Annotated in this window: 51 protein-coding genes, 2 tRNA genes and 1 rRNA gene (1 of these 54 running past the window's edge); 28 read left to right on the top strand and 26 right to left on the bottom strand. The window is 56.6% G+C overall.

Going from position 1 to position 57,671, the window contains the following annotated elements; genetic code table 11:
* The 3 genes in view from ACOTX5_RS18675 to xylR are tightly spaced (at most 33 nt apart) and all read left to right on the top strand, a layout consistent with a single transcriptional unit that may run on beyond the window.
* On the top strand, positions 1-203 hold the final stretch of the coding sequence (locus tag ACOTX5_RS18675; RefSeq protein ID WP_015572746.1) for a xylose ABC transporter ATP-binding protein. 1,339 nt of this gene lie to the left of the window's left edge; only the last 203 of its 1,542 coding nucleotides appear in the window; its start codon lies off the left edge, out of view; it ends in the stop codon at positions 201-203.
* Positions 181-1,362 (top strand): xylose ABC transporter permease XylH, encoded by a 1,182-nt coding sequence (gene xylH, locus ACOTX5_RS18670; protein WP_017693799.1) that lies wholly within the window; start codon positions 181-183, stop codon positions 1,360-1,362. The genes ACOTX5_RS18675 and xylH overlap by 23 nt, the downstream gene beginning before the upstream one ends.
* 33 nt (positions 1,363-1,395) lie before the next feature.
* Positions 1,396-2,574, top strand: coding sequence for a D-xylose utilization transcriptional activator XylR (gene xylR, locus ACOTX5_RS18665; RefSeq protein WP_003860152.1), 1,179 nt, complete (start codon positions 1,396-1,398; stop codon positions 2,572-2,574).
* A gap of 35 nt (positions 2,575-2,609) precedes the next feature.
* On the opposite strand, the gene ACOTX5_RS18660 is transcribed toward xylR, so the two are convergent.
* Positions 2,610-3,434, bottom strand: a complete 825-nt coding sequence (locus ACOTX5_RS18660; protein ID WP_023295596.1) for a protein bax — start codon at positions 3,432-3,434, stop codon at positions 2,610-2,612.
* A gap of 314 nt (positions 3,435-3,748) precedes the next feature.
* Between ACOTX5_RS18660 and ACOTX5_RS18655 the strand changes: the two genes are divergently transcribed.
* Positions 3,749-5,779: an alpha-amylase gene (locus ACOTX5_RS18655; RefSeq protein WP_045911883.1), complete on the top strand. Its 2,031-nt coding sequence runs from the start codon at positions 3,749-3,751 to the stop codon at positions 5,777-5,779.
* Positions 5,780-6,403: 624 nt separating this feature from the next.
* Positions 6,404-7,657, top strand: coding sequence for a valine--pyruvate transaminase (gene avtA, locus ACOTX5_RS18650; protein WP_015572749.1), 1,254 nt, complete (start codon positions 6,404-6,406; stop codon positions 7,655-7,657).
* A gap of 7 nt (positions 7,658-7,664) precedes the next feature.
* Here the strand turns inward: avtA and ACOTX5_RS18645 are convergent, their stop codons facing one another.
* Together ACOTX5_RS18645 and yiaJ are read right to left on the bottom strand one after the other, a co-directional pair.
* Complete coding sequence (locus tag ACOTX5_RS18645; RefSeq protein WP_023295598.1) at positions 7,665-8,120, bottom strand: 4Fe-4S dicluster domain-containing protein; 456 nt, start codon at positions 8,118-8,120, stop codon at positions 7,665-7,667.
* Positions 8,121-8,123: 3 nt separating this feature from the next.
* Positions 8,124-8,942 (bottom strand): IclR family transcriptional regulator YiaJ, encoded by an 819-nt coding sequence (gene yiaJ, locus ACOTX5_RS18640; RefSeq protein ID WP_015572751.1) that lies wholly within the window; start codon positions 8,940-8,942, stop codon positions 8,124-8,126.
* A 224-nt stretch (positions 8,943-9,166) separates the two neighbouring features.
* On the opposite strand from yiaJ, the gene yiaK reads away from it, so the two are divergent.
* From yiaK to araD, 8 genes are all read left to right on the top strand, one after another.
* A complete protein-coding gene (yiaK, locus tag ACOTX5_RS18635; RefSeq protein ID WP_015572752.1) occupies positions 9,167-10,165 on the top strand; it encodes a 3-dehydro-L-gulonate 2-dehydrogenase in 999 nt (332 codons plus the stop codon).
* 10 nt (positions 10,166-10,175) lie between these two features.
* Entirely contained in the window at positions 10,176-10,643 is a 468-nt protein-coding gene (locus tag ACOTX5_RS18630; protein ID WP_015572753.1) for a YhcH/YjgK/YiaL family protein, read from the top strand.
* A 26-nt stretch (positions 10,644-10,669) separates the two neighbouring features.
* On the top strand, positions 10,670-11,596 hold the full coding sequence (locus tag ACOTX5_RS18625) for a DUF4862 family protein (protein ID WP_015572754.1): 927 nt from the start codon (positions 10,670-10,672) through the stop codon (positions 11,594-11,596).
* Between the two features lie 45 nt (positions 11,597-11,641).
* Positions 11,642-12,961: an MFS transporter gene (locus ACOTX5_RS18620; protein ID WP_045911838.1), complete on the top strand. Its 1,320-nt coding sequence runs from the start codon at positions 11,642-11,644 to the stop codon at positions 12,959-12,961.
* A gap of 76 nt (positions 12,962-13,037) precedes the next feature.
* Complete coding sequence (locus tag ACOTX5_RS18615; RefSeq protein WP_015572756.1) at positions 13,038-14,543, top strand: FGGY-family carbohydrate kinase; 1,506 nt, start codon at positions 13,038-13,040, stop codon at positions 14,541-14,543.
* Entirely contained in the window at positions 14,540-15,193 is a 654-nt protein-coding gene (gene ulaD, locus ACOTX5_RS18610) for a 3-keto-L-gulonate-6-phosphate decarboxylase UlaD (protein WP_015572757.1), read from the top strand. Before ACOTX5_RS18615 ends, ulaD begins: the two co-directional genes overlap by 4 nt.
* Positions 15,194-15,195: 2 nt before the next feature.
* Positions 15,196-16,056: an L-ribulose-5-phosphate 3-epimerase gene (locus tag ACOTX5_RS18605; protein WP_017693794.1), complete on the top strand. Its 861-nt coding sequence runs from the start codon at positions 15,196-15,198 to the stop codon at positions 16,054-16,056.
* Positions 16,050-16,745 carry an L-ribulose-5-phosphate 4-epimerase gene (gene araD, locus ACOTX5_RS18600; protein ID WP_023295602.1) on the top strand — a complete coding sequence of 232 codons (696 nt, stop codon included), beginning with the start codon at positions 16,050-16,052 and terminating at the stop codon, positions 16,743-16,745. The genes ACOTX5_RS18605 and araD overlap by 7 nt, the downstream gene beginning before the upstream one ends.
* Here the strand turns inward: araD and ACOTX5_RS18595 are convergent, their stop codons facing one another.
* Positions 16,746-17,564, bottom strand: coding sequence for a helix-turn-helix domain-containing protein (locus tag ACOTX5_RS18595; RefSeq protein ID WP_045911839.1), 819 nt, complete (start codon positions 17,562-17,564; stop codon positions 16,746-16,748). It lies immediately after the preceding gene.
* Between the two features lie 225 nt (positions 17,565-17,789).
* Between ACOTX5_RS18595 and ACOTX5_RS18590 the strand changes: the two genes are divergently transcribed.
* Positions 17,790-19,190, top strand: a complete 1,401-nt coding sequence (locus tag ACOTX5_RS18590) for an MFS transporter (protein ID WP_045142691.1) — start codon at positions 17,790-17,792, stop codon at positions 19,188-19,190.
* A gap of 10 nt (positions 19,191-19,200) precedes the next feature.
* On the top strand, positions 19,201-21,150 hold the full coding sequence (locus tag ACOTX5_RS18585; protein ID WP_045911840.1) for a glycoside hydrolase family 127 protein: 1,950 nt from the start codon (positions 19,201-19,203) through the stop codon (positions 21,148-21,150).
* A 55-nt stretch (positions 21,151-21,205) separates the two neighbouring features.
* Here the strand turns inward: ACOTX5_RS18585 and ACOTX5_RS18580 are convergent, their stop codons facing one another.
* The 3 genes from ACOTX5_RS18580 to aldB form a co-directional block, all read right to left on the bottom strand.
* Positions 21,206-21,610, bottom strand: a complete 405-nt coding sequence (locus ACOTX5_RS18580; protein ID WP_023295606.1) for a type II toxin-antitoxin system HicB family antitoxin — start codon at positions 21,608-21,610, stop codon at positions 21,206-21,208.
* A 14-nt stretch (positions 21,611-21,624) separates the two neighbouring features.
* A complete protein-coding gene (locus ACOTX5_RS18575; protein WP_071788668.1) occupies positions 21,625-21,810 on the bottom strand; it encodes a type II toxin-antitoxin system HicA family toxin in 186 nt (61 codons plus the stop codon).
* Between the two features lie 249 nt (positions 21,811-22,059).
* Entirely contained in the window at positions 22,060-23,598 is a 1,539-nt protein-coding gene (gene aldB, locus ACOTX5_RS18570; RefSeq protein WP_045911841.1) for an aldehyde dehydrogenase AldB, read from the bottom strand.
* A gap of 166 nt (positions 23,599-23,764) precedes the next feature.
* Between aldB and ACOTX5_RS18565 the strand changes: the two genes are divergently transcribed.
* Entirely contained in the window at positions 23,765-24,649 is an 885-nt protein-coding gene (locus tag ACOTX5_RS18565; RefSeq protein ID WP_045911842.1) for an ROK family protein, read from the top strand.
* A 3-nt stretch (positions 24,650-24,652) separates the two neighbouring features.
* Here the strand turns inward: ACOTX5_RS18565 and selB are convergent, their stop codons facing one another.
* The 3 genes from selB to ACOTX5_RS18550 form a co-directional block, all read right to left on the bottom strand.
* Positions 24,653-26,491: a selenocysteine-specific translation elongation factor gene (selB, locus tag ACOTX5_RS18560; RefSeq protein WP_045911843.1), complete on the bottom strand. Its 1,839-nt coding sequence runs from the start codon at positions 26,489-26,491 to the stop codon at positions 24,653-24,655.
* The gene (gene selA, locus ACOTX5_RS18555; protein ID WP_045911844.1) at positions 26,488-27,873 is read right to left on the bottom strand and encodes an L-seryl-tRNA(Sec) selenium transferase; all 1,386 of its coding nucleotides are present in this window, start codon (positions 27,871-27,873) and stop codon (positions 26,488-26,490) included. The genes selB and selA overlap by 4 nt, the downstream gene beginning before the upstream one ends.
* 103 nt (positions 27,874-27,976) lie before the next feature.
* Positions 27,977-28,585 carry a glutathione S-transferase gene (locus ACOTX5_RS18550; RefSeq protein ID WP_045339422.1) on the bottom strand — a complete coding sequence of 203 codons (609 nt, stop codon included), beginning with the start codon at positions 28,583-28,585 and terminating at the stop codon, positions 27,977-27,979.
* 436 nt (positions 28,586-29,021) lie between these two features.
* On the opposite strand from ACOTX5_RS18550, the gene ACOTX5_RS18545 reads away from it, so the two are divergent.
* The 4 genes from ACOTX5_RS18545 to ACOTX5_RS18530 all read left to right on the top strand — a co-directional run bounded on the left by ACOTX5_RS18545 (position 29,022) and on the right by ACOTX5_RS18530 (position 33,187).
* Positions 29,022-30,929, top strand: a complete 1,908-nt coding sequence (locus ACOTX5_RS18545; protein ID WP_015572764.1) for a PTS mannitol transporter subunit IICBA — start codon at positions 29,022-29,024, stop codon at positions 30,927-30,929.
* 101 nt (positions 30,930-31,030) lie between these two features.
* Positions 31,031-32,179: a mannitol-1-phosphate 5-dehydrogenase gene (gene mtlD / locus ACOTX5_RS18540; RefSeq protein ID WP_045911845.1), complete on the top strand. Its 1,149-nt coding sequence runs from the start codon at positions 31,031-31,033 to the stop codon at positions 32,177-32,179.
* Positions 32,176-32,766, top strand: coding sequence for a mannitol operon repressor MtlR (gene mtlR, locus ACOTX5_RS18535; RefSeq protein ID WP_045911846.1), 591 nt, complete (start codon positions 32,176-32,178; stop codon positions 32,764-32,766). The genes mtlD and mtlR overlap by 4 nt, the downstream gene beginning before the upstream one ends.
* 58 nt (positions 32,767-32,824) lie before the next feature.
* The gene (locus tag ACOTX5_RS18530; protein ID WP_015572767.1) at positions 32,825-33,187 is read left to right on the top strand and encodes a YibL family ribosome-associated protein; all 363 of its coding nucleotides are present in this window, start codon (positions 32,825-32,827) and stop codon (positions 33,185-33,187) included.
* 32 nt (positions 33,188-33,219) lie between these two features.
* Here ACOTX5_RS18530 and ACOTX5_RS18525 read toward each other — a convergent pair whose 3' ends face one another.
* From ACOTX5_RS18525 to ACOTX5_RS18510, 4 genes are read right to left on the bottom strand one after another with little or no spacing between them, the layout of a single operon-like run.
* Positions 33,220-34,314: a fimbrial protein gene (locus ACOTX5_RS18525; RefSeq protein WP_015572768.1), complete on the bottom strand. Its 1,095-nt coding sequence runs from the start codon at positions 34,312-34,314 to the stop codon at positions 33,220-33,222.
* Positions 34,315-34,323: 9 nt separating this feature from the next.
* The gene (locus tag ACOTX5_RS18520; RefSeq protein WP_052703914.1) at positions 34,324-36,804 is read right to left on the bottom strand and encodes a fimbria/pilus outer membrane usher protein; all 2,481 of its coding nucleotides are present in this window, start codon (positions 36,802-36,804) and stop codon (positions 34,324-34,326) included.
* Between the two features lie 4 nt (positions 36,805-36,808).
* Positions 36,809-37,483 (bottom strand): fimbrial biogenesis chaperone, encoded by a 675-nt coding sequence (locus ACOTX5_RS18515; RefSeq protein ID WP_045911847.1) that lies wholly within the window; start codon positions 37,481-37,483, stop codon positions 36,809-36,811.
* A 30-nt stretch (positions 37,484-37,513) separates the two neighbouring features.
* Complete coding sequence (locus ACOTX5_RS18510) at positions 37,514-38,095, bottom strand: fimbrial protein (protein WP_015572771.1); 582 nt, start codon at positions 38,093-38,095, stop codon at positions 37,514-37,516.
* A 1,098-nt stretch (positions 38,096-39,193) separates the two neighbouring features.
* On the opposite strand from ACOTX5_RS18510, the gene lldP reads away from it, so the two are divergent.
* The 5 genes from lldP to trmL all read left to right on the top strand — a co-directional run bounded on the left by lldP (position 39,194) and on the right by trmL (position 44,843).
* Positions 39,194-40,849, top strand: coding sequence for an L-lactate permease (gene lldP / locus ACOTX5_RS18505; protein WP_003860175.1), 1,656 nt, complete (start codon positions 39,194-39,196; stop codon positions 40,847-40,849).
* Positions 40,846-41,619 (top strand): transcriptional regulator LldR, encoded by a 774-nt coding sequence (gene lldR / locus ACOTX5_RS18500; protein ID WP_006808630.1) that lies wholly within the window; start codon positions 40,846-40,848, stop codon positions 41,617-41,619. The genes lldP and lldR overlap by 4 nt, the downstream gene beginning before the upstream one ends.
* Entirely contained in the window at positions 41,616-42,803 is a 1,188-nt protein-coding gene (gene lldD / locus ACOTX5_RS18495; protein ID WP_015572772.1) for an FMN-dependent L-lactate dehydrogenase LldD, read from the top strand. The genes lldR and lldD overlap by 4 nt, the downstream gene beginning before the upstream one ends.
* A 180-nt stretch (positions 42,804-42,983) precedes the next feature.
* On the top strand, positions 42,984-44,324 hold the full coding sequence (locus ACOTX5_RS18490) for an MFS transporter (RefSeq protein ID WP_045911848.1): 1,341 nt from the start codon (positions 42,984-42,986) through the stop codon (positions 44,322-44,324).
* Positions 44,325-44,369: 45 nt separating this feature from the next.
* Positions 44,370-44,843: a tRNA (uridine(34)/cytosine(34)/5-carboxymethylaminomethyluridine(34)-2'-O)-methyltransferase TrmL gene (gene trmL / locus ACOTX5_RS18485; RefSeq protein WP_039269488.1), complete on the top strand. Its 474-nt coding sequence runs from the start codon at positions 44,370-44,372 to the stop codon at positions 44,841-44,843.
* Between the two features lie 38 nt (positions 44,844-44,881).
* Here the strand turns inward: trmL and ilvC are convergent, their stop codons facing one another.
* A complete protein-coding gene (ilvC, locus tag ACOTX5_RS18480; protein WP_006808634.1) occupies positions 44,882-46,357 on the bottom strand; it encodes a ketol-acid reductoisomerase in 1,476 nt (491 codons plus the stop codon).
* A gap of 152 nt (positions 46,358-46,509) precedes the next feature.
* On the opposite strand from ilvC, the gene ilvY reads away from it, so the two are divergent.
* Complete coding sequence (gene ilvY, locus ACOTX5_RS18475) at positions 46,510-47,400, top strand: HTH-type transcriptional activator IlvY (protein ID WP_017693777.1); 891 nt, start codon at positions 46,510-46,512, stop codon at positions 47,398-47,400.
* 97 nt (positions 47,401-47,497) lie between these two features.
* On the opposite strand, the gene ilvA is transcribed toward ilvY, so the two are convergent.
* From ilvA to ilvL, 7 genes are all read right to left on the bottom strand, one after another.
* Complete coding sequence (ilvA, locus tag ACOTX5_RS18470) at positions 47,498-49,042, bottom strand: threonine ammonia-lyase, biosynthetic (RefSeq protein ID WP_086524719.1); 1,545 nt, start codon at positions 49,040-49,042, stop codon at positions 47,498-47,500.
* A gap of 2 nt (positions 49,043-49,044) precedes the next feature.
* A complete protein-coding gene (gene ilvD, locus ACOTX5_RS18465; RefSeq protein WP_008501574.1) occupies positions 49,045-50,895 on the bottom strand; it encodes a dihydroxy-acid dehydratase in 1,851 nt (616 codons plus the stop codon).
* A gap of 60 nt (positions 50,896-50,955) precedes the next feature.
* Positions 50,956-51,885, bottom strand: a complete 930-nt coding sequence (gene ilvE, locus ACOTX5_RS18460; RefSeq protein WP_421632461.1) for a branched-chain-amino-acid transaminase — start codon at positions 51,883-51,885, stop codon at positions 50,956-50,958.
* 18 nt (positions 51,886-51,903) lie between these two features.
* Positions 51,904-52,167 (bottom strand): acetolactate synthase 2 small subunit, encoded by a 264-nt coding sequence (gene ilvM, locus ACOTX5_RS18455; protein ID WP_003860184.1) that lies wholly within the window; start codon positions 52,165-52,167, stop codon positions 51,904-51,906.
* Positions 52,164-53,810: an acetolactate synthase 2 catalytic subunit gene (gene ilvG, locus ACOTX5_RS18450; protein WP_023304625.1), complete on the bottom strand. Its 1,647-nt coding sequence runs from the start codon at positions 53,808-53,810 to the stop codon at positions 52,164-52,166. The genes ilvM and ilvG overlap by 4 nt, the downstream gene beginning before the upstream one ends.
* Before the next feature lie 2 nt (positions 53,811-53,812).
* Positions 53,813-53,863, bottom strand: a complete 51-nt coding sequence (gene ilvX, locus ACOTX5_RS18445) for a peptide IlvX (protein ID WP_166792073.1) — start codon at positions 53,861-53,863, stop codon at positions 53,813-53,815.
* Between the two features lie 86 nt (positions 53,864-53,949).
* Positions 53,950-54,048 (bottom strand): ilv operon leader peptide, encoded by a 99-nt coding sequence (ilvL, locus tag ACOTX5_RS18440; RefSeq protein WP_001311244.1) that lies wholly within the window; start codon positions 54,046-54,048, stop codon positions 53,950-53,952.
* Positions 54,049-54,389: 341 nt separating this feature from the next.
* On the opposite strand from ilvL, the gene ACOTX5_RS18435 reads away from it, so the two are divergent.
* Positions 54,390-55,910, top strand: a complete 1,521-nt coding sequence (locus ACOTX5_RS18435; protein WP_015572776.1) for a YifB family Mg chelatase-like AAA ATPase — start codon at positions 54,390-54,392, stop codon at positions 55,908-55,910.
* A gap of 27 nt (positions 55,911-55,937) precedes the next feature.
* On the opposite strand, the gene ACOTX5_RS18430 is transcribed toward ACOTX5_RS18435, so the two are convergent.
* Positions 55,938-56,276 (bottom strand): DUF413 domain-containing protein, encoded by a 339-nt coding sequence (locus ACOTX5_RS18430; protein WP_006808641.1) that lies wholly within the window; start codon positions 56,274-56,276, stop codon positions 55,938-55,940.
* A 118-nt stretch (positions 56,277-56,394) separates the two neighbouring features.
* Here ACOTX5_RS18430 and hdfR point away from each other — a divergent pair, with 118 nt between their 5' ends.
* On the top strand, positions 56,395-57,216 hold the full coding sequence (gene hdfR / locus ACOTX5_RS18425; protein ID WP_045339136.1) for an HTH-type transcriptional regulator HdfR: 822 nt from the start codon (positions 56,395-56,397) through the stop codon (positions 57,214-57,216).
* A 100-nt stretch (positions 57,217-57,316) separates the two neighbouring features.
* On the opposite strand, the gene ACOTX5_RS18420 is transcribed toward hdfR, so the two are convergent.
* From ACOTX5_RS18420 to rrf, 3 genes are all read right to left on the bottom strand, one after another.
* A tRNA-Trp gene (locus tag ACOTX5_RS18420) sits at positions 57,317-57,392 on the bottom strand.
* Positions 57,393-57,444: 52 nt separating this feature from the next.
* Positions 57,445-57,521: transfer RNA gene (locus ACOTX5_RS18415), tRNA-Asp, on the bottom strand.
* Between the two features lie 55 nt (positions 57,522-57,576).
* Positions 57,577-57,671: ribosomal RNA gene (gene rrf / locus ACOTX5_RS18410) — 5S ribosomal RNA — on the bottom strand; the annotation flags it as partial.

The following is a 57,671-nucleotide window of genomic DNA, read 5'->3' as shown; positions in this document are numbered from 1 at the left end:
TGATCAACCAGCTTGTACAGCAAGGGATTGCCGTCATTGTTATCTCGTCCGAATTGCCTGAAGTGCTGGGGCTGAGCGACCGCGTGCTGGTCATGCATGAAGGGAAACTCAAAGCCAACCTGAACAACCAAAACCTGACGCAAGAGCAGGTGATGGAAGCTGCCTTAAGGAGCGAACGCCATGTCGAAAAGCAACCCGTCTGATATTAAAGTCGCTGTTCCGACGCCCGGTGCGTTCGCAGGACTTAAATCGCTGAATCTGCAAGTTTTTGTAATGATTGCCGCCATTATCGTGATCATGTTGTTCTTTACCTGGATGACCGATGGCTCCTATTTAAGCGCACGTAACGTCTCTAACCTGCTGCGTCAGACCGCCATCACCGGGATCCTGGCGGTGGGGATGGTCTTTGTGATTATCTCAGCAGAAATTGACCTGTCGGTAGGGTCGATGATGGGTCTGCTCGGCGGCGTGGCGGCAATTTTTGACGTCTGGCTAGGCTGGCCGCTGCCGCTGACGATTGCGGTCACGCTGGTGCTGGGTCTGCTGCTGGGGGCGTGGAATGGCTGGTGGGTGGCCTACCGTAAAGTCCCGTCGTTTATCGTCACCTTAGCGGGGATGCTGGCCTTCCGCGGCATTCTGATTGGGATCACCAACGGCACCACCGTCTCCCCGACCAGCGCCTCGATGTCCCAGATTGGCCAAAGCTACCTCTCTGATGGCGTCGGTTTTACGATCGGCGTGGTTGGGCTGATGGCGTTTGTCGCGTGGCAATGGCGAGGACGCATGCGTCGCCAGGCGCTGGGGCTGACCTCGCCTGCCTCAACCTCGGTTGTCGGCCGTCAGGCGCTTACTGCGGTGATTGTGCTGGGGGCCATCTGGCTGTTAAACGATTATCGCGGTGTCCCAACGCCCGTTCTGCTGCTGGCGCTGTTGCTGTTAGGTGGGATGTTTATGGCCACACGTACCGCATTCGGTCGCCGTATTTATGCCATCGGCGGCAATCTGGAAGCCGCGCGTTTATCTGGTATCAACGTAGAACGCACCAAACTCGCCGTCTTTGCCATCAACGGCCTGATGGTGGCCATCGCGGGGCTGATCCTCAGTTCGCGACTGGGGGCGGGCTCCCCGTCTGCGGGTAACATTGCCGAGCTGGACGCCATCGCCGCCTGCGTGATTGGCGGGACCAGCCTCGCCGGGGGCATTGGCAGCGTGGCGGGGGCGGTGATGGGCGCATTTATTATGGCTTCGCTGGATAACGGGATGAGTATGATGGACGTGCCGACGTTTTGGCAGTATATCGTCAAGGGTGCCATTCTTTTGCTGGCAGTCTGGATGGACTCTGCCACCAAGCGGCGCGCCTGATAACACTATCGTGACTAATTTGGGAAATGAGCCATGTTTGAAAAGCGTCACCGCATTACGTTGTTATTCAATGCCAACAAAGCCTATGACCGGCAGGTGGTTGAAGGGGTTGGCGAATATTTGCAGGCGTCGCAATCCGAATGGGATATTTTCATCGAAGAAGATTTTCGTACCCGTCTGGAGAACATCAAAGACTGGCTGGGAGATGGGGTCATCGCTGACTTTGACGACCCCGTGATTGAACAGTTGCTGAGTGGCGTCGACGTGCCTATCGTGGGCGTTGGCGGCTCTTACCATACACCGGAACATTACCCCCCCGTTCACTATATCGCCACGGATAACCATGCTCTGGTCGAGACCGCCTTCCTCCATTTAAAGGAGAAAGGCGTACATCGTTTTGCGTTTTACGGATTGCCCGCCACCAGCGGAAAGCGCTGGGCGATGGAGCGTGAATATGCCTTCTGCCAGCTGGTTGCCCAGGAGAAGTATCGCGGCGTCGTTTATCAGGGGCTGGAAACCGCGCCAGAAAACTGGCAGCACGCACAAAATCGCCTGGCTGACTGGCTGCAAACTCTGCCGCCCCAGACAGGGATTATCGCCGTGACGGACGCCCGCGCCCGCCACGTATTACAGGTGTGCGAACATTTGCATATTCCGGTGCCTGAAAAGCTGTGCGTGATTGGTATTGATAACGAAGAGCTTACGCGCTATCTGTCGCGCGTGGCGCTCTCATCCGTGGCTCAGGGTACCCGTCAGATGGGCTATCAGGCCGCAAAGCTGCTGCACAGACTGTTAGACAACGAATCCCTGCCGCTCCAGCGTCTGCTGGTTCCGCCCGTTCGCGTGGTCGAGCGTCGCTCAACTGACTACCGCTCCTTAAACGATCCGGCCGTGATTCAGGCGATGCACTACATTCGCAATCATGCCTGCAAAGGGATTAAGGTCGATCAGGTGCTCGATTCGGTCGGCATTTCACGTTCGAATCTGGAGAAGCGGTTCAAAGAGGAAGTCGGTGAGACGATTCACGCCGTGATCCATGCGGAAAAGCTGGAGAAAGCGCGCAGTCTGCTGATCTCCACCTCGCTGTCGATCAACGAGATTTCACAGATGTGCGGCTATCCGTCGCTTCAGTATTTCTATTCGGTGTTCAGAAAAGAGTATGACACCACGCCGAAGGAGTACCGGGAACGGTACAGTGAAGTCCTGCTCTAGAAAAAAGAACGCCTTCCAGTGGAAGGCGTTTTTCATTACATATGTGCGGCAATCAGACGCTGGTTATCCTGGTACATGGAGAACAGGTAATTGTTATAACGCTGTCCCTGAGTGGAATAACCTTTCAGCTTGTGGATCATCGCCGTAGCCGTTACTTCCTGATCCGCCTTACGCAGCTGAGCGCGTGACTTACGGAACGAGGAGTAGGCCGGGTGGGTGTTCAGGTTCACCACATAGGCATTCACGGAATCTTTCACCGATTCAAACTGTGAATAGCCCTTCACCTTGCCGGGTGCATTAGTACAACGACCTTTTGCGCATTTCATGCCAAACAGATTGTTGTTGTTGCGTGCCAGCTTCGAGGTGCCCCAACCGCTTTCGGCGGCGGCCATTGTCGCGACCATACTGCCTGGAATAATGTCCACACGCTCTAACAGAGTATTCCACGGCACACGACGCGTGTTCCCGCTCCACTTCACTTTATAGCGTTTGGCGATGTCTTTCAGGCGAGTGCGCTCAGACGGCGACCAGCGGCTATCGTACTGTTTGGAGATCAGCCAGTTACGATCCGCAGTAATCGCGGCATTTTGACTTTTAATGTAAGGCATTACCGTCCGGAGAAACGCTTTTTTCCTTGGTGTCCCGGAAGGGTATTTTCGCAAATCAGGAAGTGAACTACTCTTTGCACTATTGCGAGAATACTCTTGTTTACTGCTAACCTTACTGCTTGTCGTCTTTATTACGTGGGCTTTCTTACTCGTTGTATCCGCGTGCGTCTTTGCAAGCACCTCACCTGAAAATGCCATGGTGAGTAACATGAGTATCGCGGCCCCATATCGTCGAATGGGAGTCGATATCATTAGGTCTCCTGGTCGGATATAAACATTCCAACACCTTATTTTCTTCAAAAATTTGAGAGCGGAATCTCAAATCATACCAAAAATAGTCCTCAAGAGCACGTATACAAATAGTCCAATTCCGAAACTATGTCATCCGGAACATGCTCATTAAATCACCAGCACTAGAAAAATGTGCGCGATATCGCAGATAACTGCCTAATTTTGCGCGGGATCACTCATCCCTTCGCGTCCTCCTGGCAGAAAGCCTCAGAGGAGGAGTTTTTCCCCTGAGCCGAGTGGCACACTGGTCAAAAATGCCGCGACAGGAAAATGGAATGAAACGCACTGCATTAGCTGTTCTGATGTTACCCGCATTCGCGCATGCCGACTGGTCATCGCCGGGATTTAACGCGTTTAGCGCTGAAGGTACCGGCGTCTTTACCAGCCAGGCAACGCTTGCGAAGGGTACCCGCCCGCTGACGTTGAGTCTTGATAACGCGTGCTGGCAGCCGACAGGTGCCATTAAGCTCAACGAGATGCTGTCGCTCAAACCCTGCGAAGGGACCCCACCGCAGTGGCGGTTATTCCGTGACGGCGTTTATCAGATGCGTATTGATACGCGCTCGGGAACGCCGACGCTGATGTTGACGGTACAAAGTGCGGCGCCACAGCCTGTCGCAAACGTTACCCGCCAGTGCCCGAAGTGGGACGGCAAACCGCTCACGATCGATGTCGTTAACACCTTTCCGGAAGGCACGGTGGTGCGTGATTTTTACAGCAAACAGACCGCGACCGTTCAAAACGGCAAAGTAATTCTTCAGCCAGCCGCCAACAGCAATGGCCTGCTGCTGCTTGAGCGCGCCGAGACGGACAAACCCGCGCCATTCAGCTGGCAAAACGCCACCGTCTATTTCGTGCTGACCGATCGCTTCGTAAATGGCGACCCCACCAACGACAACAGCTATGGCCGCCATAAAGACGGTATGCAGGAGATTGGTACTTTCCACGGCGGCGATCTGAAAGGGCTTACCAGCAAACTGGATTACCTTCAGCAACTGGGCGTGAATGCGCTCTGGATAAGCTCACCGCTGGAGCAAATCCACGGCTGGGTTGGCGGCGGCACCAAAGGGGATTTCCCCCACTACGCCTATCACGGCTATTACACTCAGGACTGGACGAAACTCGACGCCAACATGGGCAGCGAAGATGATTTACGCCAGCTTGTCGACGACGCGCACAGGCGCGGTATCCGCGTCCTGTTTGACATTGTCATGAACCACGCGGGTTATGCGACGCTTGCAGATATGCAAGAGTATCAGTTTGGCGCGCTCTATTTGCAGGGCGATGAGCTGAAAAAAACCCTCGGCGAGCGCTGGTCTGACTGGAAGCCAGGCGCGGGTCAAAGCTGGCACAGCTTCAACGATTACATCAACTTCAGTGACAAAGCCGCATGGGAAAAATGGTGGGGTAAAAAATGGATCCGTACCGATATCGGTGATTACGACAACCCGGGCTTTGACGATCTGACCATGTCGCTGGCCTTCCTGCCTGATCTGAAAACGGAATCTAAGATCCCGTCAGGTTTGCCGAACTTTTATCAACACAAGCCCGATACCAACGCGAAAGTGATGACGAATTTCACGCCGCGAGATTACCTGACTCACTGGCTCAGCCAGTGGGTACGTGACTACGGCATCGACGGCTTCCGGGTCGATACCGCTAAGCACGTTGAGCCTGAAGCCTGGCAGCAACTGAAAAACCAGGCCAGCCAGGCGCTGGCCGCGTGGAAAGCCGCCAACCCGGACAAAAAACTCGACAATGCGCCATTCTGGATGACCGGTGAATCCTGGGGCCACGGCGTGATGCAGAGCGATTATTACCGCCACGGTTTCGATGCGATGATCAACTTTGACTATCAGGAGCAGGCGGCGAAAGCGGTGGACTGTCTGGCCGATATGGATTTGACCTGGCAGCAAATGGCAGAAAAGCTGCAAAGTTTTAATGTGCTGAGCTATCTCTCCTCCCATGATACTCGTCTGTTCCGTGAAGGGGGCCAGCGCGCCGCTGAGTTACTGCTGCTGGCACCGGGAAGCGTCCAGATCTATTACGGCGATGAATCAGAGCGTCCATTCGGCCCGACGGGCTCCGATCCGCTACAGGGAACCCGTTCGGATATGAACTGGCAGGACGTCACGGGTAAACAGGCGTTAACTGTCGCCCACTGGCAGCTTCTGGGGCAGTTCCGCGCCCGTCATCCGGCGGTGGGTGAAGGCAAGCAAACAACGCTGTCGATGAAAGAAGGCTACGGCTTTGTGCGCGAGCACAAGGGCGATAAGGTGATGGTGGTGTGGGCGGGTAATCAATAGACCCCCTCACCCTAACCCTCTCCCCAGGGGCTGAGGGATCCCCAGTAATTTGAAAGCAAAAGCTATAACGTTGCCTCAGAATAACTGAGGGCTTTCAGCGATGCCTCGGTCCGGCTGTAAATCGCTGAGGCGTTTCCTGTAGGCCGGGGCGAGGCGCAGGGATGCGCCGAGAGGGCGGGCTTTACAGGGATGTTACCTCCGCCCGTCCCCGATAAGCCGGAAGGAATAAGCCGAAGGCACCGCGAAGCGGCGATTTACCGCCGGAAGCCAGGGTCGCCAGGGTGGTGGCGACTGAGCCACCCTGGCACGTTCACCGGTTATGTCGTGACAGAGTAGCAAGGAGCATAACGTGAACGGAATGACCACCAGAGCCGTATGTTCCCCCTCACCCCAGCCCTCTCCCTCAAGGGAGAGGGGGCCGTCTGTGCAGGCATTATTTTGTGGGGAACTCTCAGCCTCAGGGGGAGAGGGCCGGGGTGAGGGGCATTCACCAGAACAATTCACCACACAAATACAAACCCGCCACATAAAACAACAAATCCGACCACATCCGCCGATTTGCACCAACACGGTGCTGGCGTTATGGTTACTGCCTTTCATATTAAGCCCGACAGATCACCTGCTATGACGTTTTCACTATTCGGCGACAAATTTACCCGCCATTCAGGCATTACCCGCCTGATGGAGGACCTCAACGACGGGCTGCGCACCCCAGGCGCTATCATGCTTGGCGGCGGAAACCCGGCTCAAATTCCGGAGATGAACACCTACTTCCAGACGCTGCTGGCAGAGATGCTGGAAAACGGTAAAGCAACCGATGCGCTATGTAATTACGACGGCCCTCAGGGTAAAACAGAACTACTGACGCTTCTGGCGGCAATGCTGCGGGAAGCGCTGGGTTGGGATATCGAACCACAGAATATTGCACTGACAAACGGCAGTCAGAGCGCGTTTTTCTACTTATTCAATCTGTTCGCCGGACGCCGCGCCGACGGCACCACGAAAAAAGTGCTGTTCCCGCTGGCACCGGAGTATATCGGCTATGCCGATGCCGGCCTCGAAGAAGACCTGTTTGTTTCCGCACGTCCGAATATCGAGTTGCTGCCAGAGGGCCAGTTCAAATATCACGTCGATTTTGAACATCTGCATATCGGTGAAGAGACGGGCATGATCTGCGTATCACGTCCCACCAACCCGACGGGCAACGTGATCACCGACGACGAGCTGATGAAGCTGGATGCGCTGGCGAATCAGCACGGCATCCCGCTGGTGATCGATAACGCCTATGGCGTACCGTTCCCGGGGATCATCTTCAGCGAAGCGCGTCCGCTATGGAACCCGAATATCATCCTCTGCATGAGCCTCTCCAAGCTGGGCCTGCCGGGCAGCCGCTGCGGCATTATCATTGCTAACGAGAAAATCATCACCGCCATTACCAACATGAACGGCATTATTAGCCTTTCCCCTGGCGGCATCGGCCCGGCGATGATGTGCGAGATGATCAGGCGTAACGACCTGCTGCGCCTGTCGAATGAGGTGATTAAGCCGTTTTACTCTCAGCGCGTTCAGGAAACCATCGCCATCCTTCGCCGCTACTTACCGGAAGAACGCTGCCTGATCCATAAACCGGAAGGGGCAATTTTCCTGTGGCTGTGGTTTAAGGATCTGCCCATTACGACAGAGCTGCTTTATCAGCGTCTGAAAAAACGTGGCGTACTGATGGTGCCAGGGGATTACTTCTTCCCGGGGCTGGATAAGCCGTGGCCGCACACGCACCAGTGCATGCGCATGAACTACGTCCCGGACCCGGAAAAAATCGAAGCGGGTGTGAAAATTCTCGCCGAAGAGATTGAGAACGCCTGGCGCGAGGCCGGTTAATAAAACCTCAGGCCAGATTACGCAGCCGTTCCGCGCGTAATCTGGCGGGGTCTATGCAGCGCAGCGCGTGGGTGGGACAGGCTTCGACGCAGGCGGGGCCGCCCTCGCGATGCGCGCACAAATCACATTTCAGCGCCTGAACGCGATCTTCCACGACCCGAACCTGCATTGCCCCGAACGGGCACGCCACCATACAGCTTTTGCAGCCGATACAGCGAGCCTGCTCAACGAGCCAGGCTCCCGCAGCACGGTGAATGGCCCCCGTCGGGCAGACATTCGCGCAGGGCGCATCTTCACACTGGTGGCAGCCCACGGCCGTGGTGAAGGTACCCCCCTTAACCACGCGGATCCGTGACGTAAGCGCTTCTGGCGTGGCGCTGCTTTGATGCGACATCATGCACGCCACCTCACAGGTGCGGCACCCGATACATTTTTCTGGATCCGTCAGAATAAATCGGTTCATCAGTTACGCCTCGCGCACGTTAAACCCCAGTTCTTTCGAGATAGCTTCCGCCGTGTCACGCAGCGGTTTTAGCAAGTTTTTCTCACCCACCTGCTTCATGCGCGACGTCGACAGCGAAATGGAGATGGCATAGGGCACGCGCCCGTGAATATCAAAGACCGGCACGGCGATACATGACACACCCAGCTCGTTCTCTTCTTTATCCATCGCCATACTGTGATCGCGAATTTCCGCCAGCTCATCATACATCGCGCTCAGTTCGGTGATGGTGTTGCGGGTCAAAGGTTGGATCTGTTCCTGGTGGCTTTCCCAGTAGCTCGCCACGTAATCCTGATGACCAAACGCCATATAGATTTTGCCCATCGCAGAACAATAGAGCGGCATATGCTGGCCGATATATGCGCGCGTGCGCAGCATACCGGTTGTCGGCTCAAGCTTATAAATCAGGATCGCGTGGTCATCTTCACGGCTGGAGAAGTTGACCGTTTCGCCGGTGGCAATGTTCAGCGCCTCGAGGTGCGGCGCCGCCACGTGAATAATATTGAGCGATGAAAGCGCCTTTTGCCCGACGGCGATAAATTTGGTGGTCAGACGATAGCTCCCTGCCGCCGGCGCCGGCGTCACGTACCCGCACGACTGCAACCCCTGCAATAACCGGTGCACGGTGCTTTTATTCAGCCCCGCCAGTTCTGATAAATGCGCAAGCGGACACCCGTTCGGATAGTTACTGAGGATTTCAATCAGCATCAGGCCGCGAAACAAGCTCTGGCTACCTGCTGGCCTCTCTTTTTCTTGCGTCATTTCGCTCTCTTTTATGCTCATCAAATGGCTCCTGTTTATCGCGCCCTGATGGTAGCGCAAAGTGTGGTTTAGTTCACGATCTCAACAGAAAAAACACAACCATTTGATTTTAATCGATTTTGAAAAACGTGAATGTCGTTGATCTGACAAAATTTGATCGTTATATTTGAAATCAGATTTCGTATAGTGAAATTTGGCGATAAAAAAGCACTCGCACTTGCCCCTAAAAAAACAGGAGAACAGGGATGAAAGTGACCTTCGAAGAGTTGAAAGCGGCGTTCAATCGGGTTCTGCTCGATCGCGGTGTAAAAGCGGATACCGCAGACGCCTGCGCCGAGATGTTCGCCCGCACCACGGAGTCCGGCGTTTATTCACACGGCGTCAACCGCTTCCCGCGATTTATTCAGCAGCTTGACGCAGGCGACATCATCCCTGACGCCCAGCCGAAACGCGTAACGACATTAGGCGCCATCGAACAGTGGGATGCCCAGCGTTCCATCGGCAACCTGACGGCGAAGAAGATGATGGACCGTGCTACCGAGCTGGCGTCCGATCACGGGATCGGCCTGGTGGCGCTGCGTAACGCTAACCACTGGATGCGCGGCGGCAGCTACGGCTGGCAGGCGGCGGAGAAAGGCTATATCGGCATCTGCTGGACCAACTCTATTGCCGTGATGCCCGCGTGGGGATCAAAAGAATGCTGCATCGGCACAAACCCGCTGATCGTCGCTATCCCGTCGAATCCAATCACCATGGTCGATATGTCGATGTCGATGTTCTCCTACGGCATGCTGGAGGTGAATCGCCTGGCCGGACGCGAATTACCGGTCGACGGCGGCTTTGACGATGAAGGCAACCTGACCAGAGAGCCGGGCGTGATTGAGAAAAACCGTCGCATTCTGCCCATGGGCTACTGGAAAGGTTCCGGCTTGTCGATTGTGCTCGACATGATCGCCACCCTGCTCTCTGACGGCGCGTCCGTCGCGGAAGTGACCCAGGACAACAGCGACGAATACGGCGTATCGCAGATCTTTATCGCCATCGAAGTGGATCGCCTGATCGACGGTCCAACCCGCGATGCCAAACTACAGCGCATCATGGACTTCATCACCACCGCAGAACGCGCTGATGAAAATGTCGCCGTCCGTCTGCCAGGTCATGAGTTCACACGCCTGCTGGAGGAGAATCGCCGCAACGGCATCACGGTTGACGACAGCGTGTGGGCGAAAATCCAGTCTCTGTAAGGAGTGGGTCATGATATTCGGACATATTGCACAGCCAAATCCATGTCGCCTGCCGCTGGCGATAGAAAAGGCGCTTAATTTTCTGCGTACCACGGATTTCACCACCCTGGCGCCGGGCGTGATCGAAATTGAAGGCCGCAACATTTTTGCCCAGGTTCTCGACCTCACCACAAAGGAACAACACGAGAACCGCCCTGAAGTCCATCGCCGCTATCTGGATATCCAGTTTCTGGCCTGGGGCGAAGAAAAAATCGGTATTGCTATTGATACCGGGAATAACAAAATCAGCGAATCATTGCTGGAGCAACGGGATATTATTTTTTATCACGACAGCGAACATGAGTCATTTATCGAAATGATACCTGGCAGTTACGCCATATTTTTCCCGCAGGATGTTCACCGTCCTGCCTGTATTAAAAACAAGGGATCCGCAATTCGTAAAATTGTGGTGAAAGTGGCCATCAGCGAATTAGATTAATTTTCTGATAAATACAGGAATGCGAAATGACCAACACCGGTTTTATTATTGGTGCGTACCCCTGTGCACCCTCATTTCACCAGAAAGGGGAGCAGGAAGAATACGCCTTCTGGCGGGAACTTTCCGACACGCCAAATATTCGCGGGCTGGAACAACCTTGCCTTGAAAATCTCCATCCGTTTGGTGATGAATGGCTGTTTCGTCATACGCCGGGCGACTGGCAGATCGTTGTCACAGCCGTTATGGAAACCATGCGCCGCCGCGGCAGCAACGGCGCGTTTGGCCTGGCGTCCGCGGACGAAGAACAGCGTAAAGCGTGCATTGAATATTACCGCCATCTGCATCAAAAGATTGATGCCGTTAACACCCGCTTTCCCGGGAAAGTGATCGCTCTGGAAATGCAGGCCGCACCGCAGGCGGGTAATGATTCTGTCGAGCAAGCGACAGAAGCATTCTCCCGCTCGGTAAGGGAAATCGCGAGCTGGGACTGGGGCTGCGATCTGGTGCTGGAACACTGTGATGCGATGAATGGCCCGGCGCCGCGTAAAGGGTTCTTGCCCTTAGAGCAGGTGCTGGAGGTAGTGAAAGAGACCGATATCAGCGTCTGTATCAACTGGGCACGTTCGGCCATCGAAGGTCGCAACACCGCCCTTCCGCTGGAACATGTTCAGGCGGCACTCGCTGCCGGGAAGCTGGGGGCGCTGATGTTTTCGGGCACGACCCCTCACGGTGAGTATGGAGAATGGCAGGATCTGCACGCGCCGTTTTCTTCGTTCTGCGCCGACAGTCTCATGTCCACTGAACATGTAAAAACGCTGTTTACTGCGGCGAGCGCCGCAACATTGAAATTCTCCGGTATTAAATTACTGGAAATAAATGCTAATGCTGACGTCAGCCATCGCATCGCTATTTTGCGCGACGGCATTAGCGCTATGAATAAAGCGTCACAATAAAAATAAAGAATACATTTTCCGGTTACCTTCACTGAGATATTAACTATGAATATTTCTTCTAATGCTCTATACGCGGACATTCCGCGCCAGCGCTGGCTAAGGATCATTCCCCCTATTCTTATCGCCTGCATTATTTCCTATATGGACCGCGTAAATATAGCTTTTGCGATGCCCGGCGGTATGGATGAAGAGCTGGGCATTTCCGCCACGATGGCGGGCCTGGCGGGAGGGATCTTTTTTATCGGCTATTTGTTCCTGCAAGTTCCCGGCGGCAAAATTGCCGTGCACGGCAGCGGTAAGAAGTTTATCGGCTGGTCGCTGGTTGCCTGGGCGGTGATCTCGGTTCTGACCGGGCTTGTGACCAACCAGTATCAGCTGCTGGTGCTGCGCTTCTTACTCGGCGTGGCGGAAGGTGGGATGCTGCCCGTTGTGCTCACGATGATCAGTAACTGGTTCCCGGATGCCGAGCGCGGCCGCGCCAACGCGATTGTGATCATGTTCGTGCCCATCGCCGGGATCATCACCGCCCCGCTGTCGGGCTGGATTATTACCGCTCTCGACTGGCGCTGGCTGTTCATTATTGAAGGTCTGATGTCCGTTGTTGTGCTGGTGCTGTGGGCGTTCACCGTCTACGACCGGCCGCAGGAAGCACGCTGGATCTCTGAGGCCGAGAAAAACTACCTGGTACAAACCCTGGCGGCAGAGCAGCAGGCCATTGCGGGTAAAGAGGTGAAAAACGCCTCGCTCAGCGCGGTGCTGTCTGACAAAACCATGTGGCAGCTGATCGCCCTCAACTTCTTCTACCAGACTGGCATTTACGGTTACACCCTCTGGCTGCCCACCATTCTGAAGGAGCTGACGCACACCAGCATCGGCCAGGTGGGAATGCTCGCCATTCTGCCTTACATCGGCGCCATTGCCGGCATGTTCCTGTTCTCTACGCTCTCTGACCGCACCGGCAAGCGCAAGCTGTTTGTCTCCCTGCCATTGATTGGCTTTGCGCTCTGCATGTTCCTCTCCGTGGCGCTGAAAGAGCACACCTGGCTGGCCTATGCCGCGCTGGTGGGCTGTGGCTTCTTCCTGCAATCCGCAGCGGGGGTGTTCTGGACCATACCGGCGCGTCTGTTCAGCGCTGAGATGGCGGGTGGCGCTCGCGGCGTGATTAATGCCCTGGGCAACCTCGGCGGGTTCTGCGGTCCTTATGCGGTAGGCGTACTGATCACCCTGTACAGCAAAGACGCAGGCGTTTACTGCCTGGCAGTTTCGCTGGCGCTGGCATCGCTGCTGGCCCTGCTGTTACCGGCGAAATGCGATGCCGGAGCAGAGCCCAACCCCACGGTGACTCCACATAAACGTGCGGCCTGAGGCCCTCACCTGACCCACTAAACCAAACCGTAGGCCGGGTAAGCGAAGCGCCACCCGGCAATTAAGCGAGAAGAAGATGAGTGAAAAAGAGCCCTTCTGGCTGGGTATCGATTGTGGCGGTACTTATCTGAAAGCCGGTTTATACAACAGCCAGGGCAAAGAAGTCTGTATTGAACGCCGCTCAGTGGCCACGCTCAGCCCCCGCGCCGGCTACGCCGAGCGGGATATGCACCAGCTCTGGCAGCACTGCCACAAAACTGTCGCCCTGCTGCTCAAAAATTCAGGCGCTGACGGCGGTCAGATCAAAGGCGTTGGCATTTCAGCCCAGGGCAAGGGGCTGTTTCTGCTCGATAAACAGGATCGCCCCTTGGGTAACGCCATTCTCTCCTCCGATCGCCGTGCGCTGGAGATCGTGCAACGCTGGCAGCAGGACGGTATACCCGAAAAGCTCTATCCGCATACTCGCCAGACGCTGTGGACGGGGCATCCGGCCTCACTCCTGCGCTGGGTTAAAGAGAACGAGCCGCAGCGGTATCAGCAAATTGGCAGCGTGATGATGGCGCACGATTACCTGCGCTGGTGTCTGACCGGGGTCAAAGGCTGCGAAGAGAGCAACATCTCGGAATCCAATCTCTACAACATGAATACCGGGCAGTACGATCCGCAGCTCACGCGCTGGCTCGGCATCAGCGACATTGACGGTGCCCTGCCGCCTATTATCGGTTCAGCAGAAATTTGCGGGGAAATCACCGCTCAGGCAGCCGCACTGACCGGTCTCACGGCGGGTACTCCCGTCGTTGGTGGACTGTTTGATGTGGTTTCCACCGCGATCTGCGCCGGGCTGCATGACGAACATACGCTGAATGCCGTAATGGGGACCTGGGCCGTAACCAGTGGGATTGCCCACGGCATCCGCGACAACGAGCCTTTCCCCTACGTCTATGGCCGCTACGTCCATCCGCAGCAGTTCATCGTTCATGAAGCCAGCCCCACGTCGTCCGGCAACCTGGAATGGCTGACGGCCCAATGGGGCGATATGTCATTCGATGAGATTAACCACGCCGTGGCCAGCCTGCCAAAAGCTGAAAGCGATGTGTTCTTCCTGCCTTTCCTCTACGGCAGCAACGCCGGGCTGGAGATGACCAGCGGCTTCTATGGCTTGCAGGCGCTGCATACCCGCGCGCACCTCCTCCAGGCGGTTTATGAAGGGGTGGTATTCAGCCACATGACCCACCTCAACCGTATGCTCGAACGCTTTCCCCACGTGCAGGCCCTGCGCGTGACGGGCGGCCCAACCCATTCGGACGTGTGGATGCAGATGCTCGCGGACGTCAGCGGCCTGGCGATTGAACTCCCGCAGGTGGAAGAGACCGGCTGTTCCGGTGCGGCGCTGGCCGCGCTCGTCGGTACAGGCCTCTATCCCGATTTTTACGCCGCTCAGCGCGCCCTCAGGCATGACATCCGGATGATTGAACCTGACATGCGTGCCCATGCCGCCTACCAGCGCAAATATCACCGTTACCAGCTACTGATTTCAGCATTACAGGGCTATCACGCCCGTGTTAAGGAGTACGACCTATGAGCCGACCATTATTGCAGCTGGCGCTCGACCACACCTCGCTTCAGGCCGCGCAGCGCGATGTCGCGACGCTTTCCGATCACGTCGACATCGTCGAAGCCGGCACCATTCTATGCCTGACCGAAGGGCTAAACGCCGTTCGCGCCCTGCGTGCGCAGTGCCCGGATAAAATTATCGTGGCGGACTGGAAAGTCGCCGATGCCGGAGAAACGCTGGCTGATCAGGCGTTTGGCGCAGGCGCAAACTGGATGACCATCATCTGTGCCGCCCCGCTGGCCACCGTTGAACGTGGCCACGAGGTCGCACTGCGCGGCGGCGGCGAGATCCAGATGGAGCTGTTTGGCAACTGGACGCTGGACGACGCGCGCGCGTGGCATCGCATCGGGGTGAAGCAGGCGATTTACCACCGCGGGCGCGACGCACAGGCCAGCGGCCAGCAGTGGGGTGAGGCGGATCTCAGCAAAATGAAGGCGCTGTCCGATATCGGTTTGCAGCTTTCTATAACTGGCGGTATCACCCCCGCTGACCTGTCGCTGTTTAAGCAGATCAACGTCAAAGCCTTCATTGCCGGGCGCGCGCTGGCAGGCGCCGATAATCCGCCGCAGGTGGCACAAGCATTCCATTCGCAAATCCGCGACATCTGGGGAGAGTAACCATGCGTCAGCATCCGTTAGGCATTTACGAAAAAGCGCTGCCAAAAGATCTCTCCTGGCCGGAGCGCCTGGTTCTGGCAAAAAGCTGCGGCTTCGATTTTGTGGAGATGTCGGTGGATGAGACCGACGAGCGTTTATCGCGCCTTGAATGGAGTACCACGCAGCGCGCCTCTCTTGTGGAAGCGATGCTGGAGACCGGCGTGGCCATCCCGTCGATGTGCTTGTCTGCCCATCGTCGCTTCCCGTTTGGCAGCCGCGATGAAATCGTGCGCGAACGCGCCCGCGAGATCATGACCAAAGCCATCCGGCTGGCCCGTGATTTGGGTATTCGCACCATCCAGCTTGCGGGTTATGACGTGTACTACGAGGAGCACGATGAGGGCACGCAACAGCGCTTTGCCGAAGGGCTGGCGTGGGCCGTAGAGCAGGCTGCCGCCGCGCAGGTAATGCTGGCGGTAGAGATCATGGACACTGCGTTTATGAACTCCATCAGCAAGTGGAAAAAGTGGGACGACATGCTCGCCTCGCCGTGGTTCAGCGTTTACCCGGACGTCGGCAACCTGAGCGCGTGGGGCAACGACGTCACCGCCGAGCTGACGCTGGGCATTGACCGCATCGCCGCTATCCACCTGAAAGATACCCGGCCCGTTACCGAACAAAGCCCCGGACAGTTCCGCGACGTGCCGTTTGGCGAGGGCTGCGTCGATTTCGTTGGCGTGTTTAACACGCTGAATCAACTTAATTATCGCGGCGCATTTCTGATTGAAATGTGGACCGAGAAAGCCAAAGAGCCGGTGCTGGAGATCATCCAGGCGCGCCGCTGGATTGAAGCCCGAATGCAGGAAGGAGGCATGACATGTTAGAACAACTCAAAGCCGAGGTGCTGGCGGCAAATCTCGCCCTGCCCGCCCACCAGCTGGTGACGTTCACCTGGGGCAACGTCAGCGCGGTTGACCGTGCCAGCGGCATGATGGTGATCAAACCATCCGGCGTGGAGTACGACGTGATGACCGCAGAAGATATGGTGGTGGTAAATATCGCCACGGGTAAAGTGGTCGAGGGGAGTAAAAAGCCCTCCTCCGACACCCCGACCCATCTCGCGCTGTATCGTCGTTACCCGGAAATTGGCGGCATTGTGCATACCCATTCCCGCCACGCCACCATCTGGTCGCAGGCGGGGCAAGATTTACCCGCGTGGGGAACGACGCACGCGGACTATTTTTACGGTGCGATCCCCTGCACGCGGCTGATGACCACGGCTGAAATCGCGGGTGAATATGAATACCAGACGGGGGAAGTCATTATCAAAACCTTCGAGGAGCGCGACATAAGCCCGATGCAGGTCCCGGCGGTGCTGGTTCATTCTCACGGCCCGTTTGCCTGGGGCAAAGACGCTGCCGATGCGGTACACAATGCCGTGGTGCTGGAAGAATGCGCCTATATGGGGCTTTTCTCGCGCCAGCTTGCACCTCAGCTTCCGGTTATGCAGCAGGAATTGCTGGATAAGCATTACCTGCGCAAGCATGGCGCAAATGCCTATTACGGCCAGTGATCATCCGGAATTAATGTGCTCTTTACAGTACCGCCGTTTCCAGACGGCGGGCGTTAACCCGGTATGTTTTGAGAATATTTGCCGGAAATAACCCACGTCATTAAAACCGCACCGGGCGGCCACTTCAGTTAATGAGGCCGCATCGTTCAGCAGCAGTTTTTCAGCGGCCCTGACGCGCTGGCGGTGAATTGCCTCCGTCAGGGTTAAATGAAACGTCCGACGAAATACTCGCCCCAGGTAATCTGCGTTGCAGTACAGTTCTTTCGCCAGCTGCGAAGTGGACAGGGGCAAATGAAAGTGCGTGCGGATAAGCTGCTTGGCCTTCCATGCCATTGCCGCGCCCGCATCATCCGCTTTATCTTCATATCCCGGCGAGAGCGATATCTGCTGCAAAATTAACAGCAAAATTATCTCCAGCGCCTGGCTACGCTGTAATTTTTCCTGCTCGCTTAAAAACTGACGGAATAACGCAATAACATATTGCGGATCCCGCACGCTACAGTGTTGCTCAATCGACAGCGGCGTCGCGCCTGGCAACACCGGCAAGCGTTCATCCACCTCAAAATGCAGCCAGTAAAATTTGAGATCGCCCGGAAAATCTTCCACGCCGACATGCCGCCGCTTCGGCCAAAGTAATAAACTCTCGCCAGCGTTTACCTCAAACAGCGTATTTTCCTCCTGGATCGTTAATGTCCCTTTTTCGACAAAAATTATCTCCCACGAAGATAATTTTCGTGCGGGATGACGGCCCACGCCCCGGGAGATAAATAACCCGCCATTTTGAACTCTAATCGGAAGTGCTATGGATAATTCAAGCATGGATATTCATTTTTCCGCTTTTTTGGTGGCTAATATTTTCTTTATCCCTTGATTATTAATAAATATCAGCAGAACGGCTCGATCAAACTCACAGTTTCACCATCAGGTCGGAATCGTCACCTTTTTATACTTTTCCCTTCCCTTGTTGGTCTGCCCGTTGAATGCAGAATAAATGGGGTACCTTGCACAAATACGATAAAAAATCGTTTATCGAGGAGTTACCCCATGACTTCCACACCGATTACAGACGCAGAAGTTGCAAAACAGGCAGCCGATGACCGGCTGTCAGTCCGCGAGAAAATTGGCTACGGCCTGGGCGACGCGGGCGGCACGGTAATTACCTGCCTGATCATGAACTTTCTGACCTTTTTCTATACCGATGTATTTGGCCTGACGCCCGCGCTGGTGGGCACGCTGTTTATTGCCCTTCGGGTATTTGACGCGATTTCCGATCCGGTGATGGGCGTGATTGCCGACCGCACGCAGAGCCGCTGGGGGCGTTTTCGTCCCTGGCAGCTGTGGGTCGCGCTTCCCATCGGGATCGTCGGCGTACTGACCTTCACCGTCCCGGACGCCAGCATGGGCGTGAAAATCGCCTGGGCGTTCGGCACCTATCTGTTGCTTTCAGTGGGCTATACCGCCATCAACGTGCCATATTGCGCGCTGATCAACACCATGACCACCCGCCACAACGAGGTTATATCCTGCCAGTCCTGGCGCTTCGTACTGTGCGGCGTGGCGGGCTTTCTGGTCTCCGTTGGCCTGCCGTGGCTGGTGTCAGAGCTGGGACAGGGCAATGCCGCCCGGGGTTATCAGCTGGGCGTCGGCGTGCTGTGCGCCATCGCCGTGGTGATGTTCCTGTGCTGCTTCTTCTGGGTGCGCGAGCGCGTCCCGCTTGCGCTGATGGGTAAATTCACCCTGCGCGAGCACCTGGCGGGCCTGCGGAAAAACGATCAGCTGCTGCTGATGCTGGTGATGTCGTTTCTGCTGATCAACGTCTTCAACATTCGCGGCGGCGGATACATGTACTTCATCACCTACGTGCTTCAGGGCAGCACGGCGTACACCTCGCTGTTTTTCACCATGGTGACCTTTGCCGCTATTCTGGGCGCGGTGATCGTCAGTCCGCTGTCGCGGCGGATTGATACCGTCAAACTCTACTACTACACCAACCTGATACTCGCTGCGCTTGCGGTGGGAATGTGGTTCCTGCCGGGTGGCCCGGCGCACCAGACGCTCTGGCTGATCGTGATTTTAAGTAACGGCGTGATCCTGGGCTTCACCCTGCCGCTGCACTTCTCGCTGATGGCCTTTGCCGATGACTACGGCGAATGGAAAACCGGCGTGCGCTCATCGGGGATGAACTTCGCCTTCAATCTGTTTTTCATCAAGCTCGCGTGGGCATCCAGCGCCGGGATCATCAGCCTGGTGTTTATTGCCGTGGCCTATCAGCCAGGCGCAGGTAACCAGACACCCGCCTCATTGCAGGGCATCACCGCCATGGAGACGCTGCTTCCTGCCCTTTTCCACCTGCTGCTGGCGGTCGCTATCCGCTGGTGCAGGCTTAACAATCCCGTGATGTCGCGCATTGCCACCGATTTGCGCCAGCGTCATGTACAGTCCTGAGGAGAACGATATGACCATAATGGAAGCCGACCTGCATCAGCTGAAAATCAACGACCCGTTTCTTGGTCAGTACCAACGGCTGGTCCGCGATGTGGTGATCCCCTACCAGTGGGATGCGCTTAACGATCGCGTGGCGGAGGCCGAACCCAGCCACGCCATCGCCAACTTCCGCATTGCGGCCGGTCTGGAACAGGGGGAGTTCTACGGGATGGTCTTTCAGGACAGCGACGTGGCGAAATGGCTCGAAGCCGTGGCGTGGTCGCTGTGCCAGAAGCCGGATGCTGAACTGGAAAAAACCGCCGACGAGGTGATCGAGCTGGTCGCAGCGGCGCAGTGCGAAGATGGCTATCTCAATACCTATTTCACGGTGAAAGCACCGGCCGAGCGCTGGACCAATCTGGCCGAATGCCACGAACTGTACTGCGCCGGACATATGATTGAAGCGGGCGTGGCGTATTTCCAGGGAACCGGAAAACGCCGCCTGCTGGACGTGGTGTGCAGGCTGGCGGATCATATCGACAGCGTGTTTGGCCCGGGCGAAAACCAGCTGCACGGTTACCCTGGCCACCCGGAAATCGAGCTGGCGCTGATGCGGCTGTACGACGTCACGCAGGAGCAACGCTATCTCAATCTGGTGAAATACTTTATTGAGGAACGCGGCGCGCAGCCTCACTTCTACGATATCGAATACGAGAAGCGCGGCAGAACGTCATACTGGAACACCTATGGCCCGGCGTGGATGGTCAAGGACAAAGCCTACAGCCAGGCGCATCTGCCCCTTGCGGAACAACAAACGGCCATCGGCCACGCCGTGCGTTTTGTCTATCTGATGGCGGGCATGGCACATCTGGCGCGCCTGAGCAGCGACGAGGGGAAACGTCAGGATTGCCTGCGGCTGTGGAACAACATGGCACAGCGCCAGCTGTACATCACCGGCGGGATTGGCTCCCAAAGCAGCGGCGAGGCGTTCAGCAGCGATTACGATCTGCCCAACGATACGGTCTACGCCGAAAGCTGCGCCTCCATCGGCCTGATGATGTTTGCCCGCCGGATGCTGGAGATGGAGGCGGACGGCCACTACGCCGACGTGATGGAGCGCGCGCTGTACAACACGGTGCTGGGCGGCATGGCGCTGGATGGTAAGCATTTCTTTTATGTGAATCCGCTGGAAGTGCACCCGAAAACCCTGGCCTTTAACCATATCTATGACCACGTCAAACCGGTGCGCCAGCGCTGGTTCGGCTGCGCCTGTTGCCCGCCGAATATTGCGCGCGTGCTGACCTCGCTGGGGCACTACATTTATACCGTTCGCCCGGACGCGCTGTTGATCAACCTGTACGTGGGGAACGACGTCGCCATTCCGGTTGGGGATAACATCCTCCAGCTGCGGATTAGCGGGAACTATCCGTGGCATGAGCAGGTGAAAATCGAGATTACCTCACCAGTTCCGGTGACTCACACGCTGGCCCTGAGGCTGCCGGGCTGGTGTGCGGAACCGGCTGTTTCGCTCAATGGTCAGGCCATTACAGGCGAGGTCTCCCGTGGATACTTATACCTCAACCGAAGCTGGCAGGAAGGCGACACGCTGACGCTGACGTTACCGATGCCGGTCCGCCGCGTGTACGGCAACCCGCAGGTGCGCCAGCAGGCGGGGAAAGTCGCATTGCAGCGTGGACCGCTGGTTTACTGCCTGGAAGAAGCCGATAACGGCGCAAATCTGCATAACCTTTCTTTGCCCCAGGACAGCGCGTTTCGGGTATTTGAAGGCAAAGGCATTTTCGCGCACAAGATGCTGATACAGGCGGAAGGGATCGGGTGTCAGGCGAAGGACACTGATGCCCTGTGGCAGTACGACCACTCGCCGGTAGAACGTCAGCCCCGGACGCTGACCTTTATTCCGTGGTTCAGCTGGGCAAACCGGGGAGAAGGGGAAATGCGGATATGGGTGGATGAAAGCTGAATAACTGCGGCCTGTTGCCCTCACCCCAGCCCTCTCCCACGGGAGAGGGTTAATGCTACGGCAGCACGCGACGTGCTGCCTCGGCCAGAAATGCGCTTCGATTGCCGAATTGAGGATGCTCGCTGACAAAGGAATCAATCTTCACCAGCAAACGTCGAGGCATCGTGATGTTGATGCGTTCGGCTCTGCCGTCGAATTGCTTCATATTAATATCCACCAGCAACCATTGCCCGCCTGTGAAGTCGTCAGGTTGATTTTCAAGGTGCACTTCGACACTACCCGGGAGAGGCAATGCTTCATCCATTTCAAACAGCGCTTCGAAGTGCGCCGTGAGCGCATCACGTGCATCCTGAAAAGCGTCATCAAGTGAATCCCCCGCAAAAAAACATCCCGGAACGTCGGGGAAGAAACCGCTGGCGCTACCGTCGGAATCAGAATGAATGTAAGCCGGATAAAACATAACTACTCCTGATATCAGTGTTTAATGCCCGCCTGTCGCCAGATCTGTGCGAGAGTGCCCGGTTTAATGTCCTTTTTAGGATGCGGAACGGTTACCAACCCTTTTTGCACTGGATGGCGAAACTGATGATGGCTTCCCTTCGTTCTTACACATTTCCAGCCATGGCTAACCAGAACAGCAATGATATCCGCACTTTTCACATCCCAACCCTTCCCTGATTATACACATGATACACACCACCACTACTGGATTGAATGACATTAGCGCATTAAAAAAGGCATTGCAGCCAGGCTTTGTCGAAACAGGAAGAGGCGTCGAGAAAAGAAGAAGGAGGCATGTCATGTTGCAGATAAAAATGCGGACACTCTCGTAGGCCGGGTAAGGCGAAGCCGCCACCCGGCTTTAACCCGGCTCAGGTCACCCTACCCGGAACGACCTGAGCCCGGAGATTAAAACAGCCCCAGCGGTTTATCGGAGTAGCTGACTAACAGACATTTCGTTTGCTGGTAATGCTCCAGCATCATCTTATGGGTTTCACGCCCGATGCCCGACTGTTTGTAGCCGCCAAACGCCGCATGAGCCGGATAGGCGTGATAGCAGTTTGTCCATACGCGTCCGGCCTGAATGCCGCGGCCCATTTTATAGGCCAGATTACCGTTACGACTCCAGACGCCCGCCCCCAGGCCATACTGCGTGTCGTTGGCGAGCTCCAGCGCCTCGTCCATGGTTTTAAACGTGGTGACGGCCAGCACCGGTCCAAAAATTTCCTCCTGGAAAACGCGCATGTTGTTCTTACCGAACAGGATGGTCGGCTCAAGGTAGTAACCCTCCTGCAAATCGCCGCCCAGCACCTTACGACGACCGCCGGTCAACACATCGGCCCCCTCTTTTTTGCCGATATCAATATAGTTGAGGATGGTTTCCAGCTGGCCATGCGATACCTGCGCTCCCATCTGGGTGACGTTATCCAGCGGATTACCGCTGCGAATCGACTCCACGCGCCGGATCGCCCGCTCCATAAAGCGCTCATAAATGGATTCCTGCACCAGCGCGCGGCTCGGACAGGTGCAGACTTCACCCTGGTTGAACGCGAACAGCGCAAACCCTTCCAGCGCTTTGTCGAAGAAGGCGTCCTCTTCATCCATCACGTCGGCAAAGAAGATGTTCGGCGATTTCCCGCCCAGCTCCAGGGTGACCGGAATGATGTTCTGGGTCGCGTACTGCATGATCTGCTGACCCACTTCCGTTGAGCCGGTAAACGCCACTTTAGCAATACGCTTTGAAGTAGCCAGATATTCGCCGATCTCTCCCCCGGCCCCGTTGACCACGTTAATGACCCCCGGCGGCAACAGGTCGCCAATCACCTCCATCAGCAGCAGTACCGAAAGCGGCGTTAAGCGTGCAGGTTTCAGCACCACGCAGTTACCCGCCGCCAGCGCGGGCGCCATTTTCCAGCTCGCCATCAGCAGCGGGAAGTTCCACGGAATAATTTGCCCCACCACGCCGAGCGGCTCGTGGAAGTGATACGCCACGGTATCTTTGTCAACTTCACTTATTCCCCCCTCCTGGGCACGAATGCAGGACGCAAAATAGCGGAAATGGTCAATCGCCAGCGGCACGTCCGCCGCCATGGTTTCCCGGATCGGCTTGCCGTTGTCCCACGTTTCCGCGGTCGCCAGCAGCTCCAGATTCTGCTCCATCCGATCGGCGATTTTGAACAAAATGGCCGCTCTGTCCTGAACGGACGTTTGCCCCCACTTATCTTTCGCCTTATGCGCCGCATCCAGCGCTAAATCGATATCCCGCTTGCCCGAACTGGCAATTTCACACAGCGGCTGGCCGGTAACGGGCGTCAGGTTGGAATAGTATTCACCGTCGACGGGCGCCACCCAGTCGCCGCCGATAAAGTTGTCATAGCGGGACTTCAGCTTAAGAGGAAAACCATACTCGCCTGGCTGGATACGCGATGAGGGAGGATTGTTTGTCATGACCGTCTCCTTGCAGTAGGTGTACAACAAGGGTAGTTCCGGCTGGTGATTTTCTCGCCAGTCGGTAACGGGTTTACGAGCCGTATCACGGATTACCGTACTTTACGTTTCGTTTCTGCCGCCGGAGCCATACTTAATAGCTCAGGGGCTCATGAGGAACAATGCAATGCAGCTATTTATCGGCTTTGACGTGGGCGGAACCCACATCAAACACGGCGTGATCAACGAAAACGGCGAAGAACTGACATCCGATGAATATGATACGCCTGACGATGAAAGCACCTTCAAACAGAAGTGGAAAGCGGTGGTGGATAAGTACCGCCAGGAGCATGAGATCGTCGGCATCGGCGTGAGTTTTCCGGGCCACATCAATCACCATACCGGCGAAGCGGCCAAGGCCGGGGCGCTGGATTACCTTGACGGCGAAAACCTGTGCGAGCTTTTCGCACAGCTGACCGATCTCCCCGTAACAACCGAAAATGACGCCAACTGCGCGGCGCTGGGCGAACGCTGGCAGGGCGCCGGTAAGGATTATGAGCATTTTGTCTGCATCACCATAGGCACCGGCATCGGCGGCGGTATCGTCATGGAGGGCGATCTCTACCGTGGGTCGCACTACCGGGCGGGTGAGTTTGGCGTGCTGCCCGTTGGCAACAACGGCGAGCCGATGCACGAAGTGGCGTCCGCCAGCGGCCTGATGAAAGCCTGCCGCCGCGCGCTGGCCGTGTCGGAAGATGAGATGCCTGATGGTGAGGAGCTGTTTAGGCGCATGGACAGCGACGTGCATCTGCGTGAGGCCATAGAAGAGTGGGCGCATTTCCTCTCGCGGGGCATCTACAGCGTGATCTCCATGTTTGATCCGCAGGCGGTGCTGATTGGCGGCGGCATTAGCGAGCAGGAGAAAATCTATCTCCTGCTGGATAAATACCTACAGCGATTCGAGGAGTGGGAAGCGCTCCGGGTGCCCATCCTTCCCTGCGAGCTGGGTAACCAGGCGGGAAGGCTGGGCGCGGTCTGGCTGGCTAAGCAGAAGCAGGCGCGCAGCACTTAACGCTTAGGGAAATAACTGCGCGTCGCGTAGCACATGATCATTGCCACGACGACGCGTAAACCCGATGCGGTTGAAATACTCCAGGATCTGAATCGCCAGTTTGCGTCCTACGTTCAGCCGATCGCGGAAGTCTGCGGCGCAGGTTGATCCGCGCGCCTGATCCAGCTCCCGGATCAGGTTCGCAAACGCCACGATCCGATCGTTGCGGTAATAACGATCTTTCACGATCGCCACAATCATCCCCTGCTGCGCCGCATGGCGCAGTACCTGACGCATCAGCTGCTCATCGGTATTGGTTTCACGCGCCAGATCGCGCACCCACCACGGTTCATCGCCAAACAGCGCCGCCACTTTTTGCCAGACCGCGTCCTGCTCAGCGGTAAAACCGGCCTTGTGCTCCGGCAGGTGCAGCCAGCCGTGATGACTTGCAATCACGCCGCTTTCACGCATGTTTTCAATCAGCAACAGCACCAGCGCGTCGTCTTCCATGGGCAACGCCATGCGCCGCAGACGTTCACGACCCGGACCGGGCTCATCCTGATGCTGTTCATGGTAGGTCGCCAGCGTGCTCAGCACTTTGCGCTGCCAGCATGCCGCCACCGGCGCGTTCAGCAGGCTGTTCCCGGCCTGAATAAAACCTGGCTCCTGCGTCAGAAGACGCAATCCTTCGCCGCTGAGCTGGCGCGCCCAGGCGAACGCCGCCAGATCCACCGCACCACGCTCAAGGTGGATATCTAACGCAGACTTATCATCGCGGGCCTGGGCCAGTGCGGCCAGCCACTGTAAATACTCGGGCTTACGCTTGCCGCGACGGGGCGGATCCAGCATGACCACGCGCGCGCCCGCCAGCGTTTCCCGCGCCGAAATATCGCGCAGAACCAGGCGGTCGTTATCCGCCAGCCAGAGCGGGGAGTCGAACACCAGTTCGGCGAGATCGTTTTCCAGCAGCGACACGCGTCCGGTGATGTGGCTGGCCGCGTGGTGGATATGCAGCGGCTGCCACTGGGTCAGCGGCGTGTGGGTCTGGAGTGAAACGATGATCCGTTCAGAAGGCTCCGGCGGCGCGTCGGCCAGCAGCCAGTCGCCGCGGTTAAGCTGGTCTTTTTCGGCATCACCGGCAATATTCAGCGCGATACGCTGCCCGGCGTGGGCCTGTTCCACCGGCTGGTTTTGCGCGTGAAGCCCGCGCACGCGCATCGGTTTGTTCACGCCCGTCAGCCACAGGGTATCGCCCACGTTCACTTCGCCGCTCAGCGCGGTGCCGGTCACCACCAGCCCAGCCCCTTTCACGGTAAATGCCCTGTCGATCGCCAGACGGAAGCGGTGATGGCTGGCATGTTCACGAGACGGGATCTGCTGCAAATGGTCGCGAAGAGCGTCGATACCGCGGCCTTCTGTCGCCACGGTGACAAACAGTGCGGCATCCCTAAAACCGTACTCACTCAGCGCCGCCAGCACCTCTTCACGCACCTCGTCGATACGCGCCTCATCCACACGGTCCGCTTTGGTGAGGGCGACGGTCAACTGCGGGTTTCCCGTCAGCTGGAGGATCGCCAGATGCTCGCGCGTTTGCGCCATCACCCCGTCATCGCACGCGACCACCAGCAGGGCGTGATCGATCCCGCCCACGCCCGCGAGCATATTGGAAAGAAACTTCTCGTGGCCGGGCACGTCGATAAAGCCGAGCACGCGACCGTCGGGCTGCGGCCAGTAGGCGTAACCCAGGTCAATGGTCATGCCGCGCTTTTTCTCTTCCGGCAGGCGATCGGCATTCACGCCCGTAATGGCCTGCAATAACGTGGTTTTGCCGTGGTCAACGTGACCGGCGGTGGCAATAATCATTTCAACATCATCTCCAGAAACCGCACTTCATCTTCCAGACAGCGTAAATCCAGCCACATGCGCCCGTCACCGATCCGGCCAATCACCGGCGTCGGTAATGCGCGCCAGCGCGCCGACAGCGCCTCAAGCTGGCTTCCGCGTCCGTCGCGCGGGGTGAACGTCAGCGCTTCGCTCGGTAACCTGTCCACCGGCAGCGAGCCGCTGCCAATTTGCGACAGGCAAGGCTCGTTACGAACGTCAAACTCAGGGTAATGAGGAGCAACCTGCGGCAGTAGCGCTTCCGCCTGCGCGCGAATGGAGGCCGCATCACGGCTCAGCAAACGCAACGTGGGCAGGCGATCAGCCAGTTTCTCCGGGTGGAGATAGAGCCGCAGCGTGGCTTCCAGCGCGGCCAGCGTCATTTTATCGGCACGCAGGGCGCGCTTCAGTGGGTGCTGCTGTAGCTGCGCAATCAGCTCGCGCCTGCCGACGATAATCCCCGCCTGCGGCCCGCCCAGCAATTTATCACCGGAGAAACTGACCAGGCTTACGCCCGCGGCAACCATTTCCTGCACCATGGGCTCTTTCGGCAGACCGTACTGGCGCATATCCACCAGCGACCCGCTGCCGAGATCGGCAATCACCGGCACGTTTAGCTCGCGCCCGATGGCGGCCAGTTCGGCCTCTTCCACCGTTTTGGTGAAACCCTCAATGTGGTAATTGCTGGTATGCACTTTCATCAGCAGGGCGGTGTTTTCATTCACCGCCGCGCGATAATCTTTTGCATGGGTACGGTTAGTTGTGCCCACTTCATGCAGCGTGCAGCCCGCCTGGCGCATGACGTCCGGAATACGAAACGCCCCGCCGATCTCCACCAGCTCGCCGCGAGAGACGACAACCTCTTTTCCGCTCGCGGTGGCCGCCAGCATTAACAGCACCGCCGCCGCGTTGTTATTCACAATGCAGGCATCTTCCGCGCCGGTGATCTGGCAGAGAAGATCCGCCAGTGCGCGATCGCGATGCCCACGCCCGGCGCCGTCCAGATCGTACTCCAGCGTCACCGGCGAGCGCATGGCACGGGTGACGGCCTCTGTTGCCTCTTCGGCCTGCTGTGCCCGGCCCAGATTGGTGTGCAGAACCGTGCCTGTCAGGTTAATAACCGGGCGCAACGCGCTTTGCCCGTGCTTGCTCAGCCTGCGTTCAACTTCCTGCTCCCACGCCACGCACCAGCCGGGTAGCGCGTTCTCAGCCTGAATATGGCGACGCGCATCGTCCTGAAGCTGGCGTAGCATGCCGACCGTTGCAGTATGGCCAAACTGCTCCAGCACCGCAGTGATGCGCGGGTCACGAAGCAGACGATCGGTAGCGGGGATCTGGCTGTAGAGGGAATGATGAGTAGTCATGAATGCGCCTGGCGAGTAAATATCTTCCCCCCTCCCGACGGGAGAGGGAGTTAACATGTGGGGGGATTGTACCGCCTCCCGCCAGGAAGTGTTATAACCCGCATCAAGCCTTTGGCGGTTCAGTCCGGGCAAAACTTTCGCGCTGGAAGAGCGTCTCCGCCAGTTTGACCAGCAGCGGACGATCCACGCACCAGCCCGGCGAGACGCGGCGGAAATTGAGGTAGCCAATGGCGCAGGCGATGGCGATCGTCGCCAGATTCAGGCTATCGCTCTGAATTTTCCCGTCGCGGATCAGCTGTTCGCACATATCCAGGCTGCGGCTGATTTTTTCGCGCTGGCGTAGCAGCTCATTTTCTGACTGCTGGGCGGCGGGCCTTGCCTGCTCGCGTACGGACGTCAATGCCGCATCCATAATGCCATCCGCCAGGGCTTCAATTTGCTTCATCACCAGCGCTGCTTTTGGGTCCGCCGGCAGCATGGCTGGCGCAACGCCAAGCAGTTCGATGTACTCCGCAATGATCGGGGAATCAAACCAGTAGTCGCCCTCGTCCGTTACCAGCGCCGGGACTTTCCCCAGCGGGTTGTACTGCGCAACGCCGTTCTCTGCGTTGTAGGGCTGTTCATTCACGAATTCAAATTCAATCCCTTTCTCCAGCAGGAGAATCGAAATCTTACGCACGAAAGGACTGGTATAACTGCCGATGAGTTTCATTGCTTATCCTTAATGCCCACAAAGAGGTCAGTATGGATCAAGCCGTGGAAAAAGGCAGGTGTGCGTATCGCATTCCTGCCATGAGGGGATACGGGAGAAATCTGCATAAAAATATTTTGTGAATCAAATCACAATCTGGAAACAAACAACCAACTTAACATTGTGATGCAAATCACAAAACGCCGCCCATTATGGCGTATTTCTGAGCAATGTATTTTTTTTACACACTCATTTTGTGATCATGATCACTTCATTAATATCCTCACCCCCTACATTCATGTGATTCAGATCACACAAAATTTCACTGTCTGGACAGTTGAACGATTCAGTGCCAGATTTCACAGCATCAGAACAGGGCCCGGCTACCTCTGCCGCCGCACATTAACGATAAACCTCGGGCCACAAGCCTAAGCGTAAACATAAGAAGGGGTGTTTTATGTCATCCGATTTCAAGATCAAAGTGCAAAGCTTTGGTCGTTTCCTCAGCAACATGGTGATGCCAAATATCGGCGCGTTTATCGCGTGGGGTATTATCACCGCATTATTTATTCCGACAGGGTGGTTGCCTAACGAAACGCTGGCAAAACTTGTTGGCCCAATGATTACCTATCTCCTGCCACTGCTCATCGGTTATACCGGTGGTCGTCTGGTGGGCGGTGACCGCGGTGGCGTCGTGGGTGCCATCACAACCATGGGGGTGATCGTCGGTGCGGATATGCCGATGTTCCTCGGTGCGATGATTGCCGGTCCTCTGGGCGGCTGGGCGATCAAGAAATTTGACGTCTGGGTTGATGGCAAGATCAAATCCGGCTTCGAAATGCTGGTGAACAACTTCTCTGCGGGCATCATCGGGATGATCCTCGCGATTCTGGCGTTCCTCGGCATTGGCCCGGCGGTTGAAGTGCTGTCCAAGCTGCTGGCCGCGGGCGTTAACTTCATGGTGGCGCACGACATGCTGCCGCTGGCGTCTATCTTTGTTGAACCAGCGAAAATCCTGTTCCTGAACAACGCCATCAACCACGGTATCTTCTCACCGCTGGGTATTCAGCAGTCACACGATCTCGGCAAGTCCATCTTCTTCCTGATTGAAGCGAACCCGGGTCCGGGTATGGGCGTTCTGCTGGCATACATGTTCTTTGGTCGCGGCAGCGCGAAACAGTCTGCTGGCGGCGCGGCGATCATTCACTTCCTGGGCGGTATTCACGAAATTTACTTCCCATATGTGCTGATGAACCCACGTCTGATCCTGGCCGTTATCCTTGGCGGTATGACCGGCGTGTTCACCCTGAGCGTACTGGGCGGTGGTCTGGTGTCTCCTGCTTCTCCAGGCTCTATCCTGGCGGTGCTGGCGATGACCCCGAAAGGCGCCTACTTCGCGAACATCGCGGCGATCTGTGCGGCCATGGCGGTCTCCTTCGTGGCCTCCGCTATCCTGCTGAAAACCAGCAAGGTGAAAGAAGACGACGATATCGAAGCGGCAACCCGTCGTATGCATGACATGAAAGCCGAATCCAAAGGCGCAACGCCGCTGGCGGCGGGTGATGTCTCTAACGACCTGAGCCACGTGCGTAAAATCATCGTGGCCTGTGATGCCGGTATGGGCTCCAGCGCAATGGGTGCGGGCGTACTGCGGAAGAAAGTGCAGGATGCGGGTCTGACCAACATCTCCGTCACCAACAGCGCGATTAACAGCCTGCCGCCGGACGTTGACCTGGTGATCACGCACCGCGATCTGACCGAACGCGCTATGCGTCAGGTACCGCAGGCGCAGCACATTTCCCTGACCAACTTCCTCGACAGCGGCCTGTACGCCAGCCTGACCGAACGCCTGGTGGCGGCGCAGCGCCATGAAGATAACGAAGTGAAAGTGCGTACCAGCCTGCAAGACAGCTTCGACGAGAGCAACGCGCATCTGTTCAAACTGGGCGCTGAAAACATCTTCCTTGGCCGCACGGCGACCAATAAAGAAGAGGCCATTCGCTTCGCCGGTGAGCAGCTGGTGAAAGGCGGCTACGTTCAGCCTGAGTACGTTGAGGCGATGCTGGAACGCGAAAAGCTGACCCCAACCTACCTGGGTGAATCCATCGCGGTTCCGCACGGTACGGTGGAAGCCAAAGACCGCGTGCTGAAAACCGGCGTGGTGTTCTGTCAGTATCCTGATGGCGTGCGCTTCGGTGAAGAAGAGGACGACATCGCCCGTCTGGTGATTGGTATCGCCGCTCGCAACAACGAGCATATCCAGGTGATTACCAGCCTGACCAATGCGCTGGATGACGAAACGGTTATTGAGCGTCTGGCCAACACCACCAGCGTTGAAGAAGTTCTGGCCCTGCTGAACAAGTAACAGCGCCTCTTCCCTCTCCCCCCGGGGAGAGGGCTAGGGTGAGGGGAAAACGTTCCTCACCCCAGCCCTCTCGGGTAAAAACATTGATGAAGGTTAACACTATGAAAGCATTACATTTTGGCGCAGGTAATATCGGTCGTGGCTTTATCGGTAAACTGCTGGCAGACGCGGGCATTACCCTGACATTCGCCGATGTGAATCAGATGGTTCTGGATGCCCTGAATGCCCGTCATAGCTATCAGGTTCACGTGGTGGGTGAAAACGAACAGGTTGAAACGGTCTCTGGCGTCAACGCGGTAAGCAGCATTGGCGACGACGTGATTGACCTCATCGCGAGCGTTGATCTGGTCACCACCGCCGTGGGTCCGGTGGTGCTTGAGCGTATCGCCCCGGCGGTCGCGAAAGGCCTGGCGAAGCGTAAAGCACAGGGCGTTGAAACGCCGCTGAACATCATCGCCTGTGAAAACATGGTGCGCGGCACCACGCAGCTGAAAGGCCACGTTCTTGCGACCGTCGCAGACGAAGATAAAGCCTGGGTTGAAGCGCACGTAGGTTTTGTGGATTCCGCCGTGGATCGCATCGTTCCGCCTTCAGCATCCGCCACCAACGATCCGCTGGAAGTGACCGTGGAAACCTTCAGCGAGTGGATCGTGGATAAAACCCAGTTTAAGGGCGCGCTGCCGACCATTCCGGGAATGGAATTAACCGATAACCTGATGGCATTTGTCGAACGTAAACTCTTCACGCTGAACACCGGGCATGCTATAACCGCGTACCTCGGAAAATTGGCCGGTCATCAGACGATTCGTGACGCGATCCTCGATGAGAACATCCGTGCGGTGGTCAAAGGGGCAATGGAAGAGAGCGGCGCGGTGCTGATCAAACGCTACGGTTTTGATGCTGATAAACACGCAGCATACATCCAGAAAATCCTCGGTCGTTTTGAAAACCCGTATCTGAAAGATGACGTTGAGCGCGTGGGTCGTCAGCCGCTGCGTAAACTAAGCGCGGGCGACCGCCTGATTAAACCGCTGCTGGGCACGCTGGAATACGGCCTGCCGCACGCTAACCTGGTGAAGGGCATCGCTGCCGCCATGCACTACCGCAGCGAGCAGGACCCGCAGGCGATTGAGCTGGCTCAGCTGATTGATGACAAAGGCGCGCAGGCTGCGCTGGCGCAGATCTCCGGTCTGGATGCCAACAGTGACGTAGTTGCGGAGGCGGTCAGCGCATACAACGCAACCAAATGATCCAGAGTCCGGCGCAGGTTAGCCTGCGCCCGAATAACAGATTGTCAGATATGCAGGCAATAATGGAACAAACCCAGGCCTTTGAAAATCGTGTGCTTGAGCGTCTGAATGCTGGCAAAACCGTACGGAGTTTCCTGATTGCCGCCGTCGAGCTGTTAACCGAGGCGGTGAACATTCTGGTGCTTCAGGTGTTTCGCAAAGACGACTACGCGGTAAAGTATGCTGTAGAACCGTTACTGGACGGAGACGGACCGCTGGGCGATTTATCGGTACGGCTGAAGCTGATTTACGGTCTTGGCGTGCTGAACCGCCAGGAGTATGAAGACGCCGAGCTGTTAATGGCGCTGCGCGAAGAGCTCAATCATGACGGTAATGAGTACACCTTTACTGATGATGAGATACTGGGCCCCTTCGGCGAACTGCACTGCGTATCCGCGCTCCCTCCCGCACCTCAGTTTGATAACAGCGACCCTGAGCTGTACGCGATGCAAAAGCTGCGTTATCAACAGGTTGTGCGCTCCACCATGGTGCTTTCCCTGACTGAGCTGATTTCTAAAATCAGCTTAAAAAAAGCGTTTCAGAAGTAAGCCCGCACACATTGGTGTATCCTTCCCTGTAAATTCCCCGTTTTCAGAGTTATTTGTCATGAAAGAAGTCGAAAAGAACGAAATTAAACGCCTGAGCGACCGTCTGGATCTGATCCGCCATCAGATGGCTGGCCTCTCCCTGGTCGATTCTGCCGAGAAATATGCCGAGCTGGAAAAAGAGTCCGTGAAGCTGGAGGCGGAAATTGAACGCCTGCGCGAAGTGAAAGGCCAGAAGCTGAGTAAAGAAGCGCAGAAGCTGATGAACATGCCGCATCGCCGCGCGATCACCAAAAAAGAGCAGGCCGACATGGGCAAGCTGAAGAAAAGCGTCCGTGGCCTGGTGGTGGTGCACCCGATGACTGAGCTTGGTCGCGAAATGGGCCTGAAAGAGATGACGGGTTTTTGTAAGACCGCGTTCTGATCGTCCTCCCCTGCCGCTGCGGCAGGGGAAACTCAGTTGTAAATCAGGTTAAACGTCGCCATCGCATCCGCTTTTCCCGCCGTCACGTTCTCTTCCGTCTGAAGGTAATGCGCATCAAACCAGAAGGTTTGCGTCTGGTTATCCCCCACTTGCCCAAATGCTGACACCTGTGGGGTGTTCCACGGTACCACCTGCCCCTGAACCGAACCGGTATTGTCACCGTAAAGCAGTTCGATCCCGACACCGCTGGCGCTATCCTCCTGCTTCGTCAACGCCAGCGCCCGATCGTTGCCCGGCGTGGTATCGCCAAAGAACCCCATCTTCACCGCCGTGTTATTTTCGCAGGTCACCGGAATGCTGAAGCGTCCGCCTCCGGCGCGGGAGCCTATGCCATGAAATTCACGCTGGCTCACGCTCCCCATGGGAACAAGAATGCTGCGAGAGCCCACTGAACAGCTGGTACGCCTGACGGTGAAGCTGGCGAGATGGATCTGTACCGGTGTCGCCACGTTGGTGGCGCTGGCTTGATTTTCTCCCGCCTGCAATATCAGCGATCCGACATTTTGCTCCTGGGAATTGGCGTTATCGTCAGGCATGGCGCTGGTCGTTGGAATTTTGTAAAACACCACCCAGAACTGCATTTTATACATTGAGGCGCTGGCAAAGGCGGGGTTTTGCGATGCGTCGCAAATGCGCCGGGACTCATTGCCATTCACCTGACTTGTGCCGTCAATATAGCGTACCGCATCGGCGCCGCAGTACTGCTGTTCCCGGAACCCCAGCGCATAGCCGATGCCGTCGATCTGAGTTTTATAGACGTGACGTGACGCACCGTCTTCACCAACCACGGTGCCGACGGGGTTATCCACGTCGACAAAGCCGATACTACGCCAGGCATCATTCCCGCCATCACAGCTGTAGAAATCCGCCCCGGTAGACTGTATCGGCGCAGATATCGGCGTCCAGTCCGCCGTGCCGGGCGCATACCCTATGGCGTAGGGCACCTGAACGACCCACTGATCGCGCGTGGTGCGGCAAGATGAGGTCTGAGCATGGGCATGAAAACTCAGCATGCCAAAAAGCGAAAGAAGGCTCAGGTAGAAAAACCAGTGAATAAAACGACGCATGATATTCCTCTAATGGCACTCAACGGATAGCGTGGCGATACCGGGGGCCATATGAGCTTTCCCCAGTCTGAAAGGTGTCTGGCATTGCTGCTGCTCCCCGTCCTGATACCAGCTGACGCGCAGGGTGCCGCGCTCTGGTACCCCGCTCAGGTAGGCCTGACCGCCGTCAGCGACCATGCTTCGGTTTGCAGAATGGCGGTTCTGCTCCACCACTTCAGCCTGCGCGCCAAACGGCAACGGTTCGCCGTGGTAGCGCAGGGAAAACAGAACGCGATAACCAATGTGGGTTTTGTAATTGGCCAGCACCACCGCGCCGCTGGTGGGAATGAGCGTCAGACCGCTCTGCTCAACGTCGACGTTCTCACCCAGCGTCGCCGTATCAAGACTGACGGTATTTTTGCGGTACGCCGAGAGCGTTGGCATGACCGCATAGCCGCGGCTGTCGGTATGGATCCCGTTGTAGCCCTCCGGCTCAACGTTCGCCGCGCCGGGCACGCTTAGCAGGGCGACGGTATCGCCCAGCGGCTGGCTAAGCGTGACGCCATACTGCGTGGCGATAACGCCTCCGGCGAGTCCGAGGCTCGCGTTGCTACCGCTTCGGCTGTGGTCATAACCGAGGCTGACGTTGCCGTAGCCACCGTTGTATTGCAGCGCCAGGCTGGTACTGTCGGCTTGTCCCTCGCTGGCCTTACTCTGCTGAACGCTGTAATTAAGGTTGCGATTCGCCAGCGCACTGCCGTTGAGTGACACCTGCTGCGTGGTCATCCCACGATTGTTGTGGTTGATGAAGTAACTGACCGAGCTGTCCGGTAACCAGTGACCAAGCGGAACATTGACGTTAAACGACACGGTACGATCGGGATGCTGCTCAAGCGCTGAGTCGGTGTAGTCATACCCCGCGCCCCAGGTAATGCCTCGCCAGCTGGTGTACCAGCCAATGTGGATGGTTTTATCCTGCCCGGACGTATGCCAGTAATCCTGCATCCATGCCGAGACGCTGAGGCTGCCGAACTGACCCAGCGTCTGTGAGAAGGTGACCTGCGAGCGGCTACGGCGATTATTGAGTTGCAGCTGTTGGCTGTCAGACTGATTCAGTTCACTGAATTCATAGTAATTGCGCGAGGCATAGCGATAACTCGCCAGGTTGAAGGCGGTGCCGGTAGCGCTGAAATCTTTCTGATACTGAATGCGCCACGCCTGCCCCATCGCGCTTTTGCCATTGGGTAAACGGCTTTTTGCCAGCGTATCGTCAATGCCCAGCGAGCCAAATGCGCCAAACCCTCTGCCTACGCCAATTGCACCGGCCTGATAGTTGCTCGCCGTACGAAAGCCGCCATACACCGTCATCCTCGAGAGCAGGCCGTAGAAGAAAGCGCCTTCAACAAACTCAGGTGAACGCGCATCGCCGGAGCCGGAGTGAAATCGTCCGGCGTTGAGGCTGTATTTCAGGCTGCCCAGGCGTCGCATAAACGGCACCGCAGAATAGGGTTGGGTAAAGACGCGCGTTGAGCCGTCACTTTCCGTGACCGTCACCTGTAGATCGCCACTTTGTGCGCCGGGGAACAGATCGTTAATGATAAATGGCCCGGCGGCCACCCAGGTTTCATAGATCACATAGCCATTTTGCGAAACGGAGACTTTAGCGAAGCTGTGTGCGACGCCGCGGATGGTTGGTGCGAAGCCGCGCTGGCTGTCGGGCAACATGCTTTCGCTTGATGTAAGCTGTACCCCGCGAAACGCCACGCTATCGAAGACGTCGCCTGCGGTCCAGGCATCGCCGATCCGTAGCTGGCTGTTAAGACGGCGAATATCCCGGGTCAGCCAGCTACTTTGCGACTGAAAATGGTCGCCGCCCGCGTCGCTGTGGCTCCAGGCGGAGGTGTTGCGCAACCGCCACGCCCCCAGATTGATACCGTTACGCAGGCTCAGATAGCTGGATGTCGTGACGCCACGCTGATGATGTGCCTGGCCGCCCGACAGACTGTAATCAGTAAATGCCGCCGGGATACCATCGTCCCACTGCGACTGCGGCACGTAGCCACGGCTGCGGTGTTTCATCGCCGCCTGCGGCAGGCTGAGAAAGAGACGCTGCTGGTTGAAATCATAGGAGGTTCGCGCTGCCGGAATGAAATCCGCGAGGTGCGTGAACGTTTCTCCCTCCCGCAACCGTGAGAATGCAGGAATGGCCCTGACATTCACCCCAAGCGCTTCCAGCAGCGATACGCTAAAAACGGGTTGCAGGCTGCCTTTCTCATTGACGAAGGTGATCTCCTGATGCCGCTCCTCGCGTCCGTTAATCTCCAGCGTCACGAGCCAGGTGCCTGGCATCTGCCCGCCCTTTTCAGAGAAATAGTGCAGATCCGCCGTTTTCTGTTCGGTAGAGGAAAGCTCCAGCGCGGCGGGATCAAAGTAATCCTCGGCCATCCCCGCGCGGCTGAAGCTAAGCAGCAACACCGAAAGCGGCGCGTAACGAAACAGGCGAAAAGACATGGTCTTAAAGAGGCTGGGTGTGGGTGGCGGTGATGGCACCAAAATCATTAATAGCCGACCAGCTTACGCCCCCGGAAGCGGACACAGGCCATTCACGGGTTTCCCCTGGACCGATCATGCCCGGCTGCTCAATTTTATGCCCGCCAACGGACAGCCGATAAAAAGAGACGTAGTATGGCGTCGGGTTGGCGGCCTTAAGCCCTTTTCCTGTCCGCGAAAACGTTATTTTCTGCCAGGCAGTGGCAGCGTCCCCTTTCAGATTGTCCGGGCGATAGAAAATTTTAAATTTCGATTTAACGTTAACTTGTAATTCGTTGCTGCTCTCTTTTGGCTTTGGCGCAATCGCTTTAATATCGAGCCAGAATACAGATTCACGATCTGTGGGCAGCGGAGCGCCGGTATATTGAATACGCAGCGTGTTGGTCTGCTCCGGATCAAGTCTGAACAGAGGTGGTGTGACAATAAATGGCGCAGCGTTATTTTTACCCTGTCCATCCCCTTCAACCCACGACTGAATAAGATAGGGAACCGCACTTTCCATATTAGAAACAGAAAATGCCACCTCCTTGCTGTGTTGTGGGTATACGATCCGTGTTCCCCCCATTACAACGCCAGCGGAAACTGACGCAGAACTAACCATTAATGCAGTGAGCATAATATACGATAAACGTTTCATCATTATTATCTCTGGAGGTGGCTGAGAGTGAAATCAGTTATAAACCATCAGGAAGTTGGAAACGGCATTGACGTCGCCCGCGTTAATTTCCGACCCGTCTTTGTCGAGAGAGGCATAAAACGTTAATTCAGCATTGCCTTCAGCATCCGGTGCGGTTGTTTCAGATACCGTACCCGGTTTAATCGCGGTGCTGCGATCGCTGTTATAAAGCTTCACGCCGACGCCCGTCGCCATACCTTCGCCTGGGGTAACCTGTAGAAGTGTGTCATTCACCGTATCTTTGGTTCCGTCAAACAGTACCGCAACAGATTCAACCGTCTCCGGGCAGTTCTCTACGTTGATTTTGAACTCACGCGGCGTCGTTTCGCTGTGATCGTCGAAGTAGCTTTTCGCCCACGCGCCGAGGTCTACCGTTTTGCTTTTTGACGCAGGGGTAATATCACAGGAAATAAGAGTGATTTTCCCGGTAAAGTTGATCACGCCGCCTGTACTCTGCGAGCCAGCGCCTGTATCCAGGGAAGCATTAACGCCAGAATCACTGCTTGCCAGTACTGATTGAGAAGATAACAGCAGCCCCGCCGCGGCAATCGCCAGCGCCACATTTTTGATTTTCATTTGGAACACTTTCCCCTCTGTAAATTAAACAGATATAGACTTGTTGTACCAGGTACAATAACCGCTATAAGGATTTAAAAACGCCACCAAAAGGGTTTTAGCAGAATGGGTGACGCGACCTTATAGAATAAAGCAGGGTCCATCCCATGGTGATAATCCGTATATTTTCAGAAGGCCATACACAGATATCCTGCAACTGAGGAAATGACTTCTGGCCGAAAATAACACTGAATACGTTGTGGTTAGTAATAAATTTAATGTCTTCTGTAACGTTGCTTCTGAATAAATAGTAAATCATATGCCTTTTAGCGTCTACGTATTGAAAAGCAGTACGCCGCGTCTGTAAACACTCTGGAATTAACACTCAGCTAACAAATTTAACCCCTTTCGATTGCCCTGATAATTATTAATTTGCTTTTAATACCGTAACTAAATTACAAGAGAGCCAACTGATCATTGTTTGATCAATTTATTTCAGAATATTATTAGCCAAAAAATGTCACTTCAGCAAAAAATTCTTGCCCTTTATCCTGAAAAATCACGGTTAAACAGGATATTTCTTTATCGATCAGCAATTGATCGTTTGTAATACACTGTTAAAATCTATATGTGAAATTTACCTTAATTAAAATTTTTTGCTACAGCTTAGATTTCGCATTTTTAACCAAAAAAAATTTTATTTATAGGAAATAAATCACTCTGCTCACATATATACAGCTTTTCAAAAACACAAATAAAGCAAACAAACCTCATTCAATTCACGTAATATTATCACCTCCCCATTTTATTCAACATCTTTTACGCGTCGTATCTGCTCAAAAACGAATGTAATGCTCTCCACCTGACTACCGCTCCCAACGCACACGGTGAGTTAATTTTGCGGGTTTGGTCCTACCAATCATGCGCAAAGCTATCCATCGTTCACAGTTTTGATGCTCCACTTCACAAAACCATTGCCGAATAGCAACACTTGGTTAACCATTTATTGCCATTAACCCTACATCACAATATTGGATGGACCACTTTTACACTAAGTGTGACGCTGAGATGAGCAGAGACTCACCCGACGAACACCTGTGTGGTCCTCAGGAGACCTGCATGAGCCTCTGGCAACAAAACTACGATCCGGCCGGGAATATCTGGCTGTCGAGCCTGATCGCATCGCTACCGATCCTGTTCTTCTTCTTTGCGCTGATAAAGCTCAAGCTGAAGGGCTACCTTGCCGCAACGTACACCGTTGCCATCGCCCTGCTGGTAGCGCTGTTCTTCTATAAAATGCCGGTCGATCGCGCGCTGGCCTCCGTGGTGTATGGTTTCTTCTACGGCCTGTGGCCGATTGCGTGGATCATCATCGCCGCCGTCTTTGTCTACAAAATCTCGGTCAAAACCGGGCAGTTCGACATTATTCGCTCGTCGATTCTCTCTATTACACCGGACCAGCGTTTACAGATGCTGATTGTCGGTTTCTCCTTCGGGGCGTTCCTTGAAGGGGCGGCAGGATTTGGCGCGCCGGTGGCGATCACCGCCGCTCTGCTGGTCGGGCTGGGCTTTAACCCGCTGTATGCCGCTGGCCTGTGCCTGATTGTGAACACCGCCCCGGTGGCGTTTGGCGCGATGGGCATTCCGATTCTGGTGGCGGGCCAGGTGACCGGGCTGGACAGCTTCGAGATCGGCCAGATGGTAGGTCGCCAGCTGCCGTTCCTGACCATTATCGTGCTGTTCTGGATCATGGCGATTATGGACGGCTGGCGCGGCGTGAAGGAGACCTGGCCTGCGGTGATGGTAGCGGGCGGTTCGTTCGCCATTGCCCAGTATCTCAGCTCCAACTTCCTCGGCCCGGAACTGCCGGACATCATCTCTTCCCTGGTGTCGCTGGTCTGTCTGACGCTGTTCCTGAAACGCTGGCAGCCGGTGCGCATCTTCCGCTTTGCCGATATGGGTGCCTCACATGTGGATCAGACGCTGGCGCGCACCGGCTATACCGCCGGACAGATTGTGCGCGCATGGTCACCGTTCCTGTTCCTGACCGCCACCGTGACGCTGTGGAGCATTCCGCCGTTTAAAGCACTGTTCGCCCCGGGCGGCGCGCTGTACGACATGGTGATTAATATCTCCGTGCCGTTCCTCGACAAAATGGTCGCCCGTATGCCGCCGGTGGTGCACGACGCCACGCCATATGCGGCAGTGTTTAAGTTCGACTGGTTCTCAGCCACCGGCACGGCCATCCTGTTTGCCGCTATCCTTTCCGTAGTGTGGCTGCGCATGAAGCCTGCCGCCGCGGTGCAGACCTTTGCGGCGACGATTAAAGAGCTGATGCTGCCGATTTACTCCATCGGCATGGTGCTGGCGTTCGCGTTTATTTCGAACTACTCCGGCCTGTCGTCGACGCTGGCGTTAGCGCTGGCGCATACCGGCCACGCGTTTACCTTCTTCTCGCCGTTCCTCGGCTGGCTGGGGGTGTTCCTGACTGGTTCAGATACGTCATCTAACGCCCTGTTTGCCGCCCTACAGGCCACGGCTGCGCAGCAGATTGGCGTCTCGGACGTGCTGCTGGTCGCCGCGAACACCACCGGCGGCGTGACCGGGAAGATGATCTCGCCGCAGTCCATCGCCATTGCCTGTGCCGCGGTGGGGCTGGTAGGCAAAGAGTCGGATCTGTTCCGCTTTACCGTTAAACACAGCCTGATATTTACCTGCATGGTGGGCGTGATCACCACATTGCAGGCCTATGTCTTAACCTGGATGATTCCATGATAGTGATGCCCAGACGCCTGTCCGACGAGATTGCCACTCGCGTACGGGCGCTGATAGAAGAACAACAGCTGGAAGCGGGCATGAGATTGCCCGCCGAGCGTCAGCTTGCCGCTCAGCTTGGCGTGTCGCGCAACTCACTGCGCGAGGCGCTGGCGACGCTGGTTAGTGAAGGGGTGCTGCTGAGCCGTCGCGGCGGCGGCACCTTCGTGCGCTGGCAGCATGACGACTGGTCCGAACAAAACATCGTGCAGCCGCTGAAGACGCTGATGGAAAACGACCCGGACTACAGCTTCGACATCCTCGAAGCGCGTCACGCCATCGAAACCAGTACAGCGTGGCACGCGGCGATGCGGGCAACCGACGCCGACAAAGAGAAGCTCAAAGCCTGTTTTGAAGCCACGCAAAGCAGCGACCCGGACATCGCCTCCCAGGCGGACGTGCGGTTCCATCTGGCGATTGCCGAGGCCTCGCACAACGTGGTGCTGCTGCAAACCATGCGCGGGTTCTTCGACCTGCTGCAATCCTCCGTGAAGCAGAGCCGCCAGCGCATGTATCTGGTCCCGCCGGTGTTTGCTCAGCTGACCGAACAGCACGAGGCGGTGCTCAACGCCATTCTGGCCGGTGATGCCGAGGCCGCGCGCAAGGCGATGATGGCGCATCTCGGCTTCGTGCATACCACCATTAAACGATTCGATGAAGATCAGGCCCGACAGGCGCGTATTACCCGTCTGCCTGGCGAGAGTGATATTTCCAGGGAGAACAAAGCATGATTATTTCAGCAGCCAGTGATTATCGCGCCGCGGCGCAGCGCATTTTGCCCCCGTTCCTGTTCCACTACATTGACGGCGGGGCGTATGCCGAATACACCCTGCGCCGCAACGTGGAAGACCTGTCGGAGGTGGCCCTGCGCCAGCGCGTGCTGAAGAATATGTCTGACCTGAGCCTTGAGACGAAGCTGTTTAACGAAACGCTCTCCATGCCGGTAGCGCTCGCACCTGTCGGTTTATGCGGCATGTATGCCCGTCGCGGTGAAGTGCAGGCCGCCGCCGCCGCAGATGCCAAAGGCATTCCGTTTACCCTTTCCACCGTGTCCGTCTGCCCGATTGAAGAAGTCGCCCCGACCATCAAGCGCCCGATGTGGTTCCAGCTGTACGTCCTGCGCGATCGCGGTTTTATGCGCAACGCACTGGAGCGCGCCAAAGCGGCGGGCTGCTCAACGCTGGTCTTTACCGTCGACATGCCGACCCCCGGCGCGCGCTACCGCGACGCCCACTCCGGCATGAGCGGCCCTAACGCGGCCCTGCGCCGTTACTGGCAGGCGGTGACGCACCCGCAGTGGGCGTGGGATGTGGGCGTGAACGGCCGTCCGCACGATCTGGGCAATATTTCGGCCTACCTGGGTAAACCGACCGGGCTGGAAGATTACATCGGCTGGCTGGCGAACAATTTCGATCCATCTATCTCATGGAAAGACCTGGAGTGGATCCGCGAATTCTGGGACGGCCCGATGGTGATCAAAGGGATCCTCGACCCGGAAGATGCCCGCGACGCGGTACGTTTTGGCGCCGATGGGATCGTGGTCTCTAACCATGGTGGCCGCCAGCTTGACGGGGTGCTCTCCTCCGCCCGCGCCCTGCCGGCCATTGCCGATGCGGTGAAAGGCGATATTGCGATCCTGGCCGACAGCGGCATCCGTAACGGGCTGGACGTGGTGCGCATGATCGCCCTGGGCGCGGACAGCGTGCTGCTGGGCCGTGCTTACCTGTACGCGCTGGCCACCAGCGGCCAGGCGGGCGTGGCGAATCTGCTGAACCTGATCGAGAAAGAGATGAAGGTGGCGATGACGCTGACCGGTGCGAAAACAATCGGTGAAATCAGCAAAGACTCGCTGGTGCAGGAGCTCAGTAAGCTGCCTGCGGCGCTGGCCCCTCTTTCTCAGGGAAACGCGGCCTGATCTCCCCCGGTTAGCCTCCCCTTCTTCCGCGCCCGACTTCCCCCTCGGGCGCTTTTTTTGTCGAAAATAACACCTGCGTAACATTCTGGATAAGAAAATTTGACATCCACCTGCCGTCCGCAATTGTATAGACAAGCAAATACAAGAACACAAAAACAACATCAGATCGGAGTGGAGCGTATGGCGTATTCAGGTAAGGTGGATATTCAGCAGGTGATCGACGACAGTCCCTTTTCAGGGTTTCACTGGCTTCTTATTGTGCTGGGCTTTCTGGTGCTGGCGATTGATGGGTTTGATACCGCAGCGATGGGTTACATTGCGCCTACGCTGTCGACGGAGTGGGGAATACATAAACAGGATCTGGGGCCGGTGCTGAGTGCGGCGCTGCTGGGGCTGTCGCTGGGTGCCCTGATTGCAGGTCCGGTATCGGACCGGATGGGACGCAAGCGCGTGCTGGTCTTTTCGTGTCTGTTCTTCGGCCTGGCGAGCCTGGGCACGGCCTGGGCGCAAAGTCTGAATACCCTGACGCTATGGCGATTTCTGACCGGTCTCGGGCTGGGTGCCGCGATGCCTAACGCCATCACGCTGATCTCCGAGTTTGCCCCCCAGCGCTGCCGCGCCATGGCAATTAACACCATGTACTGCGGCTTTCCGCTGGGTGCGGCGGGCGGCGAAGCAATCTCGTCCTGGCTTATCCCTCACCATGGCTGGCGAAGCGTGCTGCTGACCGGCGCGATTGCGCCGCTGATTTTAACGGTGCTGCTGGCGCTGCTGTTGCCGGAGTCGGTGAAGTTTCTGGTGCAGCGCGGGAAAGACGTCGCCCAGGTTCGCCGCATCGCCAGCCGGTTCGCCCGCAGCACGCTGGATAGCGTCACGGGCTTTTTCCTCGCCGAGGAGAAAGTCGCGTCGAAAAAAGGCAGCGTGTCGCAGCTGTTTTCCATGCCCTGGCTGCCCGGCACCCTGATGCTGTGGGTCACCTATTTTATGGGGCTGGTGATTTATTACGTCCTGCTGAGCTGGATGCCAACGCTGATGCAGGGGATGGGATATGCGCTGGCGGAATCCGCCTGGCTCACCTCGCTGTTCACCTTCGGCGGCACCGCTGGCATTTTGCTCGCGGGCTGGATGATGGATCGCTGGGAAGCGCACAAGGTGGTCGCGTGTGGTTTCGTGCTGACGATGGGCCTGATTCTTTTACTCGGCATTGAGCATAACCATATCGCCCTGTTTGGCGGGTTAATTTTCCTGATGGGGATCGCGATGAACGGCGCGCAGTCGGGCATGCAGACCCTGGCCGCCACCTTTTACCCTACCGAGTGCCGAGCGACGGGTATCGCCTGGATGCAGGGGATCGGCCGCTTCGGCGGCGTGGCGGGCACCATGACTAGCGCCCAGCTTCTTTCCATGCAGTGGCAGGCGGACAGTATTTTAATGATCCTCAGCGTACCTGCTCTCGTGGCTGCGGCGGCAACCGTCTACAAAATGCTGTATAGCCGCGCGCAGGAGCCGGGCGTCGCCTAGTCCCTCTCTTTTCTGCTATTCTGCCCCCGCAATTAAGGGGGCAGCATGCTTAACATCGTCTTATTCGAACCAGAAATTCCGCCGAACACCGGCAATATTATCCGCCTGTGCGCCAACACCGGTTTTCGTCTGCACATCATTGAGCCGATGGGCTTTACGTGGGACGACAAACGTCTGCGCCGCGCGGGGCTGGACTACCATGAGTTTACCGCCGTCGTTCGTCATCACGATTACGCCGCGTTTCTGGGATCCGAAAAACCACAGCGCATGTTCGCCCTGACCACCAAAGGTACGCCAGCGCACAGCGCCGTAAGCTATCAGGACGGGGATTATCTGATGTTTGGTCCGGAAACCCGCGGCCTGCCGGCCACCATTCTGGATGCCATGCCCGCTGAGCAGAAAATTCGTATTCCGATGATGCCGGACAGCCGCAGCATGAACCTGTCGAATGCGGTGTCGGTGGTGGTGTATGAGGCGTGGCGCCAGCTGGGTTATCCCGGCGCGATATTGCGTAGCTAAAACAGTTCGGGTGGCTTACGCCACCCGATTCGTCGTGTTTAGCCTGCTACCGCGATACGTTTCATATCGGTCATGTAGCCACGCAGTTTCTGGCCCACTTTCTCGATTTCGTGGCTGCGAATCGCTTCGTTGACGTCACGCAGCTGCGCGTTATCAACCGCTCCTTCCGCAATCGCCTGGCCCAGATCGCCCGCTTGCAGGGTGGTCATGAACTCTTTCAGCAGCGGTACGCAGGCGTAAGAGAACAGGTAGTTACCGTACTCGGCGGTATCGGAGATCACCACGTTCATCTCATACAGACGTTTACGGGCGATGGTGTTTGCGATCAGCGGCAGCTCGTGCAGCGATTCGTAGTACGCAGATTCTTCAATGATGCCCGAATCCACCATGGTTTCGAACGCCAGCTCAACGCCCGCTTTCACCATCGCGATCATCAGGACGCCTTTATCGAAGTACTCCTGCTCGGTGATCTTGCCGTCATACTGTGGTGCGGTTTCGAACGCGGTTTTACCGGTCTCTTCGCGCCAGGTCAGCAGTTTCTTATCGTCATTCGCCCAGTCCGCCATCATGCCGGAAGAGAACTCGCCGGAGATAATGTCGTCCATGTGTTTCTGGAACAGCGGCGCCATGATGGTTTTCAGCTGTTCAGAGAGTGCGAACGCGCGCAGTTTTGCCGGGTTGGACAGACGGTCCATCATCAGCGTAATGCCGCCCTGCTTCAGCGCTTCGGTGATGGTTTCCCAGCCGAACTGAATCAGTTTTTCCGCGTATGCCGGATCGGTGCCTTCTTCCACCAGCTTGTCGAAGCACAGCAGAGAGCCGGCCTGGAGCATGCCGCACAGGATGGTCTGCTCGCCCATCAGGTCAGATTTCACTTCCGCAACGAAGGAAGATTCCAGCACGCCCGCACGATGGCCGCCAGTGGCCGCAGCCCAGGCTTTGGCAATCGCCATGCCTTCGCCTTTCGGATCGTTTTCCGGGTGAACGGCGATCAGCGTCGGTACGCCGAAGCCACGTTTGTACTCTTCGCGCACTTCAGTGCCCGGGCACTTCGGTGCCACCATCACCACGGTGATGTCTTTACGGATCTGCTCGCCCACTTCAACGATGTTGAAGCCGTGGGAGTAACCCAGCGCGGCGCCGTCTTTCATCAGCGGCTGTACGGAACGCACAACGTCAGAGTGCTGCTTGTCTGGCGTCAGGTTAACCACCAGATCCGCCTGCGGGATCAGCTCTTCGTAGGTGCCCACTTTGAAGCCGTTTTCGGTCGCTTTACGCCAGGAAGCACGCTTTTCGGCAATCGCTTCTTTACGCAGGGCGTAGGAGATATCCAGCCCGGAGTCACGCATGTTCAGGCCCTGGTTCAGACCCTGTGCGCCACAGCCGACAATGACCACTTTTTTACCCTGAAGGTAGCTCGCGCCATCAGCAAATTCATCGCGCGCCATGAAGCGGCATTTGCCCAGCTGCGCCAGCTGCTGGCGCAAGTTCAGTGTATTAAAGTAGTTAGCCATGGGTGATACCTCGTGATGTTGTGTGTCTTATTGTTCGGTTCGCGTTTCAGCGAGAATGTACCCACATTACAACAGGAAATTTATTGCGGAAATTGATATATTCACAACGTCACATTGCAATTTATGCAATGTAAAAAGAGGGAGTGGAATCGGTGGATTTACGCGATCTGAAAATGTTCCTGCACCTGGCGGAAAGCCGTCACTTTGGCCGTAGCGCCCGGGCGATGCACGTCAGCCCCTCCACGCTGTCGCGCCAGATCCAGCGCCTTGAGGAAGACCTCGGCCAGCCGCTGTTCGTGCGCGATAACCGCACCGTCACCCTCACGGAAGCAGGTGAAGAGCTGCGCATCTTTGCTCAGCAGACGTTATTACAGTATCAGCAGCTGCGGCACACCATCGACCAGCAAGGGCCGTCGCTTTCCGGCGAGCTGCATATTTTCTGTTCCGTGACTGCTGCCTACAGCCATCTTCCCCCCATTCTCGACCGCTTCCGCGCGGAACATCCGTCGGTTGAAATTAAGCTCACCACCGGCGATGCCGCCGACGCGATGGAAAAAGTGGTGACGGGCGAAGCGGATCTGGCGATTGCCGGAAAACCTGAAACGCTGCCGGGGGCGGTGGCGTTCTCGATGCTGGAGAATTTGGCGGTAGTGCTGATTGCCCCGGCGCTGCCCTGCCCGGTGCGCAACCAGGTTTCGGTGGAGAAACCGGACTGGTCCACGGTGCCGTTTATCATGGCCGATCAGGGGCCGGTGCGCCGCCGCATTGAGCTGTGGTTCCGCCGCCAGAAGATCAGTAACCCGTCGATTTACGCCACGGTCGGCGGCCATGAGGCGATGGTATCGATGGTGGCGCTCGGCTGCGGCGTAGCGCTGCTACCGGAAGTGGTGCTGGAAAACAGCCCGGAGCCGGTGCGCAATCGCGTGATGATTTTAGAACGCAGCGACGAGAAAACGCCGTTCGAGCTAGGCGTGTGCGCACAAAAAAAGCGGCTGCATGAGCCGCTTATTGATGCGTTCTGGACGATATTGCCGAACCACTAAAGCCGGGTGGCGCTGCGCTTACCCGGCCTACACGCAGTTCAACCCTTAGAACGTAGGCCTGATAAGCGCAGCGCCATCAGGCATTTTCCCGAACAACCTAACCCGCCAGGAAGAAACGGAACGCCGGGTTGTGGGTTTCGTCATGGCACTCATAGCCCAGCTCGTTCAGGCGCGTTTCGAAATCCGGCTCGTGCTCGCCCAGCTCGAACGCCGCCAGTACGCGGCCATAGTCGGTGCCGTGGCTGCGGTAGTGGAACAGAGAGATGTTCCAGTGCGTGCCCAACGTGTGCAGGAACTTGAGCAGCGCGCCCGGCGATTCCGGGAACTCGAAGCTGAACAGGCGTTCCTTCAGCGGCTTGGATGGACGGCCGCCGACCATGTAACGCACGTGCAGCTTCGCCATCTCGTCGTCGGAGAGATCGACCACGCTGTAACCGCCGTCATGCAGCAGGCTGAGGATCTCTTTGCGCTCCTCCACGCCACGGCTCAGACGCACGCCGACAAAAATGCACGCATCTTTGGCATCGGCAAAGCGGTAGTTGAACTCCGTTACCGAACGACCGCCCAGCAGCTGACAGAACTTCAGGAAGCTGCCCTTCTCTTCCGGAATGGTCACCGCCAGCAGCGCTTCACGCTGCTCACCCAGCTCACAGCGCTCGGAAACGTAGCGCAGACCGTGGAAGTTCACGTTGGCACCGGAAAGCACGTGCGCCAGACGCTCGCCGCGAATATTGTGCTGGGCGATGTATTTTTTCATTCCCGCCAGCGCCAGCGCGCCGGATGGTTCCGCCACCGCACGCACATCCTCGAAGAGATCTTTCATCGCCGCGCAGATAGCGTCGCTGTCGACGGTGACGATATCGTCGAGATACTCCTGGCACAGGCGGAACGTTTCGTCGCCAATGCGCTTCACCGCCACGCCCTCGGCGAACAGCCCGACGCGCGGCAGATCTACCGGATGTCCGGCGTCCAGCGCCGCCTTCAGGCAGGCAGAGTCTTCCGCTTCAACCGCAATCACTTTGATCTGCGGCATCAGCTGTTTGATCAGCACCGCCACACCTGCGGCTAAGCCGCCGCCGCCCACCGGGACGAAAACGCGGTCGAGATGGGCGTCCTGCTGCAACAGTTCCAGCGCCAGCGTACCCTGCCCGGCAATCACCATCGGGTGATCGAACGGCGGCACCCAGGTGAAGCCCTGCTGCTGCGCCAGCTCAATCGCTTTGGCTTTGGCTTCGTCAAAGTTAGCGCCGTGAAGCAGCACTTCTCCGCCGAACCCGCGCACCGCGTCGACCTTGATATCTGCGGTGGCGACCGGCATCACGATCAGCGCCTTCAGCCCCAGACGCGCCGAGGAGAACGCCACGCCCTGCGCGTGATTGCCCGCCGAGGCGGTAATCACCCCGCGCGCTTTCTGCTCGTCCGTCAGCCCGGCCATCATCGCGTAGGCGCCGCGCAGCTTGAAGCTGTGCACCGGCTGCCTGTCTTCACGCTTCACCAGAATGACGTTGTCGAGACGCGAAGAGATTTTGTCCATTTTTTGCAGGGGCGTGACCTGCACCGCTTCATAGACCGGCGCGCGTAGTACCGCTCTCAGGTATTCCGCCCCCTCCGGGGCGGCGGATAAGGGTTGTGACTCGGCCATCATTAGCCCCCCAGTTTAGATTTATCGCGCACCGCGCCTTTATCTGCACTGGTGGCAAGACTCGCGTAAGCGCGCAGGGCGAAGGAGACTTCACGCTGACGATCTTTCGGCGTCCAGGCTTTGTCGCCGCGGGCTTCCTGCGCCTCACGACGGGCCGCAATCTCCTGGTCACTCAGCTTCAGCTGAATGCCGCGGTTCGGAATGTCGATTTCGATCAGGTCGCCATCTTCGATGATCGCGATATTGCCGCCGCTTGCCGCTTCTGGCGAGACGTGGCCAATGGAGAGGCCTGACGTGCCGCCAGAGAAACGACCATCGGTGATCAGCGCGCAGGCTTTGCCGAGGCCCATCGATTTCAGGAAGGTGGTCGGGTAGAGCATCTCCTGCATGCCCGGACCGCCTTTCGGCCCTTCGTAGCGAATGACCACCACGTCGCCTTCCACCACTTTGCCGCCGAGGATAGCGTCTACCGCTTCGTCCTGGCTTTCATACACTTTTGCCGGGCCGGTAAATTTCAGGATGCTGTCGTCCACGCCTGCGGTTTTCACAATGCAGCCATTTTCCGCGAAGTTACCGTACAGCACGGCCAGACCGCCGTCTTTGCTGTAGGCATGTTCCAGCGAGCGAATGCAGCCTTCGGCGCGATCGTCATCCAGCGTGTCCCAGCGGCAATCCTGCGAGAACGCCTGGGTGGTACGGATGCCCGCCGGACCGGCGCGATACATGTTTTTCACCGCGTCGTCTTTGGTCAGCATCACGTCGTACTGCTCCAGCGACTCCGGCAGCGTCAGGCCGAGCACGTTTTTCACGTCGCGGTTCAGCAGCCCGGCGCGATCCAGCTCGCCGAGAATACCAATCACGCCACCCGCACGGTGGACATCTTCCATGTGGTACTTCTGGGTACTCGGCGCGACTTTACACAGCTGCGGCACTTTGCGGGAGAGCTTGTCGATGTCGCTCATGGTGAAGTCGATTTCAGCTTCCTGCGCGGCGGCCAGCAGGTGCAGAACGGTGTTGGTGGAACCGCCCATGGCGATATCCAGCGTCATGGCGTTTTCGAACGCCGCTTTGCTGGCGATGTTACGCGGCAGCGCGCTGGCGTCGTCCTGCTCGTAGTAGCGTTTGGTCAGCTCAACGATGCGCTTGCCCGCGTTAAGGAACAGCTGCTTACGGTCGGCGTGGGTCGCCAGCAGCGAGCCGTTGCCCGGCTGAGACAGGCCCAGCGCTTCGGTCAGGCAGTTCATGGAGTTGGCGGTGAACATCCCGGAACAGGAGCCGCAGGTCGGGCACGCGGAGCGTTCCACCTGGTCGCTCTGCTCGTCAGAGACTTTCGGGTCCGCGCCCTGGATCATCGCATCGACCAGGTCGAGCTTGATGATTTTGTCGGAGAGCTTGGTTTTCCCCGCTTCCATTGGGCCACCGGAGACGAAGATCACCGGGATGTTCAGGCGCAGGGAAGCCATCAGCATCCCCGGGGTGATTTTGTCGCAGTTGGAGATACAGACCATCGCATCGGCGCAGTGGGCATTAACCATGTACTCCACCGAGTCGGCGATCAGCTCGCGCGACGGCAGTGAATAGAGCATTCCCCCGTGGCCCATTGCGATACCGTCATCCACCGCAATGGTGTTGAACTCTTTCGCCACGCCGCCGGAGGCTTCGATTTGCTCGGCAACCAGCTTACCGAGATCGCGCAGGTGCACGTGGCCCGGCACAAACTGGGTGAAGGAGTTCACCACGGCGATAATTGGCTTGCCGAAATCGGCGTCGGTCATTCCGGTGGCGCGCCACAGTGCGCGGGCACCCGCCATATTACGGCCGTGGGTGGTGGTGGCTGAACGATACTTAGGCATGCTTTATTTACTCCCGTCTGACTATTTAATGGGACGGTGCGTGCCGTCCCAAATTTATATTTAGTGATTAACCTGATCCAACCAGCCGTATTTGTCTTCTGTTTCGCCGGTGAACAGGCCGAAGAAGGCTTGCTGAATGCGTTTGGTGACCGGGCCACAGCGGCCTTCGCCCACCTGAATGCCATCGACGCTACGCACCGGCGTAATTTCAGCCGCGGGACCGGACATGAACACTTCGTCAGCCAGGTACAGGGATTCGCGGGACAGTACCTGCTCGCGCACTTCGATACCCAGATCTTTTGCCAGCTTGATGATGGCGTCGCGGGTGATGCCCGGCAGCGCGGACGAAGTGAATGGCGGGGTGAACAGAATGCCGTCTTTCACTTCAAACAGATTTTCACCCGCACCTTCGGAGATGTAGCCATTCACATCCAGCGCGATACCTTCCTGATAGCCGTGACGGCGCGCTTCGCTGCCGACCAGCAGTGAGGAAAGGTAGTTACCGCCCGCTTTAGCCGCAGTCGGGATAGTGTTTGGCGCCACGCGGTTCCAGGAAGAAACCATTGCGTCGATCCCCTGATCCAGCGCTTCCGCGCCCAGGTAGGCGCCCCACGGGAACGCGGCAATGATCACATCGGTGTTATAGCCAGCGGGCGGGTTGACGCCCATGCCGACATCACCCACGAAGACCAGCGGACGAATATAGGCGCTGGTCAGTTTGTTCTGGCGAATCACCTCGCGGCAGGCTTCCATCAGCTCATCAACGCTTTGGGAGACCGGGAAACGATAAATTTTGGCTGAGTCATGCAGACGCTGCATGTGTTCGCGATGGCGGAACACCACTGGCCCTTTGTGAGAGTCGTAGCAACGGATCCCTTCAAACACGGAGGTGCCGTAGTGCAGCGCGTGGGACATCACGTGAACTTTCGCGTCTTCCCAGCGAACCATCTCACCATTGAACCAAATGTAATCAGCTTTTTTTGTCGTCATTTTTTCGTCCTGTCACGCTTAAGCGCGGATTTGTTGTGATGTGGTTGTGCTCTGGCAGATGGCAACATGGGCAACGTCTACCAGTTTTGATAACTGACTAAACAGTAAGTCGACCGGCCGCGGGCTGGCAACGGTTAATTCGATACTGATGTTCTGCGCGTCGGTGGCCGTTTCCATATTCATAGAGCAAATCTGAAAGCCACGGTGGCGAACCACGCGCAATACGCGTTCTAACGTTTCCGGGTTGAAGCGAGCCTGCACGGCGACCTGATGTTGCATCATGATAATTTCTCCAGCATTTGTGAGTTACTGGCACCGGGCGGTACCAACGGCCAGACGTTCTCAAGCTCGTCGATTGAGACATGAAGCAGGTATGGCCCTTCGCTTGACAGCATGGTGTCGAGTGCCGCTTCAACCTGGTCTTTACGGGTGATGTGCTGGCCAGGAATGCCGAAGGCGCTGGCCAGGGTGAGGAAATCGGGGTTATCGGTCAGGGTCGTTTCGCTGTAACGCTCCTGGAAGAACAGCTGCTGCCACTGGCGAACCATGCCTAAACGCTGGTTATCGAGCAAGACGATCTTCAGCGGTAACTGCTTACGCTTCACGGTGCCGAGCTCCTGGACGTTCATCATGAAGGAGCCGTCACCGGAGATACAGATAACGGTATCGTTCGGGCGGGCAACCTGCGCGCCAACGGCTGCTGGCAGACCGAAGCCCATCGTCCCTAACCCGCTCGAGGTGATAAAGTTCTCCGGGCGGGTGTAGGTCATGTGCTGGGCTGACCACATCTGATGCTGGCCGACATCCGTCGTTACCACGCTGTCTGCGGGTTTACGGTCTGACAGCTGTTTCAACAGCAGCGGCGCATAGATGGCGTCGCCTGGGTGATCGTAACGCCACGCGTGTTCAGTACGCATATCAGCGGTGTGCTGACGCCATGGGTTGATATCCAGCGGCTGCTCCAGCGCCGGTAACAGCGCGTTAAGATCGCCCTGCAACGCGACATGCGCCTGACGCAGTTTGTTCATCTCCGCCGGGTCGATGTCCATATGGATCACTTTGGCGTTCGGCGCGAAGGTATTCAGCTTGCCGGTAACGCGGTCGTCAAAACGGGCGCCGACGGCGATAAGCAAGTCGCATTCCTGCACCGCCAGGTTTGCCGCTTTGGTACCATGCATCCCCAGCATGCCGAGGTAGTACGGGTAATCTGCCTCTACCGCACCGAGACCTTTCAGCGTGCAGGTGGCGGGCATTTGCGTGGTCGCAATGAACGCGCGAAGCGCCGGAACAGCCTGCGCCATGCCCACGCCGCCGCCTACGTACAGCATCGGTTGTTTGGCCTGCGCCATCATCTGACGCGCCTCTTCCACCTCTGCATGCGGGAACGCATTATCGCTTTCCACGGTAGAGAAATGCGGCTCCAGATCGCCGAGTGCAACCTGGATATCTTTCGGGATATCAACCAGAACCGGGCCAGGACGGCCAGAGCTGGCAACCTCGAACGCTTCGGCCATCACCCGCGGCAGCTCTTCGAGAGACTGAACGAGGAAGCTGTGTTTGGTGCAGGCCAGCGATAAACCGAGCACATCTACTTCCTGGAAGGCATCGGTGCCGATGAACGGAGAGGCCACCTGGCCGGTGATCGCCACCACGGGTACGGAGTCGAGCAGCGCGTCAGCCAGGCCGGTGATCAGGTTCGTTGCGCCGGGACCTGAGGTGGCCATACAGACGCCGGTTTTACCGGTCGCACGGGCATAACCGATGGCGGCCATCGCTGCGCCCTGCTCGTGTCGGCACAACAGGTGTTCCACGCCGCCGTCATACAGTGCATCGTAAATCGGCATAATTGCGCCACCCGGATAACCGAATACGGTTTCGACTCCCTGCGCGCGCAACGCATGTACTACCCATTGTGCCCCATTCATAGTTAGTTCCCCGTCATAAATCTGGAGAAACAGAATTTTGTGCTAGTCGTCATTCTCTGCTCCTCATTTAAGTTTTTTAGTCATAAAAAAACCCCCGGACCTTTCGGTGCGGGGGTCTTAGTTCGTTAAGGCTTGATTTCTAAGCCTTTCCTCGTCCAAGTGCAGCCCCGCACGGTGGGATAATAATCACCACCACGCTAATCACGACCAGGCTAATCACTCGTAGAAGGGCTGTCATTTTCAGTTCTTTTTGCATCTTGTTCGAAGGAATACCTAAAGAGTTACCACAGATATTTCATCTGACACAAGATTTTTTTATGACCTATATCTGTAGCATGCGAACTATTTCTTTCAAAATCGTTGTTTTATATAGGGAAAAAATAGAAATGAAGATTTTTTTATTTTTTTGTCCTGCTTCATCCGGCAAGGCGCGCATGATTTCTTTTCTGCGAGGCCGATTCCACCGACATGTAAGGATTACATTTTGCCGCTAAAAGGCTGGAACGAGCGCCGTAATTCAGTGAATTAGTGCTAAACAGGAAAAAATGATGCTGGCATAGTCACCGCCAAGGAGGGCTTATGTCACTGTCAGTTGTTTATACACGCGCGGCCATCGGCGTGAAGGCACCGCTTATTTCTGTAGAGGTTCATTTAAGTAATGGACTGCCCGGACTGACGCTGGTCGGCTTACCAGAAACGACCGTTAAAGAGGCGAGGGATCGCGTGCGCAGCGCAATTATTAATAGCGGTTATGCTTTTCCGGCGAAGAAGATCACCATTAACCTTGCGCCCGCCGATTTGCCAAAGGAGGGAGGGCGATATGATTTACCTATTGCTATAGCGCTTCTCGCGGCTTCTGAACAGCTCAATACGCCAGGGCTAAGCTCGTGTGAGTTCGTGGGTGAATTAGCGCTTACAGGCGCGTTAAGAGGCGTTCCCGGAGCAATCTCGGGTGCGCTTGAAGCCATACGCGCGGGAAGACAAATCATTGTGGCCAATGAAAATGCCTCTGAAGTAAGCCTTATCGCCGAAAAGGGGTGTCTTGTCGCGGGACATTTGCAAGAGGTTTGCGCCTGGCTGGAAGGCCGACACGAGCTTGCCGAGCCGCAGGAGAATGACGAGGTGGCGCCAGCTTCGCCCGAGGATCTCAGCGATATTATGGGTCAGGAACAGGGTAAACGGGCGTTAGAGATAACGGCCGCGGGTGGGCATAACCTGTTACTGATAGGTCCGCCAGGCACGGGGAAAACGATGCTGGCGAGCAGATTGAGCGGCCTGTTGCCACCCCTCAATAATCATGAAGCACTGGAAAGCGCCGCGATATTTAGCCTGGTCAGTTCTACGTCGCTGCATAAACAGTGGCGCCGCCGTCCTTTCCGCTCTCCACACCACAGTGCGTCTCTTACCGCGATGGTGGGCGGGGGTTCGATCCCCGGACCGGGTGAAATCTCACTGGCGCACAACGGCATTTTGTTTCTGGATGAATTGCCAGAGTTTGAACGCCGCGTGCTGGATGCATTGCGGGAGCCGATTGAATCCGGCGAAATCCATTTGTCTCGTACACGGGCCAAAATAAGCTACCCTGCGCAGTTTCAGCTAGTCGCGGCGATGAACCCTAGCCCTACGGGTCATTATCAGGGCAATCATAACCGCTGTACGCCGGAGCAGACGCTGCGCTATCTGAGTAAGCTGTCTGGCCCCTTCCTCGACCGTTTTGATTTATCTCTCGAGATCCCCCTGCCCCCGCCCGGTCTGCTGAGGCAAACCGGTATTAGGGGCGAAAGCTCAGCAACTGTGCGTGAACGGGTTATTGCGGCGCAGGCGCGGCAGTATGCTCGTCAGAACAGGCTGAATGCCCGGCTGGATAACAGCGGGATCCGACAGTTTTGTTCTCTTAACGCTGAAGATGCAGGCTGGCTGGAAGAGACACTGACGCGGTTTGGGCTATCCATTCGCGCGTGGCAGCGTTTGTTGAAAGTAGCGCGCACGGTCGCCGACGTGGAGGGCTGCTCCGGAATAGAGAGGCGGCATTTGCAGGAGGCATTAAGTTACCGTGCGATCGATCGGCTGCTGTTGCATCTGCAAAAAATGCTGGCGTAAAAAAAGGGGCCGTAGCCCCTTCTCTTCTTAATCGTCAGACTCGGTGTAGTCTTCTGCACCTTCCATCTGCGGCTTACCGCCAGACAGCGTATGGAAACGCTTAGGACGCTTAATGCGAGCCATATACTTGATCCATACACGTTCTGCATCAGACTGCGGCTCACGCTCACCACGGCAAACAGAGACAAACTGTTTTTCATCTTCGGTTGCCGGTTCACGTTTACCCAGATCCAGCTCGTTAAAGGCATAACCATGGCGCTCAAGAAGTTGAGCTTCTTTGATAGTGAAATCGCCGTGACGAGAGAACCCGCGCGGGTAATGTTTATTGTCGAAAAAACGATTAGTCGTCGTAAAGCTTTCCGCCATCCTACACGCTCCTAATTCTTTGGCCGAGCTATTTATGGCGCGGAGTATTAGTTACGCTTGACAGAGTGTAAAACAAAACATTTAAATCATAACGACAAATAATTTTGTGGAGAAAGATGTGGATACGGAATTGCTAAAAACTTTCCTCGAAGTGAGCAGAACGCGACACTTTGGGCGAGCAGCTGAAGCCCTCTACCTGACGCAGTCAGCAGTCAGTTTTCGTATTCGACAGCTGGAAAATCAACTGGGTGTGAACCTTTTTACCCGCCATCGCAACAATATTCGTTTAACTCCGGCTGGTGAAAAGCTGTTGCCTTATGCAGAAACCCTGATGAATACCTGGCAGGCAGCGCGAAAGGAGGTTGCGCACACCTCCCGGCATAATGAATTCTCGATCGGTGCCAGCGCATCGCTATGGGAATGCATGCTCAGCCAATGGCTTATGCGGCTATATCGCACACACAACCATCTGCAATTTGAGGCGAGGATTGCGCAACGTCAGTCGCTGGTTAAGCAACTCCACGAGCGGCAGCTTGATCTGCTGATCACCACAGAAGCCCCCAAGATGGACGAATTTAGCAGCCAGATTGTTGGACAATTTAGCCTGGCGCTCTATGCATCGGAGCCTGCAATGATGAAGGCCGACCTGAATTATTTACGCCTGGAATGGGGGCCTGATTTTCAGCAACACGAGACGGGGTTAATTGCCAGCGATGATATCCCGCAGCTCACGACAAGCTCAGCGGAGATCGCATGCCAGCATCTTCCCGCATTGAAAGGCTGTACCTGGTTACCTGTTCGCTGGGCGGATAATAAACCTACACTCCATGTTGTCACCGATTCGACAACGCTCTCCAGGCCGCTGTATGCCATTTGGCTGCAAAACAGCGATAAGCAGTCGCAGATAAAAGATCTGTTAAAAACCAGCATACTGGATTAACGCAAAAGCCTGCGGAAACGCAGGCTGCTTATTCTTCAGGAAGGTGTTGAGCTGTTTTGCAGGCAAAAAAAAATCCTTTGCCGAAGCAAAGGATTCTATATGGCAGGGGCGGAGAGACTCGAACTCGCGACACCCGGTTTTGGAGACCGGTGCTCTACCAACTGAGCTACGCCCCTAAAGTTTTTGCCATTAAGCCTGCCGGAAGGGCAGGCTTAATGTCTTAATAAGTGGCGGAACGGACGGGACTCGAACCCGCGACCCCCTGCGTGACAGGCAGGTATTCTAACCGACTGAACTACCGCTCCACCGAATACTTCTGTAACCACCGGATTAATGCACCGGCTTACTACTTAATTTGATGCCTGGCAGTTCCCTACTCTCACATGGGGAGACCCCACACTACCATCGGCGCTACGGCGTTTCACTTCTGAGTTCGGCATGGGGTCAGGTGGGAC

The organism is Enterobacter cloacae complex sp. IR5441, from assembly GCF_049238215.1.
GTDB lineage: Bacteria > Pseudomonadota > Gammaproteobacteria > Enterobacterales > Enterobacteriaceae > Enterobacter > Enterobacter hormaechei_C.
The sequence above is the reverse complement of the archived record's forward strand: the minus strand, read 5'-3'. Positions and strand labels throughout refer to the sequence as shown.

Coding starts and splice junctions, on each gene's coding strand:
- xylH (WP_017693799.1), top strand. CDS start 181: ATGTCGAAAAGCAACCCGTCTGATATTAAAGTCGCTGTTCCGACGCCC.
- xylR (WP_003860152.1), top strand. CDS start 1,396: ATGTTTGAAAAGCGTCACCGCATTACGTTGTTATTCAATGCCAACAAA.
- ACOTX5_RS18660 (WP_023295596.1), bottom strand. CDS start 3,434: ATGATATCGACTCCCATTCGACGATATGGGGCCGCGATACTCATGTTA.
- ACOTX5_RS18655 (WP_045911883.1), top strand. CDS start 3,749: ATGAAACGCACTGCATTAGCTGTTCTGATGTTACCCGCATTCGCGCAT.
- avtA (WP_015572749.1), top strand. CDS start 6,404: ATGACGTTTTCACTATTCGGCGACAAATTTACCCGCCATTCAGGCATT.
- ACOTX5_RS18645 (WP_023295598.1), bottom strand. CDS start 8,120: ATGAACCGATTTATTCTGACGGATCCAGAAAAATGTATCGGGTGCCGC.
- yiaJ (WP_015572751.1), bottom strand. CDS start 8,942: ATGAGCATAAAAGAGAGCGAAATGACGCAAGAAAAAGAGAGGCCAGCA.
- yiaK (WP_015572752.1), top strand. CDS start 9,167: ATGAAAGTGACCTTCGAAGAGTTGAAAGCGGCGTTCAATCGGGTTCTG.
- ACOTX5_RS18630 (WP_015572753.1), top strand. CDS start 10,176: ATGATATTCGGACATATTGCACAGCCAAATCCATGTCGCCTGCCGCTG.
- ACOTX5_RS18625 (WP_015572754.1), top strand. CDS start 10,670: ATGACCAACACCGGTTTTATTATTGGTGCGTACCCCTGTGCACCCTCA.
- ACOTX5_RS18620 (WP_045911838.1), top strand. CDS start 11,642: ATGAATATTTCTTCTAATGCTCTATACGCGGACATTCCGCGCCAGCGC.
- ACOTX5_RS18615 (WP_015572756.1), top strand. CDS start 13,038: ATGAGTGAAAAAGAGCCCTTCTGGCTGGGTATCGATTGTGGCGGTACT.
- ulaD (WP_015572757.1), top strand. CDS start 14,540: ATGAGCCGACCATTATTGCAGCTGGCGCTCGACCACACCTCGCTTCAG.
- ACOTX5_RS18605 (WP_017693794.1), top strand. CDS start 15,196: ATGCGTCAGCATCCGTTAGGCATTTACGAAAAAGCGCTGCCAAAAGAT.
- araD (WP_023295602.1), top strand. CDS start 16,050: ATGTTAGAACAACTCAAAGCCGAGGTGCTGGCGGCAAATCTCGCCCTG.
- ACOTX5_RS18595 (WP_045911839.1), bottom strand. CDS start 17,564: ATGCTTGAATTATCCATAGCACTTCCGATTAGAGTTCAAAATGGCGGG.
- ACOTX5_RS18590 (WP_045142691.1), top strand. CDS start 17,790: ATGACTTCCACACCGATTACAGACGCAGAAGTTGCAAAACAGGCAGCC.
- ACOTX5_RS18585 (WP_045911840.1), top strand. CDS start 19,201: ATGACCATAATGGAAGCCGACCTGCATCAGCTGAAAATCAACGACCCG.
- ACOTX5_RS18580 (WP_023295606.1), bottom strand. CDS start 21,610: ATGTTTTATCCGGCTTACATTCATTCTGATTCCGACGGTAGCGCCAGC.
- aldB (WP_045911841.1), bottom strand. CDS start 23,598: ATGACAAACAATCCTCCCTCATCGCGTATCCAGCCAGGCGAGTATGGT.
- ACOTX5_RS18565 (WP_045911842.1), top strand. CDS start 23,765: ATGCAGCTATTTATCGGCTTTGACGTGGGCGGAACCCACATCAAACAC.
- selB (WP_045911843.1), bottom strand. CDS start 26,491: ATGATTATTGCCACCGCCGGTCACGTTGACCACGGCAAAACCACGTTA.
- selA (WP_045911844.1), bottom strand. CDS start 27,873: ATGACTACTCATCATTCCCTCTACAGCCAGATCCCCGCTACCGATCGT.
- ACOTX5_RS18550 (WP_045339422.1), bottom strand. CDS start 28,585: ATGAAACTCATCGGCAGTTATACCAGTCCTTTCGTGCGTAAGATTTCG.
- ACOTX5_RS18545 (WP_015572764.1), top strand. CDS start 29,022: ATGTCATCCGATTTCAAGATCAAAGTGCAAAGCTTTGGTCGTTTCCTC.
- mtlD (WP_045911845.1), top strand. CDS start 31,031: ATGAAAGCATTACATTTTGGCGCAGGTAATATCGGTCGTGGCTTTATC.
- mtlR (WP_045911846.1), top strand. CDS start 32,176: ATGATCCAGAGTCCGGCGCAGGTTAGCCTGCGCCCGAATAACAGATTG.
- ACOTX5_RS18530 (WP_015572767.1), top strand. CDS start 32,825: ATGAAAGAAGTCGAAAAGAACGAAATTAAACGCCTGAGCGACCGTCTG.
- ACOTX5_RS18525 (WP_015572768.1), bottom strand. CDS start 34,314: ATGCGTCGTTTTATTCACTGGTTTTTCTACCTGAGCCTTCTTTCGCTT.
- ACOTX5_RS18520 (WP_052703914.1), bottom strand. CDS start 36,804: ATGTCTTTTCGCCTGTTTCGTTACGCGCCGCTTTCGGTGTTGCTGCTT.
- ACOTX5_RS18515 (WP_045911847.1), bottom strand. CDS start 37,483: ATGATGAAACGTTTATCGTATATTATGCTCACTGCATTAATGGTTAGT.
- ACOTX5_RS18510 (WP_015572771.1), bottom strand. CDS start 38,095: ATGAAAATCAAAAATGTGGCGCTGGCGATTGCCGCGGCGGGGCTGCTG.
- lldP (WP_003860175.1), top strand. CDS start 39,194: ATGAGCCTCTGGCAACAAAACTACGATCCGGCCGGGAATATCTGGCTG.
- lldR (WP_006808630.1), top strand. CDS start 40,846: ATGATAGTGATGCCCAGACGCCTGTCCGACGAGATTGCCACTCGCGTA.
- lldD (WP_015572772.1), top strand. CDS start 41,616: ATGATTATTTCAGCAGCCAGTGATTATCGCGCCGCGGCGCAGCGCATT.
- ACOTX5_RS18490 (WP_045911848.1), top strand. CDS start 42,984: ATGGCGTATTCAGGTAAGGTGGATATTCAGCAGGTGATCGACGACAGT.
- trmL (WP_039269488.1), top strand. CDS start 44,370: ATGCTTAACATCGTCTTATTCGAACCAGAAATTCCGCCGAACACCGGC.
- ilvC (WP_006808634.1), bottom strand. CDS start 46,357: ATGGCTAACTACTTTAATACACTGAACTTGCGCCAGCAGCTGGCGCAG.
- ilvA (WP_086524719.1), bottom strand. CDS start 49,042: ATGGCCGAGTCACAACCCTTATCCGCCGCCCCGGAGGGGGCGGAATAC.
- ilvD (WP_008501574.1), bottom strand. CDS start 50,895: ATGCCTAAGTATCGTTCAGCCACCACCACCCACGGCCGTAATATGGCG.
- ilvE (WP_421632461.1), bottom strand. CDS start 51,885: ATGACGACAAAAAAAGCTGATTACATTTGGTTCAATGGTGAGATGGTT.
- ilvM (WP_003860184.1), bottom strand. CDS start 52,167: ATGATGCAACATCAGGTCGCCGTGCAGGCTCGCTTCAACCCGGAAACG.
- ilvG (WP_023304625.1), bottom strand. CDS start 53,810: ATGAATGGGGCACAATGGGTAGTACATGCGTTGCGCGCGCAGGGAGTC.
- ilvL (WP_001311244.1), bottom strand. CDS start 54,048: ATGACAGCCCTTCTACGAGTGATTAGCCTGGTCGTGATTAGCGTGGTG.
- ACOTX5_RS18435 (WP_015572776.1), top strand. CDS start 54,390: ATGTCACTGTCAGTTGTTTATACACGCGCGGCCATCGGCGTGAAGGCA.
- ACOTX5_RS18430 (WP_006808641.1), bottom strand. CDS start 56,276: ATGGCGGAAAGCTTTACGACGACTAATCGTTTTTTCGACAATAAACAT.